The organism is Caballeronia sp. ATUFL_F2_KS9A (assembly GCF_023630765.1).
GTDB classification, from domain to species: Bacteria; Pseudomonadota; Gammaproteobacteria; order Burkholderiales; family Burkholderiaceae; genus Caballeronia; species Caballeronia zhejiangensis.
Genome location: NZ_JALQEK010000055.1, coordinates 1 through 57184, shown reverse-complemented (window position 1 = coordinate 57184; position 57184 = coordinate 1). Strand labels below are relative to the sequence as shown.

The following is a 57184-nucleotide window of genomic DNA, read 5'->3' as shown; positions in this document are numbered from 1 at the left end:
CATCCTGATGGTCGTATCGGTCACGTCCACGGACGGCCGCATGAACACCGTCGATCTCGGCAATCTACTCGCGACGCGGGTGCAGGATCCGCTCACGCAGATCAGCGGCGTCGGGCAAGTGACGCTCTTCAGCGCGCAGCACTCGATGCGCGTGTGGCTCGATCCCGTCAAGCTGCGCAGCGTCGGCCTGATGCCGAGCGATGTCACGACCGCCATCGACAGTCAGAACGCGCAGCTTTCCGTCGGGCAGATCGGCGGCGCACCGCAGACGAAGACGCAAGCCATCAACGCGACCATCGTGACGCGCGGCTTTCTCAAGACTTCGGACGAGTTCGCCAACATTCTCCTGCGCGTCAATCAGGACGGCTCGCGCGTGTATCTGAAGGATGTCGGCGCGGTCGAAGTCGGCGGCGACTCCTACGACATGACGTCGCGTCTGAACGGCAAGCCCGCCGCCGCGATGGGCATCATGCTCGCAAGCGGCGCGAACGCGCTGTCGGTCGCGAAGGCCGTGCGCGCGCAACTCGCGGTGTTGCAGAAGCAGATGCCGGGCGGCGTGCAACTGAGCGTTCCGCACGACACGACGCCTTTCGTATCCGCGTCCATCTCCGAGGTCATCACGACACTCTTCGAAGCCGTCGTGCTCGTGTTCCTCGTGATGTACCTGTTCCTCGGCAACCTGCGCGCGACGCTCATTCCGACCATCGTCGTGCCGGTCGCGCTGCTCGGCACGTTCGCGCTGATCGCCGCGGTCGGCTTCACCATCAACGTGCTGTCGCTGTTCGCGCTGGTGCTGGCCATCGGTCTTCTGGTCGATGACGCGATCGTCGTGGTCGAGAACGTCGAGCGGTTGCTGAGCGAAGGCCTGTCGCCGCTCGATGCGACCATCAAGGCGATGGGCGAGATCGGCGGCGCATTGATCGGCGTCACCGCCGTGCTGACGGCCGTGTTCATTCCGATGGCGTTCATGTCGGGCTCGACGGGCGAGATCTATCGTCAGTTCTCGCTCACGATCACGTCGGCGATGGTGCTCTCCGTGCTGCTCGCGCTGACGCTCACGCCCGCGCTGTGCGCGACGCTGCTGCGCCCGGTCGATCCGCAACATCAGCGGCGCGGCTTCTTCGCGTGGTTCGAGCGCACATTCGAAGGCGGCACGCGCCGTTACGAGCGTGTAGTGACGCGCCTCGTTGCGCGCCCGCTGCGCTGGATGGCCGCGTATGCCGCGATCTGCGGCGTGGCCGCGCTGCTGTACTGGCAGCTTCCATCGTCGTTCCTGCCGGATGAGGATCAGGGCACGCTGATGACCATCGTCAATCTGCCCGCGGGCAGCTCGAGCGTGCAGGCGAACGTCGTGGAGAAGCAGGTCGAGTCGTATTTCACGGCGCTTCCCGAAGTGGAGAACGTCGTCATGCTCGATGGCTTCAGCGTGTCGGGCAGCGGACAGAACATGGCGATGGCCATGGTCAAGCTCAAGGACTGGAAGGATCGCAAGGGCAAAGGCCAGTCCGCGGCGGAGATCGTCGGCGCCGCGAACGCGCACTTTCGCAGCTTGCGCGCCGGACAGGTCTTCGTGATGAATCCGCCCGCCGTGCAAGGTCTCGGCAGTTACAGCGGTGTCGATTTCGAACTGAAGGACATGGCCGGTCTGGGTCACGATCAGCTTGTCGCCGCGAGAAACACGCTCTTGGCTCTTGCCGCGAAGGATCCGAAGATCACCGGTATGCGTCCCGCCGGCATGGCCGACGTGCCGCAGTACGCCGTGGATATCGATTACCTGAAGGCGTCGGCGCTCGGCGTCAGCGCATCCAATATCAACGACACGCTGCAGACCGCGTTTGGCTCGACCTACGTGAACAATTACGTGGACACGGGGCGCATCCAGAAGGTCTATGTTCAGGCGCTGCCGCAATACCGCATGATGCCCGCCGATATCGGCAAATGGTTCGTGACATCGAGCAATACGACGACGAGCACGACCAGCTACGACGGCAAGATGGTGCCGTTCTCGTCGTTCGCCTCGGGCCACTGGACGACCGGTTCTCCGCAAGTCGAACGCTACAATCGCAGCCTTTCGATGGAGATGACGGCGCAAAGCCCGCAAGGCGTCAGCAGCGGCGACACGATGAACGCGATCGAAGCGCTCGTCGCGCAGTTGCCGCAAGGCATTGCGATGGAGTGGACCGGCCAGTCGTATCAGGAGAAGCTCGCGGGCTCGCAGGCGACGTATCTCTATGCGCTTTCGCTGATCGTCGTGTTCCTCTGTCTCGCGGGTCTGTACGAAAGCTGGTCCGTGCCGTTCTCGGTGGTCCTCGTCGTGCCGCTCGGCATCGTCGGGGCACTGGTCGCGGCGCATCTGCGCGGCTTCACCGACGACATCTATTTCAAGGTCGGCTTGCTGACGACCATCGGGCTCGCGACCAAGAACGCGATCCTGATCGTCGAGTACGCGAAGTCCCTGCACGAGCGCGGTCACAGCGTGCGTCAGGCGGCGATCGAAGCGGCGCATCTGCGCTTGCGGCCCATCGTGATGACCTCGCTCGCCTTCGGCTTCGGCGTGCTGCCGATGGCGTTCGCGAGCGGCGCGGGCGCATCGAGCCGCGAGAGTCTCGGCAACGGCGTGCTTGGCGGCGTGATTGCCGCGACGCTGCTCGCCATCGTCTTCGTGCCAGTATTTTTCGTGCTGATTCGGGGCTTCGGAAACAGGAAGAAGGAAGGAGCCGCTCATGAATAAGCGCTTCGCTGTCTGCCGCATCGTCGCGGCGACGCTGACGGTTTTCGCGCTCGGCGCGTGCACGCTCGAGCCTCACTACGAGCGGCCCGCCGCACCGATGCCCGCGTCCTATCCGCAGTACGAATCGACGAGCGCGCAACAACAGGCATCGGCTGCCGACCTGCTGTCCGACTGGCGCTCGTTCGTGCGGGATCCGTATCTGCGTCAGTTGATCGAGCTTGCGCTGACGAACAACCGCGACTTGCGGCAAGCAGCGCTGAAGGTCGCGCAATACGAGGCGGAGTATCGGATCGTGCGCGCCGAACTGGGGCCGTCGATCACGGCGACGGGCACGCATAGCGCGTCGCACCAGTCGGGCGTGACGACGAAATCCACCAGCCTCGAACTCGGCACGAGCGCGTGGGAAATCGACTTCTTCGGCCGCATCCGCAGCCTGAAGGATCAGGCGCTGGAGCAGTATCTGTCGACGGACGCGGCGCGCCGCAGCACGCAGATCAGCCTCATCTCCACCACGGCGGGCGACTATCTGACATGGCTCGCGGATCGCGCCCTGCTCGACGTGACGGAACGCACGGTGGCTTCGTATCGCGACACCTACGAGACGACGCTGCGCGCGGCCAATCTCGGCAGCGGCTCGATGGAAGACGTGCAGTCCGCGCGCACATCGCTGACGAGCGCAATGGCGAATCTCGCCGCGTATCGACGCGCGGTGGAGCAGGATCGCAACAACCTGATCGCGGTGATCGGCTGCCCGTTGCCCGACGGCTTCCCCGACGATCGCGCCTTGCCCGACGAACCGCTCTTCGCCGCCGTGCCCGAGGGCCTGCCTTCGACGCTCTTGACGGAGCGGCCCGACATCATCGAGGCGGAACATGCTTTGAAGTCCGCGAACGCGTATATCGGTGCGGCGCGCGCGGCGTTCTTCCCGACCGTCTCGCTGACCGCGACGGGCGGCGTCGCGAGCAACGGGCTGTCGTCGCTCTTCAAGGCGGGTTCGGGCGCGTGGGCGTTCGAGCCGTCGATCAGCGTGCCGATCTTCCAGTTCGGCAGTCTGCGCGCCTCGCTCGACTCCGCGACGATCTCGAAGAACATCTACGTCGCGGCGTACGAAGGCACGATCCAGACCGCCTTCAAGGAGGTGTCGAACGCGCTCGCGGCGCGCGCCACGTATGTCGATCAGACCGCCGCGGACCTTCAGTATGTCGATGCCGCGCAGCAGTACTACGACATCGCCAATGCGCGCTATCGCGGCGGCCTGGACAGCTTCCTCACTTTGCTCACGGCGCAGCGCACGCTGTTCAGCGCGCAGACCCAGCTCGTGACCGACCGCGCCGCGCAACAGACCAACATGGTGACGCTCTACACGGCGCTGGGCGGCGGCTGGCGCAAGGATGCGCAAGTGCAGGAGACGGCGGCGAAATAGTCAGAACGCGCTTCATTCGTGCTGCGAGGGCCGTCGCCTGTCGCGCTCGGCCATATCGCGACGCAGTTCTCGTTCGGCGTGAGCTTTCTGCTCGTCGGCGCGGTGTTCATTCCGAGCGGCATCGGCACGTTGTTCATTCCGGAACGTCTGTACGACACGAGCGATTCCGGCCCATCGACGCCCGCGCGATCACGCCGATGACGGCGCCGTCGCGCAACCGCTCATCGCGCGCTGATCGTCGTCGGCGCTGACGGGCGCGAGCGCCATCAGCCGCGCGAGCACCGGCCAGCGCGTCACCGCCGCGCGCAATTCCTCGTCGGCTTCGGCATCGAAATAGCGCGCGGCGTCGAGACCGGCGACGCGCTCCGCAAGCGCGACGACATCATGCCGGTCGCGCGCTTCCTTGTTCAGCGTGTTCATTTCTGATCCACCCATACGCCGTCCGGCGTCTTCACGACATAGCCCGTCGCGGTCTTCATCGTGACGGTGCCTTCGTTCTCGCCGATCATCGGCGTCTGCGGCAGATTCGCCGCGTATTGCGACAGCGTGACGCCCGCCTTGAACGGACTGTTCGACACGAGGTTCGACAGCAATTGCGCGATGGCGAGATGCCCGGTCGGCTGATCGATGACGGTCGTCGCGCCGTGATTGCCCGTGAAGCCGACGAGCCGCACGCCCACCGGCCCGTGGATCACGCTCGGCGTCGGAATCTCGCGCAGGCCCGCGACCTGATTGGCGTCGCCGCGCAGCGCCGCGCCGTGCTCGGGCACGAACACGATCACCGCGCGCCGCCCCGATTGCTGGATCAGATCGGCGAACTTGTCGAAATCGCTCATCAGCTTCGCCACGCGCAGCGGATACGACTCGAGGCTCGTCATCTTGTTGTTCGGCAGGCGGTTGCCGTCGTGCAGGCTGATCGTGTTGTAGTACAGCGCGACCGGTCCCGGCTCCCGCGCGCGCTCTGCGTACCAGTTCGCGAGCGTGCCGTAATCGTCCATGATCGGCGAGCCGTCGAACGCGTGCATCGCGACGGGCGCGGCCGTGTTCGGCACGAAAGGCACGTTCGGCACGCCGATGTTCTCCTTCACGAGCTGCGTGAAGTTGTCGAAGTGGCCGTCGTGATTGAACGTGACCTGCGGCGTGTAGCCGGCCTGCGCAAGATCGGCCATCAGATGACACTGCGCGGGCGCGTCCTTGTACAGATCGGCGTGCGCTTCCTGTCCGCACGACGCGCGCAGCACGCGAATCGCCGCCGGGCCGCTGTAGCTCGCCGCCGTGCTGAAGTTCGTGAACAGATAGTCGAAGTGCGACAGGAACGGATGATTGCGCTCCTTCGATACATCGAGGTCGTCCCACGACAGCGAGCAGATGTGCAGCACGATCACGTCGAACTGCTCTTTCGGATCGCTCGACAGATGACCGAAGCTCACCTGTCGCTGCGACTCCTTCGCTCTGAATGCCGCGAGCGTCGCGTTGTAATCCAGGGGGTCCGCGGATTGACGGTTAGTTGCGGCAACGGCATTGCCCTGCGGCTTCGCCTCGATGCGCGCGAGCACCGCATTCGCGCCCTGCCACACCGGCAGCGCGACGAGCGCGATCATCACGAAGGTCGCGACGCGCAGCCAGCGATTGACGACGAGATACGCGACGAGCAGACCGAGCGCGACGGCGAGCAGCATCGGCGGAAGAAAGCGCGGCAGCAACTCGAGCCAGTAGCCGAAGCTGAAGGTCGTGAGATTGCCGAATTCCTCGACGATGCGGCCGAACGGCGGCACGTTCGCCTCGCGATACATCAGCGGCAAACCGATGCCGAGCCCGGCGACGAACCGCACCGCCCGCCAGATGCGCGAGCGCAGCGGCGAGCTCGCGGCGAGCGCCACCGCGAACGCGATGTTCGCGAGCCATATCGGCTTCAGATGCCCCGTCGAAAAGAGCGCGATCTTGATGATGAAATACAGGTTCCAGAAGGTCATCTTCGTTCTTCTCGTCAGTAGCGGCGGCCATCGAGCGCGAGCTTGTCGAGCAGCGCGCGGCGCGCTCCGCCGAACAGCCGCGCATAGCCTTCGAAGCCCATCAGCAGCACTTCCTTCAGGCCCTTGAGCGGCGCGTCGTCTTCGGTGCGCTCGTCCCATTCGATCCACGCATCGGCGCGGCCGAATGTGCATTGCACGAGACGGCGCTCGTCTTCGAGCGTGAGCGAATCGAAGCGCACGCCCAGATGCGTGCCGGAAAGGCGCGTCACGCGCACCGGAAAGTGAAACTGCCGCTCGCCGCGGCTCACGACGACGCCGAGCGTGTCGCCGGTTTCGAGCGACAGCAATCCTTCGCCGACGACGAGCCCGAGCCCGCCCGTCGAGTAATCGCTCGTGCTGCACGCGATGCTGCTGCCGTCGTTGAGCACGAGCGTCGCGGGCATGTTCATCGCGATGCGATGCGTGACGCGCACCTGCTTCGCCTCGCGCGCGACGCTCACCGCCGCGCCGAGCATCACGAGGTTGTAGAGCGTCCAGAACACGTTCATCAGGATGGTCGCGTCTTCGTCGCCCGCGCCGGCGATCAGCTTCACGATGCCGACGGACATCGCGAGCGCGTTCAGGCCGAGCAGCACGAGATACGGCTTGCTCATCGCCCAGTCGATATACGTCTCGTCGATGCGCCCGCCCTTGTCCGTCACGTTGAACTTGCCATGCTTCGGGCTGAAGAACGCGATGGTCGTCGGCAGCGCGATATACCACGCGAGCACCGACTCATAGACTTCGGCCCAGAACGAATGCCGGAACTTGCCCTGCATCCGCGAGTTCGCGATGTTCGCGATGACGATGTACGGCAGCACGAAACCCGCGATGGTCGTCGCCGCCGCGTTGATGAAGTACATCTGGAAGAAGAGGTACCACATCGGCATGGTGAGGAACACGAGGCGCGGAATGCCGTAGAAGAAGTGCAGCATCGCGTTGCCGTAGCACAGGCGCTGAAAGAAGTTCAGCCCGCGCCCGAAAAACGGATTGTCGATGCGGAAAATCTGCGCCATGCCGCGCGCCCAGCGCGTGCGCTGCTTGATGTGGCTCGCGAGGCTTTCGGTGGCGAGACCGGCGGCCTGCACCGTCGGCAGATACGCCGTCGTATAGCCGCGCCGATGCAGCTTGAGCGCCGTGTGTGCGTCTTCGGTCACGGTTTCGACCGCGATGCCGCCGACCTCTTCCAGCGGCGCGCGCTTGATGACCGCGCACGAGCCGCAGAAGAACGTCGCGTTCCAGAGATCGTTGCCCGCCTGCACGAGCCCGTAAAACAGATTGCCTTCGTTCGGCACGCGGCGGAACGTGTCGAGATTGCGCTCGAACGGATCGGGCGAGAAGAAGTGATGCGGCGTCTGCACGAGCGCGCATTTCGGATCGGCGAAGAAGGTGCCCATCGTCGCTTGCAGGAAGGAGCGCGTGGGGACGTGATCGCAATCGAAAATGGCGATGTATTCGCCGTGCGTCTTCGCGAGCGCGCGATTGATGTTGCCCGCCTTCGCGTGCTGATTGTCGTCGCGCGTGATGTAGCCGATGCCCGCCGCCCGCGCGAGCGCCTCGAACTCCGGACGATGGCCGTCGTCGAGCAGCCAGATATTGAGCTTGTCGCGCGGCCAGTCGATGCCTTGCGCGGCGAAAAGCGTCGGCTTCACGACCGACAGCGGCTCGTTGTAGGTCGGAATGAAGACATCGACGCTCGGCCAGTCGGCGGGATCGTCGGGCAGCTTCGACACGGCGCGTTCGAGCGGCCACGCGGTCTGCACGAAGCCGAACAGCAGGATCATCCACGTATAGGCTTCCGCGCCGAAGAGCGCGTAGCCGACGATCGCCTCGCCGGGCGTGCGGAAGTCGAGCGTCTCGGTCGTGCGCCACCAGACGTAGCGCGCGGTGACGAGCAGCGCGAGCGACGCGAGAATCAGCACCGGCATGCGCCCCGGAATGCGGCGGATGACGAGCGCCGCGATCATCAGCACGGCGAAGAACACGAACTGGCTTCCCGACGCGAGCGGCGACGTGCCGACGACCGCCCACAGCAATCCGCCGATCACGACGAGCGCGGGCAGCATCCAGCGCTTCTTGCCGATGACATTCGCGCCGCCCTCGAGCCGCGCGCCGAAGCGCGCCCACGGCAGTCCGTCGATGGCGGCATCGATGCGGCGCTTCATCCACATCAGCGCGAGAGCGAGCGGCGTGAGCGCGCGTTCGATCAGGCCGAGCGCGGCCCGCGCATACGCGGCGAGCGGCTTCGCGTTTTCGCGCGGCGGGCGCACGAACGCGCGCAGCAGCCACGACCAAGGATTGCGCACGTCGATGACGCCCCACTCGCGCGCCCACGCGAGCACGAACGCGCGCAGCATGTCCCGCGCGATGTCGCGCTTGCCCGCGCGCGGCGGCTTGAAGAAGAGACGCACGCACCAGTCGAACGCCGAGCGCGTGTCGGGCACGCCGAGCCCGCGCGCGATCCAGCCGATCGCGCGGTTCGAGCGGGAGCCTGGTTCGCGCTTCATGCCGTCTCGCTCGCGGCGAGCGCGGGCAGCCACGCATCGACGTGCTGCGCGAGACCGTGCAGATCGTGCGACGCCTGCAGATGCGGCGCTTCGTTGAAAATCCACGCGCCGCGCGAAAACGCCTCGGGCATCGACGCTTCCAGATGAATGCGTTGCGCGAGCGGCATGTTCCCGGTCGCGGCGCGCAGCATCGCGAGCGCGTCGCGCTGCATCGCGCGGGCGGGATTCAGGCGATTCACGACGAGACGCACATCCGCGCACGATTCCCGCAGCGCGGGCAAACGCGCGACGAGCGTCGCGCACGCAGCCGGCTCAGGCGGGCACACGGCGAGCACGAGATCGGCGGCGCGCGCGGCGTGATCCGCATGCGAGCACGGATAGCGCGGCGTATCGATCAGCACGACGCCGGTCTCCGGCAAGCCGATCTCGCCGATCGTGCGTTCGAGCCATCGCGGATGCTCGCAAAGACGCGCTTCGCACGCGGCGGATCGCGCGGGCGTGAGACCGCCGTGCGGCACGAACAGCACGCCGTCCTCGTTGCGCCAGGTCGATTCGTGCCACTTGCGCGACGGATCGGCGAGCGCGCCGCCGATGCCTTCCGCCGCGAACGCGTCCAGCCCGAGATACGCGCCGAGCATGTTCTGCGGATCGAAGTCCAGCGCGACCACGGCGCGGCCGCGCCGGGCGAGCAGCGTCGCGAGCGATGCGGCGAGCGTCGTGCGGCCCGCGCCGCCCGCCGTCGAAATGAGCGCGATGGTTTTCATGGGCGGGAGGCGTCCTTCGGCGCGGCATCGACATCGGGGACGAGACGCGCGTTGAGCACGACCGGCTCGATGCGGCACGGCACCGCGTCGCGCGGATCGAAACCACGCGCGGCTACGAGACCGCGCCGCGCGCCCGCGCGCTGCCAGACGATCCACGCGGGCACGCCGGCCAGCACGCCGATCAGCATCGAAATGAGCAAGGTGTCCATCGTTTCAGTTTCCCGGTTCGGCGAGCGGCATATGCGCACGGACGGCGCGGCGCGCGGGCGGATGCAACGGACCTTCGTCGGTCGCGTTCCTGCGCGCTTCTTGGTTCAGCACGGCGTCGAGCGCGTCGAGTTCGGCGCGCGAGCGGCGCACGGATTCGCTTTCCGTAGCCGCATCCGCCTTGTCTTCCATCGCGATGACGGGCGCGGTCGCGGCGAACAGATCGCTGTAATCCGCCGACGGCGCGCGCCGGTTCTCCGCTTCGAGCGCCTGCAATTGCGCGCCGATGCCGTCGTCCGACAGATACGTGACGTCCTTCGCCACGCGCTCCACCGGCACGGTGAAGATGCGCGCGAGCGCGGCGTCGGCATCGGCGAGACGGCAGCCGAACAGGAACACGTACAGATGCGACGCGTCCGCCGTGAAGACATCGCCCGCGCGGCGCGGACGGCACCACGCGAGCGCATCGACGTGAGCGAGCGCAGGCGGCAGCGTCAGCTTCACGAGCACATGCGGCAGACGCAGCACCGCGCCGCGTGCGAGCGCGCCTTGCGTCTGCGCGCAGAACGCCGCCACGTTCTGATAGCCGAGCGCGGCATCGGCGAGCGACGCGGCGAGCGCCGTGCGGTAATCGGACAAAAGCGGACGCGTGTAGAGCTGGCCTTGCAGCGACTGCAACAGCGATTCGAGCCGCGAGAACGGCACGTCGCGCCCGACGACAAGATTCGCGCCGAGGCTCAGCATCAGCAATTCATATTGATGACGCAGCACTTCGCCGCGTTCGACCACGGCGATTTTGAGCGCGCGTCCGCAGCGGCGGCGCAGCGTGTGCACGGCGGCGCACAGCGCTTCGAGCTGCGCGCCGTTGCGATGCGCGAGCACGACGGTCGCGCCGCGCGCGCCATCGCAGGCGGCGACGACCGCATCGCGGTCCGCGAGCACTTCCCAGTCGCGCGGCACCCAAGCCTCGTCGCCGACGACCGCGCGGCTCACGACGACGCGCGCTTCGTCCGGCGCGAGACGCGCATCGCGGCGCGCATCGCCCGCGCGCTCGGGCGCGGCGATGCTCAGACGGCCGGCTTCGTTGAAGCGCAACGCGTGCACGTCGCCGGTGGCGAGCGCGCGGCCCGCGCGCCAGAAATCGACTTGCCACAGCAGTTCGCCGTGCGAGCGCCGCACGCGCGCAACGCCCGCGCACGCGCCGTTCAGTTCGCTGCGGCTTGCCGAAGCCTGAGTTTCGTCGATGTCCAAATCGTCATCGCTGGCGATGTCGCCGAGCAGCAGGATCATCGTGATGCCGCGCGTCTCGCACCAGCTCGACAACAGCCGTCCTTCGCGCGCGAGCGCCGCCGGATCGCGCCACGAGAACCAGCGCTCCGCGCCTTCGACGATATACAGCGCGTTCGCGCGAAAGCCAAAGCGCTTGAGCGCGCGCAGGCCGCCGTAAAGGCGCGCGAGCGCGAGAGCGGGCGGTTCAGAATCGGCATCGGCGGATGCGGCTTCGTTCGGCATCGCGAGCACGTTCAGTCGGCGCGGCCAGCCTTGCGCCGCCGCGCCCGAAAAGCCCAGTTCGCGCGCACGCGCCGCCGCTTCCGCACGCTCGCGCGCGAGCACGACGCTCACATGGCGCGTGTTCGCGGCCCGCCCCGTGGCCCAGATGAGCGCATCGCATTCGGGCGAACGCGGCGCGACGTGCACCGCGTAGAGCGCGCCCGGCGCGAGCACGGCGAGATCGTCGGGAAGCGCATCGACGCCGATGCGGCCCGGCGCGGCATCGCGGCCCGCGACGCGCGCGCGCACGAAGCGCGCAAACGCGGCGATGAGGCTCGTCGCGCCACTGGATCGGTTCGATTCGTCGTTCACGGCAATCCGTTCCTCAATAACTCGAATACAGCCGCACCGGCTGCGGGCTGATGCGGTAATCGTCCTTGCGCGGCGAGAACGCGAAGCGCGCGTAGATCATCCCGGCGCTCGGCGCATAGTCGTGCGAATGGTCGATGGACACGCGCGCGCCCAGCGCCAGTTGCGGATTCAGCCGATATTCGACCGTCGCCCCGAGTCCGTACGAAAAGCTCACGCCACGCGTCGAGCCGCCGGGATAAATCAGGCTGCTCGTACCGACCGGCGAGAGTCCCGCTACCGCCGGCAGGCCGTTCGGGAAATACGGCGAGTTCTTCTCGTACGAATTCGAGACGCCCGCCGTCGCCGCGATGTCCCAGGTGAAGCCGTTACGCTTGCCCATCCATTCGATCGGCACGCCGAGCGACAGATAGCGCTGCGGGCTGTAATAGCCGCCCTGCCCGAACGTGTAGTAGCGCAGGTTGTCGGTGTAATGCCAGGCATTGCCGACGAGGCCGGTCTGCACGCGCATCGTCGCGCGCCGATACACCGGCACGGTGAAGCCCGTGCGCAGCGTGAATTCCTGATTGCTCGCGACGTTGCGCCCGCTCAGCTCGGCCACGCCGATATCGGCGAATACGTTCGTCCTGCCGACATCGACGCTCACATGCAGGTCGATGCCGTCGCGCCGCACGCCGCCCCAGACGACGTGCGTGAGCGGATCGGTGAGACCGGCGTAGGACAGCTCGCTGCTCGTGACCGCACGCCGCGACGCCGCTATCGACAGGCTCGCCGGACCGGCATCGAACCTGTAGCGCGCGCCGCCGACGAGGTAATGCACCGGAAAGCCGATCGGCGTCGAGCCGAGATCGACGCGCCACGCATCGGACAGATAGCCGAAGCCGCCGCCGAGACCGTTCGCGTGCTGATGCAGATCGCCGGTCGTGACGGGCGAGTTCGTCAGATATTGGCGCAGCGCGTTCGCCGACGCCGCCGTGCCGTCGTAGAAGCCCGCGTTCGTGCCGAAGGTCTGAATGGTGTACGGCAGGCTCGGCGCCGAAGCGCCGGCCTGATCGGTGAGTCCGCTCACGTCGAGCGTGCCCGCGTCGAGATGCACGGCGTCCGCGTGCACGAAGAAATGCCCGTCGTAGCGATACGGAATCTGCACGTACAGCGGCACCTGCTGCGCGTGATACTGCGACACGCCCGCATCGCCGGACTTGTACGCCGGTATCCACGCCGTTTCGACTTCGGGATTGCGGCGCTGATCGAGATCGTCGAGTGCGGATCGCGCGGGCGTGGCGGACGTTGCGGGGGTCGCGCGTGCCGAGCCCGCCGGCACGCTGAACGCCGGCGCGATGCCCGACGCGCGTTCCTGCTCCATCGACAGCCGATACAGCGACGCCGCCTGCTCGTACTCGCCGAGGTCTTCCGCGACGCGTCCCGCCTGCACGGTGACGTCCGCGCGTTCGGGATAGGCGACGCGTAGCGGCTGCGTCAGCGCCTGCGCATCGAGCGGACGGCGCAGCGCGGCGAAACGGCGCGCGGCAGAGAGGCGCGTGTCGATGTCGTCGGGCGGCGCGGCATCCGCGACGCGGCGGACGATCGCGAGCGCTTCCTTGCGCGCGCCGATGCCGCCGCTGTCGTCGAGTACGCGCGCGAGCATGAGCTGCGTTTCGGGATCGTCGGACGATGCCGCGAGCATCGGCGCGAGCGCGGCGCGTGCGCTGTCGTAATCGCCCTGCGCGCGCGCGAGATCGGCGAGCTCGAACGCGTAGCGCTTGTCGCGCTTGCCTGCGTCGCTCACGGTATCGAGCAGACGGCGCGCACGCGCGTAATCGGCGGCGTCGATGGCATCGTCGGTCTGACGCAGCACGCTGCGCAACGCCTGATCCTCCAGACGCTCTTGCTGACGCGGCGTGAGCTTCGGCTCCGCGCGCACTTGCGCGAGCGTCTGCGACAGCGCATCTTCGCGACGCGCGCCGCCGAGGAGATCGCCGTAGCGCAGGCGCACGTCAGCATCGGTTTCTTCGGGATGCGTGGCCATCCAGTCGCGCAGCAGCGCGAGGCCGCGCTCCGCGTCGCCTCGATCGATATACAGCGCACCGATCGACGCGAGCAGGTTGGGATCGTCCGCGGCCAGCGCTTGCGCGCGATCGAGCGCGGCGGCGGCAGCGTCGACGTCGTTGCGCGCGAAGGCGGCGCGGGCATCGGCGAGCGACTGCTGCGCGTCGAGATTGCGGGCGAGCGCGCGCATGGCGTCGGTGCGATCGGCTTGCGGCACGGCATCGAGCGCGGCGCGCGCGCCCGCCAGATCGTCCATCGAATTGCGATACAGCGCGGCGGCGTAAGCCATCGGCGCGGCGTTCGGCGAGCGCGCGAGGCCGTCGTCCATCACGGCGCGGCCGAGCTGCGGCAAACCGATATCCCGATACAGCCGCGCAAGCGCGAAGCGCGTCCACGGCTGATCCGGCTCGATGCGCAACGACGCCTCGTATTTCTGCGCCGCCGGCCCGTTCTGGCCGCGCGCGGCGAGTTGCTGCGCCTCGTTCGCGACCATATCGGCGCGCATCGCGATCAGGCTTTGGCGATCGTCGGCGGCGGTGAAACGGCTTTGCAGCGCGGCGATGAGCGGCTCGACTTCATCGGCGCGTCCGGTCGATTCGAGCAGCGCACGCGTGCTCTTCAGCGCCGACAGGCTCGGCTCGCGGCCCGCAAGCTGCGCGCGCAGCATCGGTTCGGCGGCGCGCCAGTCGCCTTGTGCGAGCAGCGCATCGGCGAGAAGCAGCTTGGCATCGGCGCTATCCGGCTCGATGGCGAGCGCCTCGCGCGCGTAGCGTTCGGCGTCCTTCGGCTTGCCTGCGTTCGCGGCGTCGCGGCCGTGCGCGAGCGTGCCCCAGAAGCGCGCCGTGCGCGCGAGGCCCAGCCACTTCGCACGGTTGTCCGGCGCGAGCGACGCCGCGCGTTCGAACAGCGCGCGCGCTTCGTCGCGATTGCCTTCGCGCATGCGCAGCAAACCGAATCCGCCGACGGCTTCCGCATCGTCCGGACGGGCCGCCGCCGCGCGCGCGAGCAACGGCGCGGCTGCGTTCAGGTCGCCGCGAGCGAGCGCCGCCAGACCGCGCTGCCGGGCGATGTAATCGGGATCGCGTTCGAGCTTGCGCTGCGCTTCGATGCGCGCGTCGAGCAGATCGGCGCGATCCTTGAACTCGGTGTCGTCGGGCACGAGTTCGAGGTACGCGCGCAGCGCCTGCCGATAGGCCGTGTCCGCGCCCGCCGATTGCAGTACGTGACGCCAGACGTCGAGCGCGGTGTTGCGGTCGGTGTCGGTGCGCGTGGCGAGATTCCATGCGATGCGGTTCGCTTCGGCGCGGGTCGCGTCGCTGCTGTTGAGCAGACGCGCGAGGACGAGCGCGGAATCGACGTCGGCGGGATCGTCCGCGATGCGCCGGTGCAAGGCCGCGAGCGCTTCGGCACGTCGCGCGGGCGTCGCGGCGATGATCTGGTAGTACTCCGCGCCGAGCGGGCCCGACGGCGCGCCGTGCGCAAAGAGTGCGCTCACGCGGCGCGCGGCCTCGTCCGACTGGCCGCTGCGTGCGAGCAGGCGGATCGCCGCCATTTCCTGACGGCCGCTGACCGCGACGCGATATTCGTCGTCGACTTGCTGCGTGAGCGCCGCATTGGGCGCGCGCGTTTTCATGCGCGCGAGCGTGGCCTGCGCCTTTTGCGCCTGGCCGAGCCGCAACTGGATACGCACGAGCTCGGCGTTCAGACGCGGATCGTCCGGCGCGATGAGCAGCGCCTTGTCGATCGCCTGCAACGCGAGATCGTCGCGATGCTTGTTGGCCCACGCGCGCGCGGTGCCGTAAAGACGCTCGGCGAGCGCGTCCGTCGATGCCTCGCTGGCATGCGTCTGCGTCGCGCACACGACGCTCGCCGACATCAGCGCCGCGCGCAGCAACGTCGCCTTCGTCCGGGGCGCGCGCTTCATTTCGCCGCTCCGCATGCCGATGCCGCCGTGCGCAACGTTCCGTCGCCCGCGAATCGATAGCGGCCCTCGCGCCAGCCGAGGCCGAAGAGCGTCAGCACGCTCGTGTAGTACCCCGGCGCCGATGCCCCCGCCGCGCGCGCCGCTTGCGCATCCGCGAGTTCGGGGCGTCCGATGGCGTCGAGAAACGGCACGGCGGCGGCGGAGAAACCCGCGTTGCCGTCGTTCGGGCCGGGCTTGCCGTCGCGCGTGTCGATGCGCTCGGGCGGCGCGCCGTGCGCGTCGATATACGCGGCGAACGGCGCGAAATGCGCGAGGAGGCGCGCGCGCGCTTCATCGTCGGATGCGAGCATGCCCGCCCACAGATACACGCGGATCGCGTTATAGGCGCTTTCGGCGTGCGTCTCTTCGTCGGGCTCGAAACCCCGGTTCGCGCGATACAGCGCCCAGTCCGGCGCAAAGCCCTGCGGCGCGGTGTCGATCAGCATGCGTGCGCTCGATGCCGCGAGCCGCGTCCAGCGCGCGTCATCGGGCAGGCTCGCGCCGATGCCGCGAATCACCTGCAGCGGCGCGTAGCTCGGATTGACGCGCCACGTATCGGCTGACGGATGAAAACCCAGAGGTCCGGGCAAGAGCGTGAGGCCGAGGCCGGGCAGCGTGGCCGTTTCCTCGTCGAGCACGCGCTTCGCAAGCGATGCGCCGCGCGCCGTGTAGCTGCGCTCGCCCCACGCGCGGCCCGCTTCGAGGAGCGCGTAGGCGATCCACAAGTCCGCATCGGACGCCGCGTTGCCGTCGAGCACGCGCAACGTGCCGGCGTCGTCGCGGCCCCAGAGCCACGCGGGCAGGCGCGACGTGAGATCGCCCCGCGCGAGCCGGTCTTCGGTCCAGTGGAGAATCGTGTCGAAGCTCGCGCGGTCGTTCGCGACGAGCGCGAAGAAAAGCGCGTAGGACTGGCCTTCGGAGACCGTGCGCTCGTCGGCGGAACCGACGTCGATCACGCGGCCTTCCTTCGAAATGAAGTCGCGTTTGAAGGCGTCCCAGCGCGGCCACGAATCCATGCACGCCGATGGCGACGCCAGATCCGTCGCTGCTGCATTCGCGCCGAACACGACGAGCGCGCCGGACACGATCGCGCGCTTTACGCCCGAAGCCTTCATCGCTCAGATACCCCGGCGCCGCGCGGCCAGTTCCTGCAGCGCCGCGAACGCCGCGATCGCGAGCAGCAGGCCCGCCAGCGCGCCGGCGAGGCCGAGCAGCGCCGGATGACGGATCGCGTGGCCCCACAGCTTCGCGTACCACGGCACGTAGCCGACGACATACGTCTCGCCGACGCGCGCGCTGTCCACGCCGCCGTGCCGCACGAGCGCGACATCGCCCTGAATCTGCGACAGGCGATCCGCGCGTTCGAGCACGTCGAGCAGATCGGTGAGATGGCCGTCGCCGGTCGCCGCGAGCGCGACGATGCTGCGCCCCTTCGTTCCGGGCGACTGGAAGCCCATCAGCGCCGCGAGCGGCCCGTTCTGATCCAGCGATGCGCCGCCGTGCGTGACGCGCGCGCCATCGCGCCAATGCTCGCCGACCGAGAACGACGCCCGCGCGATGCCCTCCTTCGACGGCGTTCCCGCAGCCGAACCCGCGATCGACAGCGGCAGCGCATCGTGCCAGCGCGAAAACACCGGCGACGACGGCGCGCCGCCGATCACGAGCAGATCCTTCTGCGCGAGCGCGGGCACATCGTCCGGACGCGCGATGGTCACGCGCAGGCTCGGAAAGCCGGTCCACTGGCCCATGTGGCCGAGCATCGTCAGCATCGCTTCGATCTCGGCATTGGCGGGACGCGCGGGAATCACGATGGCCGTCTGCGACAGATCGGCGTAGCGCGTGAACGGAAAACCGCTGTTCGCGAAGTACGCGAGATTCGGCAGTTGCGCGTAATGCACGAAGCCGGAGAAGTCGATGGTCGAATCCGGGTCGACCGCCGCCCGCGCCGGGTTGGTCGGCACGCCCGCGCACAGGCCCTGCTTCTGCGAATCGAGGTTGAAGCGCAATTGCAGCTGGTTCGAACTGCCGACGCGAAACGCCGGAATGTCCAGCGCGTTGGCCGTGCCGCCCGGCGCGCCCGAAAGCAGCGGCAATTGCAGGCGGCCTTGCGTGTCATCGGTTTTGGCGGGCGGCAGCCGGAACGACTTCACGAGTTGCTCGTTGATGTCGATGGCGAGCGCGGAGTTGTTCTGCACCGTAGGCGCGGTGTACCGGTACTTGAGGTTGAGCGGCACGCCGACGCTGTTCCACGAGAACAGATCGGCGGGCACGCGCAGGTTCAGGCGGATCGGCTCCGGCTCGCTGCCCGCGACCTGAAGCTGCGACACGTCGTCGACGAGTTCCTTGAACTGCACCGGGCGATTCGTCGGCATCCAGCGCGGCGCGTCGTACGGTTCGCGCGGCTGGCCGATGTCGACATGCGCGACCTTCGCCGCATCGCCGGACATCGCCGTGCGGCCGAGCACGAGCGCATACGCGGCATCGTCGACTTCGGCGCCGTTGCGGCCGGTCACGACGAGCAGCTTGCGATCCTTGGACGCCGGATTGTCGGCGACGAGAATCGTCGGCCCGTCGATATCGGGCAGCGCGAGACCCGCCGGCAATTGCGCGCGCGTGCCGACGACGACCGCGTGGTCGTTCGGGGGCAGCGTGTTCATCGCCGGGAAGCGCGCCTGACGGTAATCCGCGAGCGCGCCGAACCACGACGCGAGCACGCCCGCGCTCTTGAGCGTCGCGCTGTCCGGCGATGCGGGCAGCACGAACGGCAGCGTGAGACGGCTCACATCGCGCGCATCGAAGAACGGCGCGGGCAGCAGCGCGAGATCGTTCGGCAGCCTGATCGGCGCGGTATCGAGGATGAATTCGCTCGTCGGGCTGATGTCGGCCCACAGCGCCGTGTTCGCCGGATCCTCGCAATGATCGAGCGTGTAATGGCCGATGAAGCGCAGCCCGAACTGGTTGTAGTCCGTGAGCAGGCGCGGATCGAGCGGGATGTCCTGCGTGAGCATCGCGCCGGCGTGCTCCTTGTCGAACGGAACGGTGGCGATCGCTTCGCCGTTGATCGACACCTTGACGTGCGACAGCGCGAACAGGAGCGCGGGCGAGTAGGTGTAGCGCAGACGCAGGCGCGCGCCGGTCACGACGCGGTCGAGCCGCACGCCGAGCACGATCGAGCGCGTATCTTCGAGGCCGCGCAGATGCATCGGCTGATACGCGCCGAGCGCGGAGAACGGGACGTGGATCGAGCCGGCGTCGGCGCTGGCAGCGGCGTCCGGATTGACGGCCGGCGGCGCCGCTTCGGCGCAGACGCCGGCGAAAAGCGCACTGGCGGCCATCGCCAGCGAGAGGCAGAACGAGACGACTGGTTTCATCGGCGAGTCAGCTACGGAATTCACGGCCGCGCGCCGCGCTGCCCGCTATGGCATCGTGACGGAGGCGCAACGACAATCGGATCGCCAGGCGAGCGGCGCGCGCGGCAACCGGGACGAATGCAGCAAGAGCGGGAAAGAATCGGGGCAAGCGTGCGATGCACGAAGCGAGGCGTCGGGGCGTGCGTGATCCGCGACGCGGGTGCGGTCGTGCGGCTGCTGCGTTCATCGCGCCGGTCTGTGCGATGACGCGCCTTTGCCGCTGAAAAGCGGACGCAACAGTAGCATAATTTGTGACAATTTGTATCACCACAGCCGTCCTTCATCAAAAAAAGCGCCACATCGCGACATGGTTCGATCCCGTTCTTCATCCGCTACGTCTTCCGCATCCGAAAAATCCGGCCACGCCGAGCGGACCGCGAAGCCCGCAGTCAAGCGCAGCGGCCTGCTGCGCGGCCTTTTCGCGTTGCGCCATTCGCGCGACGGCATCGCCGCGACCTGGCGCGAGGAGAGCGCGTTTCGCCAGGAGGTGTGCGTCGCGGCCGTGCTGCTGCCGATCGCGTTCGCCGTGCCCGTGGGCGCCGCCGAGCGCGTGCTGCTCGCGGCCTCGGTGCTGCTCGTGCTGCTCGTCGAGCTGATCAATTCGAGCATCGAGGCGGCGATCGACCGCATTTCGCTCGAACGTCACGAACTCTCCGGACGCGCCAAGGACTGCGGCAGCGCGGCGGTCACGGTGGCCATCGTCATCGGCTTGCTTACGTGGGGCGTGATCTGCGGGCCGCTCGCATGGGACTGGCTGCGCGCGCATCTTTGACGTTGCGGCGTCCGGCGGTGATGAGCCTCGCAATTCGCGGGGGCTATTCGTGTGTGGCACCGGAGGCCATGCACGATATGTCGGCGGCGCAAACGGATTCTTGATGCCCGTCGCGGCGACTTTGCCCGATGGACGTTGATGAAGCGGTAGTTAATACCTCACGCGGACCGCCGCGAAATATTCCGAAAGGCAATCGGCGAGAGACAAACGCGCCGCGCGGCCGCCTGGGTCGCCTTCTTGCTGGTTCCCGTCTGCGCGCCCGTTTTCACGGCGCCCACTCTGCATTTCTTCCAATTGCGGGATTCCATCTACTTCGACGGAGGAGTTGTCGTGCGGCCTTTTACCCTGATTTTTCTGCTGTTCGTGACGCTGTTTTCCGGATGCGCGGCTTACCGGACACATGAGGCGCGCAGCGATTCCGGCGCGCTCATCGGATCGAATGTTCTCGATCTCGTCGCGGCGGTCGGCATTCCCGACAAGACGATGAAACTCGTGGATACGAATACGCCGGGCGACCGCATGGTGATGCAGTGGAACTTCTCGAATTCGGATGCGGCGTTCGAAATGAACGTGATCCTGCTCGATCTGAAGATCGGCGGCGCCGGCAAGTGCAGCATGACCGCGACCACCGAACGCTGGGGCGGCAAGGTGCTGTCCGTGAACTTTCCCCAGGCGCACGTCGACAGCATGAACTCCGACTACAGCGCGTGCGAGCCGCTCGTCGCGGAAGCGCTGACGCATATCGGCCACACGCCCATCGATCCCGCTTTCGACTCGTTCAAGCTCGTCGGCGCGGCCAAGTAAGCGCGCCGGGCACTCGCACGCGACGATCTTCTTACCAACTATTTCTCCGGGAAACAGGTTGTGTCGTCGATCGGTGCGAGTGCCTTCGCTCTAAAGAAGGATTGCGAAACATCTTGTGATAGTGGAACGTCATCGCGCGCCTTGAACGGATCTGCAATCCTATCGAAACCTTACCTGTAGTCCTTTAGTCATCGAACGGCACGTATAGTCCCCGCAGCGCGCTTTTTTGCGTGTATTTCCTGTCTGCGCTGAAGCCAACTACATCGCCCGCCGATTTGACAACTCTCCCGATCCAAGACCGTTTTCGCCGCGCCCTGTCGCGATCTCTTGCAAGAACCGCATTCGTCGCGGGGATGACTTTCCTCGTTGCGTATCCGCGTGTGCCGTTCGCCGCCGTCGTGATGAATTTTTCGCATGCCGATATAAACGAGGTCGTGCGCGCGATCGGACTCGCCACGGGCAAGACGATCATCGTCGATCCGCGCGTGAAGGGACAACTGGATCTCGTCTCCGAGAATCCGGTTCCCGAAGACGAAGCGCTCAAGACGCTGCAATCCGCATTGCGTATGCAGGGCTTCGCGCTATTGCAGGATCACGGCGTACTCAAGGTCGTGCCGGAATCGGAAGCGAAGGTTCAGGGCGTGCCGACCTATGTCGGCAATCAGCCCGTCGCGAAGGGCGATCAGATCGTCACGCAGGTATTTCAGCTTCGCAGGGAGTCCGCGAACAGTATCCTGCCGACGCTGCGGCCGCTGATTTCCCCGAACAACACGATTGCCGCCAACCCGAGCAACAACACGCTGATCGTGACCGATTATGCGGATAACGTGCGCAGGATCGCGTCGATCATCGCGGGCATCGAAGGGGCGTCGAGCCCGCATATCGCGGTCGTGCAGCTCAATTTCGCGGATGCGACGGCCGTCTCGCAACAAGCGCAGAAGTTGCTGGATCTGAACGGCATCGGCAACAGCGATCCGACGCAGAAGGTCGTCGTCACGCCGGACGCGAGAAGCAACGCGGTCGTGCTTCGGTCGAGCGGCGCCGCGCGGCTGTCCGACGCCGAATCGCTGATCGTCAAGCTGGACACGCCGACGCGCGCGCCGGGCAACATTCATATCGTCAGCCTGCGCAACGCCGACGCCACCGATATCGCCAAGACGCTGCGACGGATTCTCGGCCAGACAGGCGGCGGCGATTCGCAATCGGGCTCGGGCAACGGCGGCGGCAATCAAAGCTCGTCGGGGCTTCCGAGCAGCAACGGCACGCTGCCGCCGCTGCCGGGCGGCACGGATTCGGCATCGTCGGTGAGCGCGACGTCATCGTCGGCGTCTTCCTCGAAAAGCCCTTTCGGCGGGATGCAATCGCGCTCGGGCGATGACAAGGACGAGCAAGGAAGCGGCGAAGTCGTCGCGGACGTGTCCACGAATTCGCTCATCATCACCGCGCCCGAACCGGTGTTCAGAAACCTCGCCACCGTGATAGCGCGGCTCGATCAGCGCAAGGTTCAGGTGTATATCGAATCGCTCATCATCGAAGTGGCTTCCGACAAGGAAGGCGAATTCGGCATCGAATGGCTGACGGCTGCGGGGCTGCAGTCCGTCGCCGCGACCACGACGAACGTCGGCCTGGTCGCGGGATTCGGCAATATCCTCGGCACCAAGGGCCTGTTCCGCGCATTGCAGTCGAACTCGGATGTCAACGTGCTGTCGACGCCGAGCCTCGTCACGCTCGACAATCACGAGGCGCGCATTCTCGTCGGCACCAATGTTCCCATCGAGTCCGGGTCTTATTCGACGAACACGACGAGCTCGTCATCGGTATCGGCGTTCAACACGTACGACCGCAAGGATGTCGGCGTGATGCTGAACGTCAAGCCGCAGATCAATCAGGGCGGAACGCTGACGCTGCAGGTCTATCAGGAAGATTCGAGCGTGCAGAACGGCACGGCGGATCAGGCGGGCGGCTACAGCATCGACAAGCGCTCGCTGCAGACGACCATTCTCGCGGACGACGGCCAGATCGTCGTGCTCGGCGGACTGATCAGCGACAACTACACGAACGGCAATTCCCGAATCCCGTGGCTTTCGAAGATTCCGGTGCTCGGATCGCTATTCAGGCACGAGACGAAAAGCCGGCAGAAGACGAACCTTCTGATCTTCCTGAGGCCGGTGATCGTTCGCGACGCGTCGCAGCTTCAGGCGATCGCCGCGGATCGCTACGGCTACATGCAGGCGCGCTCGGCCACGTACAAGAGCGACAACTGGCTGGAGAAGGACGACACCGTGCCGGCGCTGCCCCACATCGATGGATACGATCACGGCGACGGAACCAACGTGGTCGATCTGACGCATGTGCGAAACGCGGCGCAGCCCGCGACGCCTGGAACCGAGCGTTCATCGCCCGCCCGCTGACACCGCGGCGCGCCTGCGCTGCAAGAACCGGCGCACCGCCGGATCGCGCTCCAGTCCGATCGCGAGATCGTAGGCGGCGAGCGCCTCGTCCGTCGCGCCGGCGCGAGCGAGCAGATCGGCGCGCGCCGCCCAATACGGCTGATAGTCGGCGAGGCGCGGATCGTCCGCGTAGGGCGCGAGCGCATCGAGCGCCGCCCGCGCGCCGTCGCGTTCCGCCAGCGCGAGCGCGCGGTTCACCGCCACCACCGGCGACGCCGCGATCCCGAACAGCGCATCGTAGAGCTGCACGATCTCGTCCCAGTTCGGCCGATGCGTGCGGCAGCGATGCACATGCGCCGACTGCAACGCGGCCTCCAGCTGAAACCGTCCGATCGCGTTGAAAGCGTTCGCGCGCCGCAGCAGCCTGTCGGCTGCGTCGATCATCGGCGCGTTCCATGTCGACGGATCCTGAGCCGACAGCGGCACGTAGTCGCCGGCCGCATCGCGTCGAGCGTCGCATCGCGCCTGGGCGTAGAGCATCAGCGCAAGAAGGCCGAGCGTCTCCGGTTCATCGGGCAGCAAGTCGACGAGCAGATGCGCGAGAAACAGCGCCTCGCCGGTCAGATCGCGCCGCGCGGCATCGCCGCCGAGCGGATCCGTCCATCCTTCGGCATACACCGCGTACACGGCTTCGAGCACCGCGTCGAGACGGCCCGGCAAGTCTTCGCGCTCCGGCACGCTGAACGGAATGCCGGCTTCGCGGATCTTGTTCTTCGCGCGCACGAGGCGTTTGCTCATCGCGGCGGGCGACATGAGAAACGCGGAAGCGATCGTCTTCGCTTCGAGCCCGAGCACCACTTGCAGCATCAGCGGCGTGCGGATCGCGGCCTCGAGCGCGGGATGCGTGCACGCGAACAGCAGCCCGAGCCGCCGGTCGGGCAATGCGCCGGCTTCGTGCTCGTCGATTTCGCCGGAGAGAATCGTCAGTTGATGCGCGACGTCTTCACCGACCCGGCGATGGCGCGCGCCGTCGATCGCCCGGCGGCGCGCCACCGTCATCAGCCACGCTTCGGGATTCGCCGGGCAGCCGCGCTTCGGCCAGTCCGCGAGCGCGGCCGCGAACGCGTCGGCGAGCGCGTCCTCGGCTGCGGCGACGTCGCGCGTACGCATCGCCAGCAGCGCGACGAGCTTGCCGTAACTGCGTCGCGCGACCAATTCCGCTACCGCGCTTGCGCCGTCAGCGGGCTCGCTCATCCGGCGGATGGCGCATCGTAAGGCGCGGTCCACACCGGACGCACTTCCATGAGGCCGTGCGCCGCGCCGGGACAGCGCGACGCCCACGCGATCGCCGCGTCGAGATTGGGCACGTCGATCAGGTAATAGCCGGCGAGCTGCTCCTTCGTATCGGAAAACGGCCCGTCGAGCACTTGCGGTTTCCCGTCGACGAGCCGCACCGTCGTGGCCGTGCTCGTGTGCTGCAGCCGGTTCGCGCCGACGAGCGCATCCGCCTTCTTCAACGATTCCGTGTACGCCTGATACGCGGCGACGCCCTGCTGCCGCTCGCTGTCGGTCATCTGGTTCCAGCGGTTTTCGTCCGAATAGATCATCAGCAGATAGTGCATGTGAGCCTCCGTCACAAGGTCGATGCGGCCGGATCATCCGGGCGCCATCACGATGACGCGCGGGCCGTGCGCCGATGGACAGATATCGCGAAAAAATTCATCCGTCCTTCCGAGACGGCCACGTATTCTCGAAGACGCATTCCTCTGTCGAACGGCGCGCCGCCCAACGCTCGCTTTCGAGCATCGGCGCATCGTAGAAGCGTTCGACATGCCCGACGCAAAGAATGGCCACGGGCCGCGCGCCGGCGGGCATGTCGAGCAGCGCGGCGACTTCCACGGGATCGAACAGCGAGACCCAGCCCATTCCCAGCCCTTCGGCACGCGCCGCGAGCCACATGTTCTGGATCGCGCACGCGACGGAAGCGAGGTCCATCTCGGGCAGCGTGCGCCGTCCGAAGACATGATGCTCGCGGCCGTCCATCAGCGCCATCACCAGCACTTCGGCGCACTCGCGCAATCCTTCCACCTTGAGCCGCATGAACGAATCGCGGCGTTCGCCGAGCGCATCGGCGGTCAGCACGCGTTCACGTTCGACCGCATCGCGCAACCGCGCGCGTAGGTTCGCGCAGGTAATGCGCAGGATGCGCCACGGCTGCATGAAGCCGACGCTCGGCGCGTGCAGCGCGGCGTCGATGAGGCGCTGCATGACGTGCGGCGACACCGGATCGCCGACGAAGTGACGCATGTCGCGACGCTCGCGGATCGCGCGGTAGACGGCTTCGCGATCGGCGTCGCTGAAAGCTTTTTCCATGGATGTCGGCAGGGTTGGGCTGATGGATTGGGGATGATATCGGGGCGGCTCGTTTTCGTCCGCGACGGCGACAAAATCATGCGCTGTCTACTTCGCCACTCAATCGACCTTGTTAAGAAAAAGCGTATTGCGCTGTTGATGTGTCTTGCTCCATTGTTTCGGCTTCCCAACGAATTAAGCGAAACAACCATGCCGATTCCCGCATACATGTGGCTGAAGGACGATGGCGGTTCGCCGATCAAGGGCAGTGTCTCCGTGCAAGGGCGCGAGGGCAGCATCGAGATCATCGGCTTTGGACACGGCCTGACGCTTCCGGTCGATGGCAACGCCGGCAGGATTACCGGCACGCGCATACACGCGCCCATGTCGATCGAAAAAGAGTTCGATGCGGCCAGCCCGTATCTGTACAAAGCGGTTGCCAAAGGGCAAACGCTTCGATCTGCCGAGATCAGGTTCTATCGGATCAATGACGCGGGCCGGGAGGAAAACTACTTCACGATGCTGCTGGAGGGCGTGAAAGTGGCCGGCGTTCATCCCGGTTTCGCGAACACGAAGATCGCCAGCATGAGCCCGCTCAATCACGTCGAGGCCGTATCGCTCATGTATGACAACATCACCTGGCACTACCTGGACGGCAACATCAAGTTCTCCGACGCGTGGACGGAACGCTAGGCTCGGGGGAACGAGATGGCTCTGCGGGGCAAGTTCGTGGTCGATAATGCGCCGATGCTGACGCTTGTCATGGCTGGTGTCGGGGCGTTTCAGGCGTTTTCCGGGAACGATAACTATCGCAACCGCGGGGGTTGCACTGCGATGCGCGGAGCAGGCCCTATCCCTGCCGGCAAATATTGGATCGTGGAGCGTCCGGCCGGCGGGATCAAATCTCAAGCTCAAGCGTGGGCGAAAGACGCATGGAACACTGTAACCGGGAATCCATCCAGCCACGGCGACTGGTTTGCTCTTTACCGGGATGACGGGCTGATCGATGACTGGACTTGGGTAAATGGAATCAAGCGCGGCAACTTTCGCCTTCACCCGATCGGTGGCCAAGGCGTTTCATATGGTTGCATTACGCTGAAGAGCCGGGCAGATTTTCAACGACTTCGCCAAGCCCTTTTACAGACGACATCCATTGCGGCAGGCACTTCCGGACTGCAAGCGTATGGCTGGATCGAGGTGATCACTGTTGGCAACACTTGTCCGTAAGCTAATCAAGGTAGCGCTTTTCAGCGGCCTGTTTCTATTGGCGGTGCGTTACGTGCACACTTATCCGTTGCCGATGACCGAATCGCAACAGCACGTCCTGCTCGTCATCGCTGACTCAGTGGGCGTCGAGGATGCGGAGATGCTCTACATTCTGTCCATGACGACAGTCGACCTGCTTGTGGCCATCGTCGCCTATAAGGTCATCATGAAACTCTGGCGTCGCCGACATACGGGGCGAAGAAGTGAACGCGCGTAGAAAACGGGCGCGCACATATGAGGTAATCCATTCGACGACCCTCGCGCAAAAAAAAGCGCCGCGGGCGTTCAGCCCGCGGCGCCATTGCGCGACGCTACGACGAAACCGCTCGCCGTAGCCCGACAGCACGCTTACATCTGCACGGTGTCGGCGACTTCCTTGAAGTCTTCGATCTGGTCGAAGTTCATGTACTGATAGATCTTGTCGCCATTGGCGTTGAGCACGCCCATGTCGGCCATGTACTCTTCCTTCGTCGGAATTCTGCCCAGACGCGAGCAGATGGCCGCCAATTCCGCCGAGCCGAGATACACGTTCGTGTTCTTGCCGAGACGATTCGGGAAGTTGCGCGTCGACGTCGACATAACCGTCGCGCCTTCGCGCACCTGCGCCTGATTGCCCATGCACAGCGAGCAGCCCGGCATTTCGGTGCGCGCGCCCGCCGTGCCGAACACGCCGTAGTGACCTTCTTCCGTCAGTTGCTTCTGGTCCATCTTGGTCGGCGGCGCGACCCACAGCTTGACGGGAATGTCGCGCTTGCCTTCGAGCAGCTTGGACGCCGCGCGGAAGTGACCGATGTTCGTCATGCACGAACCGATGAACACCTCGTCGATCTTCGCGCCGGCCACGTCCGACAGCGTCTTCACGTCGTCCGGATCGTTCGGGCAGGCCACGATCGGCTCGTGAACGTCGGCCAGATCGATTTCGATGACGGCGGCGTATTCGGCATCCGCATCCGGTTGCAGCAGTTGCGGATCGGCGAGCCATGCTTCCATCGCCTTGATGCGGCGCTGCAGGCTGCGCGGGTCCTGATAGCCCTGCGCGATCATCCACTTCAGCAGCGTGATGTTGCTGTTGAGGTACTCGATGATCGGTTCCTTGTTCAGATGCACCGTGCAACCGGCGGCCGAACGCTCGGCGGATGCATCCGACAGTTCGAACGCCTGCTCGACCTTCAGATCCGGCAGACCTTCGATCTCGAGGATGCGGCCCGAGAAAATGTTCTTCTTGCCCTGCTTGGCCACGGTCAGCGTGCCCGCCTTGATCGCGTACAGCGGGATCGCGTTGACGAGATCGCGCAGCGTGACGCCCGGCTGCATCTTGCCCTTGAAGCGCACGAGCACCGACTCCGGCATGTCGAGCGGCATCGTGCCGGTGGCGGCCGCGAAGGCGACGAGACCCGAGCCCGCCGGGAAGCTGATGCCGATCGGGAAGCGCGTGTGCGAGTCGCCGCCGGTGCCGACGGTGTCCGGCAGCAGCATGCGGTTCAGCCACGAGTGGATCACGCCGTCGCCTGGACGCAGCGCGATGCCGCCACGGTTGCTGATGAAGTTCGGCAGCGTTTGATGCGTCTTCACGTCGACGGGCTTCGGATAAGCCGCCGTGTGGCAGAACGACTGCATCACGAGGTCGGCCGAGAAGCCGAGGCACGCCAGGTCTTTCAGTTCGTCGCGGGTCATCGGGCCGGTGGTGTCCTGCGAGCCGACCGAGGTCATCTTCGGTTCGCAATACGTGCCCGGACGCACGCCTTGGCCTTCCGGCAGACCGCACGCGCGGCCGACCATCTTCTGGGCGAGCGAGAAGCCACGGCCGCTGTCGGCCGGCTGCTGCGGCAGGCGGAACAGCGTCGACGGAGCCAGACCCAGCGCTTCACGCGCCTTCGCCGTCAGTCCGCGGCCGATGATCAGCGGAATGCGGCCGCCGGCGCGCACCTCGTCGAACAGCACGTCGGACTTGACCTGGAACTCGGCGATCACTTCGCCGTTCTTCAGCGCCTTGCCCTCGTACGGACGCAGTTCGACGACGTCGCCCATTTCCATCTTCGACACGTCGAGTTCGATCGGCAGTGCGCCGGCATCTTCCATCGTGTTGTAGAAGATCGGCGCGATCTTGCCGCCCAGGCACACGCCGCCGAAACGCTTGTTCGGGATGAACGGAATGTCTTCGCCCGTGAACCACAGCACCGAGTTGGTGGCCGATTTGCGCGACGAACCCGTGCCGACCACGTCGCCCACATACGCGACCAGATGGCCCTTCTCTTTCAGCGATTCGATGAACTTGACCGGACCGCGCTTGCCGTCTTCTTCCGGCGTGATGCCGGGACGCGCGTTCTTCAGCATGGCGAGCGCATGCAGCGGGATGTCGGGGCGCGTGGTGGCGTCCGGCGCGGGCGAGAGGTCGTCGGTGTTGGTTTCGCCCGTCACCTTGAACACGGTGATGGTCAGGCTCTGCGGCACTTCCGGACGGCTCGTGAACCATTCGGCGTCGGCCCAGCTTTGCAGCACGGCGCGCGCGTTGGCATTGCCCTTGTCGGCCAGTTCCTTGACGTCGTGGAACTGGTCGAACATCAGCAGGGTTTTCTTCAGCGCGTTCGCTGCCACCGTGCCGACTTCGGCGTCGGAGAGCAATTCGATCAGCGGCTGAATGTTGTAGCCGCCCAGCATCGTGCCGAGCAGCTCGGTGGCGTGCGCGCGCGAGATCAGCGCGCAGGCGGTCTCGCCCTTGGCCACGGCGGCAAGAAAGCCCGCCTTGACGCGCGCGGCTTCGTCCACACCGGCGGGCACGCGGTTGGTAATGAGATCGAGCAGAGCCTGCTCTTCGCCTGCGGGCGGGTTCGTCAGCAGCTCGACCAGTTCGGCGGTCTGCTGCGCCGTCAGCGGCAGCGGAGGAATGCCGAGCGCGGCGCGCGCGGCTACATGAGCACGAAAGTTTTCCAGCATGGGGGGACCGTTGCCTTTGCGTTTCAGTGAAGGCTTTGCAAACAAGCCGGGATGTTCTGGGCACTGCGTTGCCCGCTATTCTAATTGCGACGCTGCGTTGCGTCAAACGTCTTATGTCTTATGTCTTATATAAGACTTGCCGGACGCGGGAAGGCCGGTCGTGTCGGGCCATGTCGAACGGTCATCGCATCGCCGCTCGAAACGGGAACCATGGCGCGCTAGTTCTGAAGAATCTTGCTTCCCTTCATCACGATGTCGCTATCCGCCGTCACGCTGATCTTGCCGCTGCCCTTGACGCTGATGTCCTTGCCCTTGATCTGGATCGTGCCGTCCTTCTTCATGACGATGCTGGCATCGCCCGTAACGAGACTGATCGATTCGTCCGCGTTGATCGTGAGGTTCTTGCCCACCTTGAGCGCGTCATCCTCGCCGACGGACGTCGTGCGCCCTTTCGCCACCGTGCTCGACTGCGCGCCGTCGATCGACTCGCTCGCGTCCTTCGCGACCGACACCGTCTGCCCGCCGCCGACGCTGAGCGACTGATCGCCCGTTACGCTCGTCGCCTGGTTGCCGCCGACGCTCACGGTCTGATCCGAACCCACCGTGACGGTCTGGCCGGAGCCGACGCTGACCGTCTGACTCGCACCGATCGTCTCCGTGTGATACGCGCCGACCGTCACCACCTGGAACGCGCCGATCGTCACCTCCTGCGCCGCGCCGACGGTAATCGTCTCGTTGATGCCCACGCTGTGCGTGCGTTGCAGGAGAACCGTCGCGGTCTCGCTCGCCTTCACGGTCTTGGTGCGGTTCGCGCCGATCGTGATGCTCTCGTTTACGCCGACCGTTTCCGTGCGGTTCATCACGACGTCGATCTTCTCGTTGTTGCCCACGGTTTCGGTGCGGTCGTGCTTGACGACCGTCGTTTCGTCGTGATCGATGTTCTTCTTGCGGTCATGCCCGACCCAGTGCGTCTCGTCGTTCTCGACTTCGATGTCCTGATTCTTCTCGGCATGAATGAGCACCTGCTCGGCGCCCTTCTTGTCCTCGAAACGCAGTTCGTTGCAGTTCGCGCCGCTTCCGCCCTTGCTCGACCGGCTCTTGATGCCCGACTGCGTCATGTTCGCGGGCAGATCGTAAGGCGGCATCTGTTCGGCGTTGTAGACGCGTCCCGTGATGATCGGCCGGTCGGGATCGCCTTCGAGAAAATCGACGATCACTTCCTGGCCCATGCGCGGAATCGCGATGGCGCCCCAGCCCTTCCCCGCCCAAGGCTGCGATACGCGGATCCAGCACGAACTGTTCTCGTCGCGCTTGCCCTGCCGGTCCCAGAAAAACTGCACTTTCACGCGGCCATATTGATCGGTGTAGATTTCGTCGCCCCCCGGCCCGACCACGACCGCCGTCTGCGGTCCCTGCACGAACGGCTTGCGCGCCGTGCGGGCGGGCGCGAACGCCTGCTTCGCGTCGATCGCGGAGAACCAGCATTCGCAGCGATTCGCCTGCGCGCCGTCGAAGGCTTCGTAATCGGCGAGTTCGATCTCGTAACGCGTGCGCGTCACGAGATATTGCGTGTTCTGGTCCGCGCGCGGATGCCGCGTCAGCTTGAGCAGCGCGCCCGCGCGCACGTTCTTGCTGTTGGTGCGCGCCTCGACCTGATGCCAGTTGATGCCGGGATCGTCGGGCACGCTGCCTTCGATGCGCCATTCGTCCGCACGCGACTTCGCGCGGCTCTCGCCGTGATCCGCTTCCACATAGCCGCCCGGATAGTCGAAATGTTCGAGCCCGGAGAACGCGTCGAAGCCCTGCATGTGCTTCGCGGCCTGCTTCTGCAGCGGCCGCGACGGGTGCTTGAAGTCGTAATCGGTGAGCAGCCAGTTATGCGTTTCGATCGCGCGATGCGTGCGCCACTCGCTGACGAATTCGATGTCGGGCGCCGCCGCCTGCACCGCGCCGTACGGCAGCGATTCGCAGCCCGCGACGCTCTCGTGCGCGGCGAGCGTATCGGTCAGGATCAGCGACTCCTTGCCATCCTTGTCCTGAAACCAGTAGTAGATGCCTTCGTCTTCGAGCAACCGGCTCACGAAGTTGAAGTCCGATTCGCGATACTGCACGCAGTATTCGCGCGGCGGATGCGCGCGCGTGCTCGCCTTCCATTTGATCTCGCCGAATTCGAGCCCTTTGTAGACGGGATCGGCGAACACGGCCTTCACGATCTCTTCGACCGTCTTGTTCTGAAAGATGCGGCAATTGCTGCGCCGCGAGAGCAGCCACAGCCACGGCCGCACCGCCGCCTCGTAGATGTGGAGCCGTCCGCGCATGCCCGCTTGCCGGAAGCCCACGACATAGCCGGCGAACACGCGCGGCTTCGCCTTCGGCACGTTGAGCGACACGCTCACGCGCTTGCCGAGGATCCGGCTGAAGTCGAGGTCCGCGCGCTTCGAGACGAGCGTCAACTCGATGCGTGGCATGCGCCCGAGTTCCGCGCACGCGGAAAGGCTCAGAAAGCGCAGGTCGTCGCCGAGCGGCGTGTCGACGCTCGCGAGCGGCTTCTGCGCTACGGCATCGTTGCTGGCCATCGGCGCACCGGCCTCGCGCTCAGCCGACGCGCTTCGCAGCGCCGCGCAGCGAAATGTCCGTCACCATACGATCCTCCGTCCCGGTCCGCATCCGTCGCGCGCCTCGTGCGTGCGATCCACCGAATAAACGAAACGCGCCTGAGGTTTTTGAAGTCCGCGCTTCGTATGCACGGCGACGCCGCGCGTTGAAAGGTTCGCGCGCGTGCCTTCAAGGGCAAACATTTCAGCGCCACGCGAGCCGGAATTATTTTCGCGCAACGGACATTCATCGCTTGACGCGGTTTTGAAGCGGTCCATAAAATCCACAATCTTCAACGATTGGGCGAATGCCTTGGACACTTGCAGTAGTCGACCTTCGAACGAAATTTCCGCCTGAGCGACTCACGTCCGCGCCTTTTCAACGCCGCCGTTTGTCACCCAGGCAAGCGGTGCGCGCCGTAGTACTTCGCAGTCACTCAAACGTGCACCTCGATCCGCCCCAGATGGCGTGATGCCGCCGTGCGTCCGCCGTCTGGTTCTGCCGCCGCCTCGCAGTCGGCCGTGCGCGCGCGCCTGTCGCCAAGCGCGCGCATGCGGTCATCCGCGGGCCGGACGGCGGTCAAGTCAGATAAACAATATTTGCCACGGGGTGCATCATGTCCACGCCAACCAACGTCTCTCCACCGGGCGTCCCGCCACGCAGCGCCGTGCTCGACGATGCGCACGTCGGCGATATTCGCGGCGCCTTCGGCTCGATCGCGCATCACGACACGGCGCCGCGCGGGTCTTGGCGGGCGCGTTTGCGCACGCTTCTCGCGATACTCGGGCCGGGCCTCATCGTGATGGTCGGCGACAACGATGCAGGCGCGTTCGGCACCTACACGCAGGCGGGCCAGAACTACGGCACGAGCTTGCTCTGGACCATGCTGCTGCTCGTGCCCGTGCTGTACGTGAATCAGGAGATGGTGCTGCGTCTGGGCGCAGTGACGGGCGTCGGCCATGCGCGGCTGATCTTCCAGCGCTTCGGCAAGTTCTGGGGCGCGTTCAGCGTCATCGATCTGTTCCTGCTCAACGCGCTGACGATCGTCACCGAGTTCATCGGCATCACGTTCGTGCTCGATTTTTTCGGGCTGCCCAAGGTCGCGGGCGTCTGCGTCGCGGCCGCGCTGACGATGGCCGCCGTCAGCACCGGCGACTTCCGCCGCTTCGAGCGCTTCGCGGTCGTGCTATGCGTGCTGAGCCTCGTGCTCGTGCCGGTGCTCGTCGCGATTCATCCGCCGGTGTCGCAGATGACGCGCGATTTTCTCGTGCCCAACTGGCCCGCGCACGCGAAGCTGTCGGACGTGATGCTGCTCGTGATCGGCATCGTCGGCACGACGGTCGCGCCGTGGCAGCTCTTTTTCCAGCAGAGCTACGTGATCGACAAGCGCATCACGCCGCGCTTCATGAAGTACGAGAAGGCCGATTTGTGGATCGGCATTGCGTTCGTGCTGATCGGCTCGGTCGCGATGATGAGCTTCACCGCGGCGCTGTTCGCCGGGCGTCCCGAGTTCGGCAGCTTCACCGATGCCGGCGGCGTCATCGCCGGCCTCGAAAAGTACGCGGGCCGCACGAGCGCGACGCTGTTCGCGGTCGCGCTGCTCGACGCGAGCATCATCGGCGCGGCGGCCGTGTCGCTGTCGACCGCGTACGCCATCGGCGACGTCTTCAAGATCCGGCACTCGCTGCATCGCGGCGTGACCGACGCGAAGGGCTTTTATCTGGTCTACTTCGGCATCGTCGCGCTCGCGGCCGCGATCGTGCTGATTCCGGGCAGCCCGCTCGGCCTGCTGACCGAAGCGGTGCAGACGCTCGCGGGCGTGCTGCTGCCGAGCGCGACCGTGTTCCTGCTGCTGCTTTGCAACGACCGCGCCGTGCTCGGTCCGTGGGTCAACTCGAAGAAGCTGAACCTGTTCACGGGCTCGGTCATCTGGGTGCTCGTGATGCTGTCGATCATCCTGACGGCCGCCGTGATGTATCCGGACATCAGCGGCGAGACGATCATCCGCGTGCTCGCCGGCGGCACCGTTCTGGCGATCGCCGGCTTCGCGGCGAGCGTGCTGCTGCGTCGCGTGGGCGCCTTTGCACAAACGACGAAGACGGCGCAAGCGACGCACACGAGCGTCGGTCGCGCGCAACGCGACACATGGCGCATGCCGCCGCTCGACACGCTCGCCCCGCAGAAAATGACACTCGCCACGCGCATCTGGATGGGCGTGCTGCGCGGCTATCTGGTGATCGCCGTCGGGCTCGTGATCTTCAAGGTGCTGCAGATGACGTTGCTGAAATGAGCGCGCGCTTGCGACGCGACGCTACTTGATCGTCGCGTCGCCGTGTGCCTCGGCTTCGCGCCCGGACTGATCCGGCCCGTCCTCTGCTTCGATCGACGCCTGCGCCTGTTGCCAGAACTCTTCGGCGCGACCATCCGGACTGCCTTCGCGCTCCCAGATCTCATACGCACGTCGACGGATGCGGTCCTGCTCTTTCTGTTCGTCCACGATTCCCTCCCGGTTGCGCAATTTACGCCGCTCGCGCTTGCGTTGCGCATGTGCGCTCACCGGCAAAGCAACCGGCATGCCGCATGCATCTTTTGAAAGTCAGACGGAATCGAGCAGCGTTTTTTCGAAGCACACGGCGCCGCGCTCATCGGCCGGCGTGCGGCGATACCCGCTGGCTTCGCAAAAGTGCGATGCATTCGACTCGCCCGGCGTCGTCACGACGCAGACGGTGTGATAGCCGAGCAGACGCGCTTCCTCTTCGAGATACGACAGGATGATCGCTTCCAGCCCGCGATACTGCGGGCGAACGTAGAGCCGCATCAGTTCGGCGGCGTGATAGCTCTGCCGCCGGATCGCGCCGCATCCCATTGCTTCGCCCATCGCGTTGCGCGCCACCACGTAGCGCGCGCGGATGCTCCGCAGATCGTCATCGGCCACGCACTGCTGCCCGCTTTCGCCCGTCAGCGCCGCGTGATAGGCCGAGCGTTCGTCGCACAGAATGCGCGCGTCGAGCGAGTCCGGATCTTCGCTGCCGATATAGACGGTTTGGGAGTCGTCCATGCTTGCCTCGGATGAATGAAGTCTCGTGCTCCTTTCAGCAACGAGCATTCCGCGAAAGCATCGACGCGTCGTGTTCCATAAGGACGGGTTACGGACGACCGACCGCTAAGTTTTCGGCCCACAGCCGGACCGATAATTCATCTGCTATCGACCAAGGCCTTCTCCTCTCACGGGTCACGAGAAACCGCGATGCACGACGACAACGACAAGATCACGCTACTGGCCATTCCGCCATCGCAGGGACACATATGGTCGGGAAAGTTATTCGTCGGCACGGAAGAAATCGGCGAAGTATTCGGCCAGGCATTGAGCGACCTCGAAGACGCCGCCAACGAACTCGGCTTCCCGCTGGACCAGATCCGCTGCGCGACTGGCTGAAGCGGGAACCACCGCGCATCGCTCACGTCTGAGACGGGAAATACGGCTGCATGACATCGGCGTTTGTCGCCGTATTTTCATCGGATATGCACGTAACTGTCATATCGTGGTCAGCCGGTCAGACGCAACGTACAAACCCATCGACTCCGCGCGTGCAGGAACGCGCGGAATCGCCCGCGTCCGGCCGCCGCATTTCCTTTTACCGATTTACATTCGACTTTAAAAAGGAGCGGTCAATGTTTCAGTATCCCGGTTATTTCGCGTATCAGGTTCCGTCGCTGGCGCGCGCCAATTTGCAGGCATTCCTCAACATGACGGGGCGCTTCGCAAGCGGCATGCAGGCGCTCGGTGAACTGAACGTGCAGACGGTTCGCACGGTCATCGACGAAAGCAATGCGCTTCTGCGCGCAGGCGATGAAGCCGGCGCCGGCGACGTCCTCGGATGGCAATCGGTCATGCTGGCGCAGTTTCCTCAGAAGGCCGCATCGTATGGCCAGCATGTGCTGTCGATCATCACATCGACGCAGGACGACATCCTGAGCGAAGTGCGCAATCAGTACGAGCGCAATGGCATCAAGTTCGGCGACATGACGAACGCCGCCGCCGATGACGCGCAGACGGCGGCGCAATCGTCCGGCGAGCTCATCACGAATCTGGCCGATGCGACGAATGACGCCGCGCGCGAAACGGGCGGCGCCGTGCTGGATGCGAGCGGCGAAGTCGCGAAGACCTCGCGCGCCGCGGCGAAGCGTTCGGTTTGATCGAACGGGCGCATTGGACTACGTCTTCGATTACTCGGTGATGCGCTTGAAACTCGAGTAGTAATCGTCGGTGTAGTAACAGTCGCGGGTCTGCTTGCGCGGCCCGCCACATACGATCCGGCGCTGCCCGCGATCCGCCGAACCCGGCGTGCGAACCGTGTATGCACGGTAATAGCCGCGCGGATGTTCCGGCAGCAAGGTCGCGCTGTTGCGGAACAGGACGCCGTCCTCGCTGAAAGGGAACGGGCCGCCCGCTTTGATCAGACGGAGCGTTTCGGCGGCTTCCGCGGGCAACTGCGCGCGGGCGATGGCAGCGAGCGCGCCGTGCGGCTGCGTGCCCGATGCCGCTGCCGCGCCGCTCGCGGCCGACGCGGGCTGACTCGCCGCCTGACTCGCGGATGCACCCGCTTCCGATGCGGCTTTTTGCGATCCGTCCTTGTTGCAACCGCCGACGACCGCGCTCAACGCGACGATGCAGGAGAAACACCAGGCTCGCTTCACGGGACGGTTGTCTCCGGTTGACCAGCATTCGACGGATCACGAACGAATCAAGGTTATCGTTTATGACTGAGCGAAGCAACGACCGGGCGGAAATAACGGGAGCTTCATCCGGCCGCCCGCGCGGATAGCCTAAGCGCGTGCCTTGCACTCAGCGCCAGCAATACGCACGACAGCGCATTGAAGAGAAACAGTCCGCTCGGCCCGATGAGCGTCATCAACGCGGATGCCAGCGTCGGTCCCGTCATGCCGCCGAGAGAAAAGAGCACGAGCAGCATCGCCGACACTGCAACGCGCAGATGCGACTCCGTGCGGTCCTGCACATGCGACACGATCAGCCCGTATTGCGTGAACGTCACGGCGACATAAGCCAGCGTCGCGCACCATGTGACGATGCGAAAATCCAGGCAGAACAGCACGAGGCTCAACACCGCCGATGTCAACGAGGTCCATAGAACCAGACGCCGCCGGTCGATGCGATCAGACAGCCGTCCCATCGGGAACTGCGGCAGCAACGCGCCGATCAGCGCAACGCCCATGAACGTCGCGAGTTCCTCCGTCGTGAAGCCCGAGCGTTGCAGATAGACGGGCATCAGCGCATAGAAGTTGCTGTAGATGAAGCCGGTCAGTATGCAGCCCGGCACGCCGAGCGGCGCCACGGCCATCATTTCGCGAAGGCTCTCTCCCCAGCTTCGCGCGGGCACGCGATCGAGATTCGCATCGTTCACTTTCACCGGCCAGCCTTCCATCAACGTGACCGGCAACACCGCCGCCGCAAAGAGCGCCGCGCTGATCGAGAACTGCTGCGCGCCGGACCCCGCGCCCACATTCAGCAGGAACTGGCCGCTGCCCACTGCCAGATAGTTGATCGCCGCGTACAGACCGAATACCTGGCCGCGCTTCTCGTTGTCGACGGTGCCGTTGAGCCAGCTTTCGACGGACGTGTACAAGCCCATGAACGCGACGCCCGTGAGAAGGCGCACGCCGCCCAGCACCCAGGGCGACTGCGCCGCGCCGAAAGCGAGCGCGAGAATCGACGCCGCCGCCGAGAACGCGACGAACGTCCGATGCTGACCGATGCGATCGATCAGCCGCCGATTGACGACCGCGCCCAATATGAATCCGGCGTAATAGCTCGACTGGATCAGCCCCGTGACGAACGTCGAATAGCCCGACTGAAGGATGCGCAAGGGAATCAGCGTCTGAAACAGGCCGTTCCCCGCGACGAGCAGCGCGAGGCCGAACAGCAGACCGGCCAATGCGCGCATCGTGCCGGGCTTGCCGGCGGGCGCGTGCTGACCGGGATTGGCCGCCGCGGAATCCGGCCACGGCGGCGTCTTGCGCCCGAGGAGCGCCGCTTCGTTCAGCGGGCCGGTGCGGCCGACCGCCGATTCGTCGTGCTCCTCGCTCGCGGCGCGTTCGTGCATCGCATTTTCGCGGATTTCGTTCTCATGCTCGAGATCTGACATGACACCCCTGGATTCGCCTAAGCGACTCCATGATGACAGAAGCCGACGGCTCCTATCCGCCAGCGGTGCGGTCATCGGTCAATGCGGAACACGAAATAGTTGGTAAGAGCCGCGCTGCTTCCACGTCTTTTCCGCGCAATGGATGCGACTGGCCGTTGCTACGATCGGCTCCGGCCTCGTGCCTCGTATGCCGCACGTCGAAGACGTCTCTCCCGCCTACCGCAAACCGAATCGCTACATCATGCGCAAACTCATTACTTCCCTCATCGCGTTGCTGCTCGCCTTCATGCTCGGCGGATGCGCCACCACCGTAGGAAACATCGCTTTGGGAATGGGTCTGGGCGCGGCGGGCACGCTCGGCGGAATCTACTGCGCGCTGGCCTGCTGACGCGCTCGGGGCGACGCGTTCCTCCACGTCGCCCTTCACCCGATCAAGCCGAAACTAGAAAGCGATACGCACTTGCCGCTGCGCGCAGTCGCTCTTGCATGGCGTCGATAGCGCGGGATTGTGCGTGATGTTCGCGTTCATCAACGGAGCGGCAGCAGCGGTCTCGTAGTGTGCGGATGACGCCGCGCGAAGCCGTTCGACGTTCACCTGTCCGACGACGGCCCTCTTCTTTTCGACATCGGCCGATGTCTTCGATTCAGCGCCGGCCTGTTCATCCTTCCCGCCGCCCAGCCCTTTCATCCGAAGCACGGCCGCTTCCGCCGACGGCGCAAGCCGCTGTTCGGCGATGCCGTACTTGATGTACTCGGCAGTCTGCTTCTTTCCGTGCGCGACGTCCGCTTGCAGCTCGGAGATGCGCCGCGTGTACCAGTCGGTCACGCACGCCTTGTCCTTGCAGTTGCGCTGACGCCATTGCCATTGCGCCACGCGATCCGCATCGAGCGCGGTCGCGTCGGTCGTCGCGTCGTGCGCCTCGCGGAAAACGGCGGCCAGCTTATCGTCGAGCGATGAAAGTTCCGGGTCCGCACAGACGAGCCGCTCCGACGCGGACGCGTCATGCGGACAGCGAAAGCTCGCGGCATGCGATGCAGTCATCGCGCCGAGCGACGTCAACATCACGCACGCAACGAGACGCGCGCAGCGCCGCAAGTCGATGGATGGGCTGTGCAGCTTCTTTCTTGTATTCATGTTTGGTTCGTTCTCGGAGATGTGTTCGTTCATTGGGCGTCGGCGGATTGAGTCGCCGTATCGAACGATATGGCATGCCTCGACAGATCGAATGCCCGATGAATGCACACTTCGCGTCAAACCTTACCGGGTGTTACTTTTTATTCGCTGCGGTAAGGGCGCGGCGCGCTGGCGATATCCGAGAACGGCTTGCGCTACGAACGCTTTTCGTCGACCGCAAGCCGATACTGCTCCATCTTGCGATACAGCGTGCTGCGCGACACGCCTAGGGCGCGCGCCGCCTGCGCCATGTTGCCCTGCGCATGCCGCAACGCACGCGCGATCGCGAAGCGCTCGGTTTCCTCGAGGCTGCCCGCGCCGGGCGTCGCGTTCGACATGACCGTGTCACGCACGGTCGGCGATTCATCGAGCACTTCCGGCGGCAGCTCGACCAGCGCGACGCGCTCGTCATTCGATGTCAGCAACAGGTTCTCGACCACGTTGCGCAACTCGCGCACGTTGCCCGGCCACGAATAGGCGCGCAGCACTTCCATCACGATGTCGGGAAACTGCCGCGCCGGCACGCCGTGACGCAGCGCGAGCGAGCGGTTGAAGTGATCGATCAGCAGATCGACGTCGCCATCGCGCTCGCGCAGGCCCGGAATGCGAATCCGCGTGACGCCGACGCGATAGTAAAGGTCCGCCCTGAATCGCCCGCACTCGACTTCCTCGCGCAAATTGCGATTCGTCATGGCGAGCAGGCGCACATCCACGCGACGCGCCTGCGTATCGCCGAGCCGATAGATCACCCCTTCTTCGAGCACGCGCAACAGCACCGGCTGCAGTTCCAGCGGCAATTCGCCGATCTCGTCGAGGCACAGCGTTCCGCCATGCGCGAGTTCGAATCGTCCGGGACGTCCTTCCGCCGTCGCGCCCGTATAAGCGCCGCGCACGTGGCCGAAGAGTTCCGCGCCGATCAGTTCCTTCGACGCCGCCCCGCAGTTGTAGGCGACGAACGGTCCTTCGTCGGATTCCTCGCCGTGGATCGCGCGCGCGAACAGCTCCTTGCCGACGCCCGTTTCGCCTTCGATCAGCACCGGCACGCGCCGTCGCGCAAGCTGCCGTCCGCGTTCGATCGCGCGCTGCATCGCCGCGCTCTGGCAGATGATCTGCTCAAAGCGGTTGCGTTGCGGGTCGGCTTCGCCGCGCGGCTGCACTTGCGGCCCGACGCGGCGCGCGCCGCCCGCAAGACGCGACGCATTCGAGAGGCCGGAAGGCTGCGGCACGATCAGCATCGCGCCGATCGCTTCGCCGTCCGCGACGACCGGATTGAACCACTCGGGCCGCAGTCCTTGCGGCAGATGATTGGCCCAGTCCTCGACGGGGAAATGCTCGCCCATGCCCGGAAAGCGCTCGCCCGGATTGACCGGCAACGCGATGCGCGCCGTCGTGTGCACGAGCCGTCCGTGCCGGTCGATGGCGATGAGCCCGGCGGCATCCGTCGAGGAAAGCCGCTGCAAGCAGAACGCCAGCAGACGCATGTGCTCGCGCGCCACCTGCTCCGCGAGCACCATTTCGATCTGGCGCGCGGCGGTGACGGCGAGCGTCAGATTGTTGATCTGATACGTCGATGGCGGCCCCGATATGTCCAGCACGCCGAGCACCGCGCCGGTCCCCGGTTCGCAGATCGGCGCGGCGGCGCAGCTCCATGCCTTGATGCCTTCGCAGAAGTGCTCGGAGCCGTGCACGTAAGTCGGCTGACGCGTGGCGAGCGCCGTGCCGATTCCGTTGGTCCCGGCCGATGCCTCGCGCCAGTCGCCGCCCGTCATCAGATGGATCTTTTCGCCGGCGTCGAGCGTGCGCAGATCGCCGGCCGCCTTGAGAATCACGCCGTCGGCGTTGGTCAAGAGAAGGATCGAATACGAATCCGCGAAGAGATCGGCGGTGGCCGTGAAAAGCCGGTCGGACGCCGCGAGCAGTTCGCGATGCCGCCAGCGCAGCGTGTTGATCGCATCGCCATGCACGGCGAACGGCGCTGCGCCCGAGGTCGGATTCACGCCCGATTGCAGACTTCGTTTCCATGATGCGATCAGTTCGGTCGGCGCGGCCGTGCTGATCTCGCCTGCGAGAAAACGCTCCCAGGCGAGCATGGTGTCGGTGTCGGAGTGATCGGCGGCGCTTGCGTCGGGCCGCGTCCACCCGGCGACGAAGGGGTCGCTCGCGCGACCGCCGCCAGCCGGCATACCGATGAGGCGCCTCGTCATGTGTCTCCTCCGTGCGAGGTGGAGCGCGGCCCGCTCTTGCGGCGGGCGTCGGCGCGACTCGCGGGGGCTGCTGCATCGGGATTCGCCGGCTTGGCCCGGCGATTGCGCAGCACAGTCCGCTGAGTATAGACCTCGTGCGTCTCTCGTCCTCTCGGGGAAAACGCCCCCGTTGGCGGCGCGCGCTGTGTCGCAGCGCAGCAGCGCGCGCTACTTGCGGCCGAGCAGCTCCGCGCCCGCGCCGAGCGCCGGGCCCGCCGTCGGATCGGTGATGTCGGGCTTCTTCGCGATGAGCGTCTGCGTCGTCAGGATCAGCGCGGCGACGGAGGCCGCGTTGCGCACGGCGCTGTAACTCACCTTCACGGGATCGATGATCCCGCGCGCGGCCAGATCGGCGATCTCGCCGGTGCGCGCGTCGAGTCCGGTCGCGCGATCCGCCTTCGCCACCTGCGCGACGATCGACGCGCCGTCCAGTCCGCAATTCGACGCGATCGTGAACAACGGCTTCGCGAGCGCGCGCTTGAGCAGCATCGCGCCGAGTTGCGCGGCGCCGTGGCTTCGCGCGATCAATCCGTCGAGTTGCGCCGATGCCCGCAGCAGCGCCGTGCCGCCGCCCGGCACCACGCCTTCGGCAATCGCCGCGCGCGCCGCGTTGATGGAATCCTCGATCAGATGAAGCCGGCGCTTCTGCTCGACGGGCGTCGCTCCGCCCGCGAGGATCATCGCGGTGCCGCCCGAGAGCTTCGCGAGGCGCACTTCGAACTTGTCGCGCTCGACGTTCTCCGGCGCCATGTCATATTGCCGCGCGACCTGCTGGCGTCGCGCCGATACGGCGGCGGGATCGCCCGCGCCCGCCGTGATGATCGTCTGATTCGACGACACGCGCACCTGGCGCGCGCTGCCGAAGTCGCGCATGTCGATGGCGTCGAGCCGGCCGCCGAGATCGCGCGCGATGACGCGCCCGCCGGTGACGATCGCGATGTCTTCGAGCATCGCGCGCCGCCAGTGGCCGTATTCGGGCGGATGAATCGCCGCGACGCCGAAGCCTCCGTTGTCGCGATTGGCGAGCAGCGTGACGACGCACGCGGGCGCGACTTCCTCCGCGATGATGAAGAGCGCGCGCTTGTGCTCGTTCGCGAGCGCGAGAATCGCGGCGACGTCGTCCTGGCTTTGCAGGCGCTGATCCGTCATGAGAATGAGCGGATTGTCGAGCACGACCTGCATGCGCTCGATGTCCGTCACCATGTGATGCGAAAGATAGCCGCGGTCGAACGCCATGCCTTCCACCACTTCGAGCCGCGTCTCGACGGTCGAGCCGTATTCGACATCGACGATGCCGTCAGCGCCCACGCGCTCCAGCGCCTCGGCGACGAGACCGCCGGTGAATTCGTCGTTGGCGGCCACCACGGCGACCGCGCGCACTTCTTCCGGTCCGGAAAGCGGCGTCGCGGAACGCTTGAGCGCGTCGATCGTTTCGTACACCGCGGCTTCGAGGCCCAGCACGAGTTCGACCGGATTCGCGCCGTCCGCGAGACATTCGAGGCCCTGCTGCACGAGCGCATCGGCGAGCACGGTGGCGGTCGTCGTGCCGTCGCCGGCGACGTCGTTCGTCTGCTTCGACACTTCCCGCACGACCTGCGCGCCGATGTTCTCGAACGGATCTTCCAGCTCGATCTCGCTCGCGATGCTCACGCCGTCGCGCGAGATGATCGGCGAGCCGATCGGCCGGTCGATGATCGCGTTCATGCCCTTCGGCCCGAGCGTTCCGCGCACCGCCCGCGCGAGCTTGCCCACGCCCCGGCCGAGCGCCGCGCGCGCTTCTTCGTCATGCAACATGATGTTCGGCATCGTGTGCTCCTGTCTCCTGTCTTTCGATTTATGTCCGTATCGTCGATGCATCGCGCGTTCGCGGATAGAAGCGAACCGGCTTCTCTACGACATCGTCGTAACGCGCCGCAAGAAGACCGCGGCATAGCGCGCTGTTGAACTCGGCGTTGACGCCCACGCGCCGCAACTCGCGCAGATACGCGCCGAGCGTCGCGGGATCGAGCGGCGCGCCGTGCATGTCGATGAACGCGGGCTGCGCTTCGTCCATCGCGCCGCCGCATACGTGACGCCGTTCCATGTAACGCGAGATCAGATGCGCGCGTTCCGGCTCGTCGGCAAGCGATGCAAGCTCGCCGATGGTGAGCCGCACGAGCGCCTCCGCTTCGCGCCCGCTCGCCAGCAGATGCGCGAGCAACGCCGCCTGCCTGCGCTGAAACGCCTTGACGAGAAATGTCTGCCGCACCGCGTCGAGATCGTCGTTCGCGGCATCGCCGAATGCCTGCCGGAACGACAGGTTCTGCGCCATGCCGCGATTGATCTCGTTGGCGTACATGTGCTCGTCGAGCGTCATGCCGATGCCCGTCACCCACGGCAGATTCGCGATCGCCGCGCGCATGTCCGCCGCCATGAGATACGCGAAATTGGCGGCGCACCAGTACGTCGGAAGCCGGAAGGCGACGCTCACGCCGCCATCGGCATCGACATCGACGGACGTGACGAAGCCGAGCTCCGTCACCGACTCGTCGAGTTCCGGATCGATGACGGATGCGAGCCGCTCCCACACTTGCGCCGCCGGTTCGCTCACCGCGCTCGCGGCGCTCATGCGTGCGCGACCGCGCTTTGCGGCGTCTGTTCGAGCAGCTTCTTCTGCGCCTCGATATCGATGCCGTACAGACGCGCCGCATTCAGCCCGAGGATTTTCTTCTTCGCCTCCAGCGACAGCTTCGCGCCCGTTTCCTTCGCGACCGATTCGGGCAACTCGAACGCCATGAACTTGTCGATGAGCCACTTCGGCGACCAGATCGCGTAATCGCTGCCGTAGAGAATGCGGTCCTCGCCGATCCAGAACAGCAGCTCCGAAATCACATGCGCGAAGTATTCCGGCCGCGTGTGGATGAACGGCAGCACGACCGCGAGGCCGCCATACACGTTCGTCTCCTGCGTGGCGATCCAGCAGAAGTCATCGAGACGCGGCAAGCCGCAATGCTCGACGATGAAGTTCAGGTTCTGGAAGCTCGTCGCCACGTCGTCGATATCGGCGACATCGAACGCATCGCGATTGAGCGGCAGGATCGTCGGTCCTTTATGAACGTGAATGTTCCTGATGCCGAGCTTCTCGCAGCGTTCGAGAAACCGGTACGCGCCCGGATCGGAGAGCTTGTAGCCCTTGCTGTCGCCGCGCCATTCGGCCGTGTAGAGCTTCACGCCCTGAATCTTGTACAACTGCGCCAGCTCCTCGAGACGTTCGAGCCCCGCTTCGCCGTCACGCGGATCGAACGCGCCGTTCACGATGAACCGATGCGGATACTTCTTCTTCACCACATAGTTCGCTTCGGTGGTATTGAAGCCGTTCTTGTAGAAGTCGGTCAGATAGGTCGGCTGGCAGATCGCCATGTCGTCGTAACCGGTGACGAAAAGGTCTTCATACATGACCGCTTCGCCGTACTGGTCGAACTTTTCCTTCGGCCACAGGTATTCCTTCGGGCTCAGGTTCTTGTGATACGCATAGAAGCAGTCGATGAACTGCTGGCCATGCACGTTCTTCACGTTCGCCTTGCTGCCGTCCCAAAGATGAACGTGCCCGTCGATGATGAAAATGTCCTCGCCGTCCTGGGTTCTGAACATGTTGCTGTCTCCGTGGGGTTGTCGCTCGCGGGCGCACCCGCGAACGTTTTCATTCGTAGGCCATTGCGTCTTCCATGTTGCCGAACAGCACGACGGTATCGTCGTCGATCATCACCATCCGTCCGTAATGCGTCGATGTCGATATCTCGAACAGATGTGGCGTCATCTCGCGGCCCAGCACGTCGCTGATTTCGTCCATCTTGAACTCGATCTTTCCCTGCCCGTCGATGCGGATCATCGCGGGCAGATACGTCACGGTGATGCCCGGCTTCGTCGCCATCAGTTCGGCAATCGCGCGCGCCTCGACGCTGTCGTTCATCGTGACGCCGCATTGATGCGAGATGGTCTGATCGAAGCGAAGATCCTTGATCGGCTTGAAGATGTTGTCGGTATGCACTGACATGAGCGGCTCCTGTTCGCGGTGGATTCAGGCTTGAATGGAGAGCGAAAACGGAATGCCGACTTCCTTCGCGATCAGTTGCGCGCGCTCGACCGAACTGCTCAGGGCGTCGGTGTATTGCGCGGCTTTCGCGTGCGGAATGGACCAGATCGGCTGAAGATGCTTCGCGGCATCGGCGGCGAGCGCGCCATGCTTGTCGAGCCACGCGCCGAAGAGCGCGCGGTTCGCATCGCCATGCGCGGGATCGTTGGCGAGCATGTGGAACAGCTCGACCGCGTTGGCGAGATTGCGCTCGTAGTCGCCTTCGGCGGCGGATACCACGGTCGGCGTCACGAAGTCGTTCTGCGCGGCAGCCACTTGCATGATGAAGCCGCTGCGAAAGAGATCGCCGACGAGCGGCTCGAACACGACGTTCACCGCGAAATACTTTTCGAGGTAATCGGTCGCGCCGCCGATGGTTTCGATCGCGCGGCGCGTGCCCTGCCACATCGGATCGTTGAGCCAGTGCTCCTTGCCCGCATCGAGATCGAAGCCCGGCAGATCGAGCGCGATCTCGCCGAGATACAACGTCAAGTCCTGAGCGAAGCGCAGTTTGTACGATGCATTGGTCAGGATCGCGCTATTGATCATCTGCGTGTAGCCGTAGCGCTGCGCGTGCATGGTCGCCGTGCCGAGCCCGAATTCCGCGTGCTTGTACGCGCCGAGATGATGTTCGAGCACCTTCACCCAGGCTTTGTCGAAGCGCTTGACCGCGCCCGAGCGCCGCGCATTGCCGATCGCGTTCGTAATCATTCCGACGATGGTCGACTGGCGCTGATAGTGCGTGCGCTCCCATTCTTCATCGACCGCGCGGAACGTGTGCCAGTCCGAGCATTGCGCGGCGGTCCACGTTTCGGAATAGGTCGGCGTGCCGTCGGCGAATTGCAGTATCCAGTCCTGAATGAGATAGCGCTTCGGGTCTGGCTGCACGTCGACGGTCATGTCTTCGTAATGGCTTGCCTTGCGTCCTTTCGGTTCGAAATAGTTGTACTTGCGGCTGTCCCAGCCCACGAACTGCGCCGCGCCCGCAGCGCCCGACTTAAGCGGCGATGACTGCTCCGTCGACGTACTCATGTCATGTCTCCTTTCCGATCAGCGAATATCAGGGCGACGGGCCGTCATCGGACCGCCTGCGTGAACTTGTCGAAATACAGCCGTTCCGGTTCTACGCCGGCCATTTGCAGCACCGGGATCACGGCGTCGATCATCGCCGTGGGACCGCACGTGTAGGCATCGATATCGCCCGCGAGCGCTTCGTCGCGCAACGTGCGGCTCACGACTTCGTGGATGAAGCCCGTCTCGCCCGTCCACTCGTCGGCGGGTTCGGCGTTCGAGAGCGCCGGTATGAAGCGGAAGTCCGGCAGCTTGTCAGCGAAGTCCGCGAACTCGTCGAGATAGAACAGATCGCGGCGCGTGCGCGCGCCGTAGAAGAAGCGCACGGGCCGCTCTTCGCCGCTCGCGACGTGGTCCTGCAAGATCGACCACAGCGGCGACATCCCCGATCCGCCGCCGACGAGAACCATCGGGCCGGGCTGATCCTCGCGTCGAAAGCAGGTGCCGTACGGACCTTTCGCGATCATCCGGTCGCCGGGCTTGAGACCTTCGTCGAGCCGCGACGAGAACGCGCCGTTCGGGTACTTCCTGATGATGAAGGAGAGGCGCCGTTCGCCATCGGGCGGATTGGCCATCGAGAAAGAGCGCGTGATGCCCGCCGATGGCAGCGTCAGATCGACGTACTGCCCCGCCCAGTAACGCAACGGACGGCTCAGTTCCACTTCGAGCAGCCTGATGTCGTGCGTGAGCGCGGCGATGCTCGTGACGGTCGCGTCGTATTCGGCGACGGGTATGGAGCGGCGCATCAGGTCTTCGTCGTAGTTGAGCAGTTCGACGGTGAGATCGCTGTAGGCCAGCGTCCTGCAAAGCAAGACGTGACCCGATTCCTTCTCGTAGTCGGGCAGTGCGAAGGTCGAATACTTCTTCATCTCGACGTCGCCTTCGACCAGCAACGACTTGCAACTGCTGCACTGCCCTTCCTTGCATCCGTGCATGACGGCGATGCCTTGACGGAACGCCGCTTCCAGCACGGTTTCGCCTTCCTCGACCGACATCTCGACACCGACCGGCTCGAAGCGGACCGTGTGCGTCACAGACTCATCGCCGCTCATACGCGCCTCCCTCGCATCGGTCAATTGCACGGATTGATCGTGAAGCCCGCGCGATACTCCGCGATGTGCTTCTCGCGCTGCTCCGGCGTCATCTCTCGTATCAGCACGATCGGGCTTTGGATCGTGTGGCCGCGCACATCATCGAGCGTCCACATGTCGCGGTTGTCGAAACGCAGATGCGGTTGAGGCACGAGCGTCTTGCCGTCGCTGCGCACGAAGCCGAGATCCTTGATGCAATCCGCGAGGTCCCAGCCGTGATAGACCTCTTCCCATTCGCGGCGCCCGCTGAAACGGCCCATCGCGGGCGTCGGGCGGCCTTCGTATTCCGACGCGAACGCGACCTTGTGCGTCCATCGGCATAGCTCGGAGCAATACGTGTAGAGCTTGCCGTCGACTTCATCGACGCAGAAGTCCTCGCGAATCAGGCACGGCACGAGGCAGCTCCAGCAGCGATGCGGATACACGTAGCCGTTCTCCTGATCGAACAGCATGTTGGTCTGGCCGGGCACGCTCTTCTTCGCGTACCACTTCCAGTACTCGCCGAACTCCGCATACCAGCCGGGATACTTGTGCTCGAACCACTCGAAGTCTTTCTCGGTCTGCGCCTCGATGCGCCAGAAGTTCACCGGCCAGCCGACCGAGAAGAACTGCGCGACCTTGTGCACGTAGTTCTTCTTGACGAGGCGATCCCACGCGGCGGCGACATCGTCGTGATGAATCTTGATGCCGTACTTTTCGAGCGGCAGCATGTAGGTGCGGTAATAGTCTTCGTAGATCCACCGATGCCACAGCTCCGCATACGACTCTTTCTTCTTGTCGCGGTCCGTCGTGCCGTATTCGATGAACGTGCCGATAGCCGCATCGACGATCGCGTGGTTCTGCCAGAACGCGTAACGCAGATCGCGTTCGAGCAGCAGATGATTGTCGGGGTCGTTGATGACCGACATCATCAGCGAATGGCCGTTGCCGATGTGACGGCTCTCATCCGATTGCACGGAAAGGAACACCGTCGGCAGCGCGTAGTCGCCGTTGCGCGCGGCTTCCGACGGCATCGCGACGAACAGCGTATTCGTGAACGCCGTTTCCGCGACCACTTGCAGGAACACGTTGGCGGCCGTCACGGCGTCGCCGGTGAGGAAGCCTTCAGCGAACTGACGTCCGATGGTCGTCGCATAGCACTTGCCGAACGCGGCTTCGGTGATGTCGAAACCCGCCGGATCGATGTAGTTCTCCATGTACCACTTCTTCAGATTCATCTGGATCGTCGAGTGGCGGAACTCGTCGACCATCTGCATCGTGAAGCCCGTGCGCAGTTCTTCGCCGGGCGCGAGACGGCCCAGCATCGCCATCGAGCGCGCGGCCGAGATTTCCGGGAACGGAATGATCGCGAGGAACAGCTTCATCCATTCGACCCAGCGCGGTTCGACATTGCGGAACATGTCGCCGCGCAGCGCGGCATCGAGCGCGCCGTAGACGCGGTTGTCCTTTTCCTCCTGCATCGGGAAATACGAGCGCAGCACCTGCTTCATCGGATCGCGCGGCGCCTTGCTGATCTTGTAGTCCGTCGGGAAGGTCATCGCTTCCTGAACGTAACTGGGTGTCCAGCCGAGATCGGCGACGCGTTTTGCCGCCTCGCCGATACTGATGCCTCGCTGGGATGTGATCTTGTTGAGCGTTAATGCTTCTGACATCGAGCTCTCCTTGTCCGGTTACAGGGCGATTGCGCCGTTTGCATCGGCACGGCAGCACGAAGAGCGACAAGCGTGCCATCCGCGAATACGCCGTGTTTCATGGGTTTTCGATGCGCTTGTGTCGTGGAACGCGACGATCGAATTTCTTACGGTGTCCCGAATTGCGACATCACTCAATGGTCGACGATGATCTTGCTCGCGCTTGCATTCGCCGCATCCGCGACCGGCTGACCTTGTGCGATGAAACGCGCGGCGAGTATCAGCGCGCCCATCGCGAAGTCGCGGCCATGCGCGGCGATCATGTCGTCGGACAGCGCGCCGAGCCGCTCGAAAAACGCTTCCTTCGTGGATGCATCGGTCGTCATCTCCGTCTCCCTCGAGCGTCTAATGCGAACCTGAAATGCGGAATAACGCGTGCGGCAAATACACGAGCGCGATCTCGCCGGCTTCGGTGCCATAGGCGAGACGCCCGCCGTCGGGCGCCCACGCAAGCGCGGATATCGCCGCGCCGCCGTTGGCCCGGACGAACAGCACGTCCGCGCCGCCGGGCTGGCACAACAGCACCGCGCCGCTTCGATAACCGACCGCGATCAGCGACAACGACGGATGACACGCGACGACACTCACCGGCGCGCTGCCCGCGACGCCGCATTCGCGCGGACGATCATCCGCATCGGGCGGATCGAAGCGCCAGCACACCGCGCGCGGTCCGCCGCTCGTGACGAGCACGCGGCCGTCCGCCGAGAACGACAGCGAGCCGGGCTGCAGCGCATAGCCGCCGAGTTCGATATCGTCGCCATCGGGAAGACGCCAGCCGTGCAGCGCGTTGCCTTCCGTGCCCGCGACGAGATACCGGCCATCGGGACTCCACGCGATCGCGCGCGGCGATCCGGCGCACGCAAAGAGCCGCGACGTCGCGGCGCGCGTATCCCACAGCGTGACGCCGCCCGCGTGAGCGATAGCGAGTCGCTGCGCCGTTGGCGCGAACATCAGCGCGGTCGATGAAGCGGGCAGCGTCAACTCGCTTTCCATCGCGCCGATGAGCCGCACCAGCGCGCCGCTCGCATACGCGCGCACGCCCGAGCGCGAAACGGCGACGTGATCGATTCGTCGGCCGTGCTGCGCTATGAGCTGGCGCACACTGCCATCGATGTCCATCTGCACGAGCCTGCCGTCATCGCCCGCGCTCAGAAAGCCGCCATCGGCATCGGCGGCGAGCCCGAGGCTCGCGCCATCGTGTATCGCAAAGCGCGCGAGCGGCGGCGGCGGCGCGGTGGCCTTGATCAACTCGACGCCGCGCGTCTCGTGCGCCTTGAGTTGCGGACCGCCTTCCCATTCGCCCGACGCGAGCACGAGCGTTCCATCGCCGAGCGTGAAGCCCGCGTGAGTCCCGCCTACATTCCACGCCGCCGCCGTCACGCTCGCGTGCGCCGTCCAGCACGCGCCGAGCAGCTCGACGAGCGGCGTGGGCGCGCTTACGTTCATCGCGGATCGCGGCCATGCGCGGTGCGCGTCGCCGCCTCCGCGTTCGCGAGCGCCGCCTCCAGACGCGCGCGCTCTTCCTCCAGCGCGTTCAGCGCCCGGTCCGCTTCCCAAAGCTGATCGCGCAGCATTTCGATGCGCAACAATTGCAGCGACGTGCGTGCTTCGGGCCGGCTCGCGGCCAGCGCGCTTTCGAGTTCGATTTCGACGCCCGCGAAACGGCTCTTGCTTCGCAGATGCTCCGAATTGATCCACGTGAGCTCGATCACGAGCCGCACGCGCTCCGATATGGGCGTGGGTTGGCCCTGCGCAGTCATGGCGTTCTCCGCTGAAAGCCTGGCTTGCGGGCCTCGTCTGTCGCGAGGCCGGCCGGTCGTTACGGAATGAGGACCGCGCGTCCCTTCACCTTGCCGTGATGCAGGTCGCGCAGCGCCTGATTCGCCTCGCTCAGTCGATACTCGCGCGTCGCGAGATGGACGAGTCCGCGATCGGCCAGCGCCATCAGCTCGACGAGTTCCGGATACGTGCCGACCAGATTGCCGACGATGGTCTTTTCGCTCGTAATCATGTCGATCGTCGGAATGTCGATCTTTCCGCCGTAGCCGACGATGTAATAGAAGCCCGCGTTGCGCGTCATCGCGAGACCTTGCGCGATCGCGTTGCCTTCGCCGACGAAATCGATCACGGCTTCCGCGCCGTTGCCTTGCGTGAGTTCGAGCACGCGCTCGACGGCGTCGTCGCCGCCCTGAACCGTATGATGCGCACCGCATTCCTTCGCGAGCGCGAGGGCGGTCTCCGATCGGTCGACGACGACGATCTCCGCCGCGCACAGCGCGTTCAGCACCTGAATGCCGATGTGACCCAGACCGCCCGCGCCGATCACGACGGCGAACTGCCCCGGCAAAAGATGACGCGATGCCTTCTTCGCGGCGCGATAGGCAGTGAGGCCCGCGTCGGTGTACGGCGCGACGTCCTTCGGCGCGAGCGTGGACGGCAGGCGGATCAGCGAACGTTCGCCGGTCGCGAGATATTCGGCATAGCCGCCGTTCGCGTTGATGCCGGGAAAACGGCTTTCGGTCGCGTGCATGTCGTCGCCGCGCCGGCACGCGAGACAGTGGCCGCTCGTGACGAGCGGATGGCAGATGACCGGATCGCCCACCTTGACGCTTTCGACGCCCCGCCCGACCGCCTCGACCCAGCCGGCGTTCTCGTGGCCCATGATGTAGGGCAGCGCGATATCGACCTTGCTGCGCCAGATGCCTTCGACGATATGCAGATCGGTCCGGCACACACCCGCGCCGCCGATCCGGACGATCACATCGTCGGGCCGCGAGATTTCGGGAGTGGGGACGTCTTGATAGCGGACGAATTCGTCGCGGGACAACGTTTCGTCGTACTCATGCAGCACGGCAGCCTTCACGTGATGTCTCCTTGTTCGTTATCGTCGATGCTTCGCCTGAAGCGATGCGCCGGGATAAGAGCAAGGACCACGCCAATCGCGATGCGAGCGGGGGCATCGCGTGAGCCTGCGTGGATGGCCTTCGCGTTCTGTGATGACGGCATCGGCAGGGTTTGTCGCAAAATCGGACACCCTGCCGAAGTCCTGTCCATGCGGATGTCGCAACTTGCGACATCCGCCTGCTACGCATTGCAGCGCACAACGCCCGGCGACCCGATGCATGGGTCGCCGTCTTTCATACGGCGTTATTGGCCGGCTGCCGGCGATACGACGCTCGGCGTTGCCAGCGTGTTGTTGCTCTTCGGCGCGGGCGCGTCGGACTTCGTCGTGCTGTTCGTGCTGCTCGGCAAGCCGCTATTGGGCTTGGCGGCCATGCCGCTGCCGGAATGGGTGGTGCCCGGCGTGCCATATCCGCCCGTCGCGCCGTTCACCTGATTCGCCGGGCTGGCGGTGCTGCCCGTCGAGCCGCTCGATCCTCCCGCCGTCTGCGCATAAACGCCGCTCGACAGTGCCGCCGCGGCTACAGCCGCGATGAGTGTGCCAATTGCCTTGTTCATGATCCGTCCCTCCTTGATCGGACTGGAAATCAGGACGCAGGCGTTTCCGTCTGCTCGATCATGAGTTGCGCAATGACCGTGCCGCGCCCGGGCACACCAAATGCAGAGGTCGATGCGTTATTAAGTTATCCGATTCACTTCAATCCCCCGACGATGCGTTCCATCTCGCTTTCGCCGAACGCGCGCATCGTCGTCGATCGGACGTTGCCGAGTGCGCCGAGCGCGAGGTCGAGGCGCGTCGCGGTTTCATCGTCGGGTGCATCGAACGATGTAACGAGATCGTATGCGCCAAGCGTCCAGTGCAGTGCGCCGATGGTCGCGCCCATCGCCTTGCTCGCTTCGCGAAATGCGCGCGCGCGATCGACCGTGTCCTTCGCGGTACGCACGCCCTGATCGGTCCAATTCAGCAGCATGATGTAGGTAGCCATGGTGTCCTCATCGAATGAAAGTGAAGCGGCCGCACGTATTGACGCGCCGCGTTTTCTTTGCGTGTATAAAGAGGCAGAGAGGAAGCAGGACAAGGCGGCAATCGCGCATGAGCAACAGCGCTTCCGTTCGGGAAAGCCGCAGTATGGATATCGATTGACTGCGAAAAAAGTATAGGCGACGGCGACTGTTAACAGCGCGCTTTCACGGCGCGATCGCGGCGTCGCGAGACGAAAAAAAGCCCCGTCGGAAGATGCGAACGGGGCTCATCGCCTTCGGCTGCGAAACGCGCTTACTTGCAGTGGCGTTCCCAGTGATGATGCACTTTGACCTTGTGGCAAACCTGATGGTGATTGTGCGAAGCGGCGAAAGCCGGAGCGACGGAAAAAAATGCCGCGCCAGCGGCAAACACAGCAATGACAGCCTTTTTCATGAGTTCGTTAGGTTCTGGATTGGGAAAGAGAGGAGATGCTAGCAGCGCGAGCTTACGGACACATTTACGCGGCTCGTCAGCTTTTCGGCTTCGCGTTGAGCCTTCGCCACAACGTCGTCTTGCTGATGCCGAGCGCCTTGCAGACGGCATCGCGATCGCCGCCGAACGCAGCCAGCGATGCGCGGACCTGATCGGCTTCCACCGATCGGCTGAGATCGCGCAGCGAGCGGTCCGCGTTTGCGTCGGACTTGTCCTCGAACAGCTCGGGCGCGATCGCTTCCAGTTCGTCGAGCGCGAGTGCAAGGGGCGCATCCCGATCCGATAACTCCACCGCGATACGCTCGACGATGTTCTGCAACTCGCGAACATTGCCCGGCCACGGATATCGGCACAGCGCATCTTCCAGCGGCGCGAGCACGCGCGCCGCCGCTTCGCGATCGGGCACGCGCGACGCAAGCGCCTTGTCGCGCCGCGCGGCCTGTGTCAGCAGCGCGGTCGCCAGCAGCAGGACGTCGCTGGAACGTGCGCGTAACGGCGGCAACGCGATGCTCAGAATATTGATGCGATAAAAAAGATCGGCGCGAAACGAACCATCGGCGACGCCTTGCGCGAGCGTGCGATGCGTCGCCGCGATCACGCGAATATCGACGCGCGTCGGCTCCGTCGATCCGAGCCGTATCACTTCGCGCTCCTGCAGCACGCGCAGCAGCCGGCTTTGCAGCGACGGCGGCATCTCGCCGATTTCATCGAGAAACAAGGTGCCGCGATGCGCCGCCTCGATCAGCCCCGCCTTGCCGCCCTTGCGCGCGCCGGTGAACGCGCCCTCCTCGTAACCGAAAAGCTCGCTTTCGAGCAGGGCTTCGGGAAACGCGCCGCAGTTCATCGCGACGAACGGAAAGTCCTTGCGGCGGCTCAGGCGATGCATGCTCTGCGCGACCATCTCCTTGCCCGTGCCGCTTTCGCCGAGAATCAGCACGGTGGCGTCGGATTTCGCGTAGCGGCGCACGAGCGAACGCACGCGCTCGATCGACTCCGATTCGCCGACGACATCCTCCAGCCGATAACGCGCGACGAATTCCTGCGCGCCCTGCCGCGAGCGCAGCGTCCGGTCGAGCCGCTCGACCGCGCGCGATTCCTGGAAGGTGAAGATCGTGCCGCCCGACGCGCCATCGCTTGCGAGCGGTCCGCGATGGATCGCGTAGCTCACGCCGCGCACCGCGCCGAACACGTCGCCGTCGGCGGAAGGCAGCACGCCGTCGAGTTCGGGCGCGACATCGAGCAACGCCTGTCCGACGGCGCGCGACGCATCCGCGATGCCGAGCGCGGCGGCGAGCCGCCGATTGATCGCTTCGATGCGGCCAAGGGCATCGACGGCGACGACGCCATCGCGAAGATGCTGCAACAGGTTGTCGAGCCGATTGCGCCGCGCGACTTCGCGGCGCATCGCCTGCGCGACTTCGAGCGCCGTCTCGAACGCGGCGACGACCGACGTGCGCGAATACAGAAACACCGCACTCATGCCCGCGTCCGCCGCCAGATCCGCGACGAGGCCGGGGCCGACGACCACATCGACGCCGCGATCGCGCAGATCGAGCACGAGGTTTTCGGCGTCCTGCGCCGAGCGATAGGACGCGCAAATCACGTCGATGCCATACACGGCGAGGAAGCGGCGAATTTCCGCGGGCGTGTCGCCGTGCGTGACGAGCGCGACGCTCGCGCCCTCGCGCCGCGCCTTCGTGAGCGCATGCATCACGTCGAAGCCGGTCGGACTGATGACGACGACCGGCACCGACACGCGGCTCTTCAGATAAGCACCGTTCGAGCCGCCCGCCACGACGACATCCGGCCGGCCGTCGCGCGCCGATTCGATGCTGTTCGCGGCATCCTCGAAGCCGAGCGCCACGACATCGAGTTCGGCGCGATCGGCGTAGGTGTCGACGAGATCGATGAACAAATCCCTTAGCCGGCTGATGCCGACCGCCCAGATGCGCGGGCGCGACGCGGGTTCGGTTTGCATGATCGTCTGCCCAAAAAAATCCAGTATGCAATACGGATTTCAGTTTCGAAACAAGAAATTTCAGGCCTGAAATCAAGCGCTGTGAGCCGAAACGTCTAAACTCCTAAAAATCAACGAGTTAGAAAAATATCGCAAGCTGGCAAGGTAGTTGCTTTTATATGCAGCACTTTTTCAGGAGACAAACGTGAGTTCCGAAATCCAGTCCGCACAGACCGCCGGCGCGCGGTTCCGCCAGGCCGTCCGCGAGGAATCGCCGCTGCAGGTCGTCGGCGCGATCACCGCTTACGCCGCGAAGATGGCCGAAGCCGTCGGGTTCAAGGCGCTCTATCTGTCGGGCGGCGGCGTGGCCGCGAATTCGCTCGGCATGCCCGACCTCGGCATCAGCACGATGGAAGACGTGCTGATCGACGCGCGCCGCATCACCGACGCCTCGTCGCTGCCGCTGATGGTCGATATCGACACCGGCTGGGGCGGCGCATTCAACATCGCGCGCACGATCCGCTCGTTCATCAAGGCGGGCGTGGCGGCCGTGCATATCGAAGATCAGGTCGGACAGAAGCGCTGCGGGCATCGTCCGGGCAAGGAAGTCGTGCCGACCGGCGAAATGGTCGATCGCGTGAAAGCCGCCGTCGATGCGCGCACCGACGATTCGTTCGTCATCATGGCGCGCACCGATGCGGCCGCCGCCGAAGGCATCGACGCGGCGATCGAGCGCGCCGTCGCGTATGTCGAAGCGGGCGCGGACATGATCTTCCCCGAAGCGATGAAATCGCTCGATGACTATCGCCGCTTCAAGGCTGCGGTGCGCGTGCCGATCCTCGCGAATCTGACCGAGTTCGGCTCGACGCCGCTCTTCACCGTCGATGAACTGAAGGATGCGAACGTCGACATCGCGTTGTATTGTTGCGGCGCGTATCGCGCGATGAACGCAGCGGCCTTGAACTTCTACGAGACAGTGAAGCGCGACGGCACGCAAAAGGCCGCCGTCGAAACGATGCAGACGCGCGCCGACCTGTACAAATACCTCGGCTATCACGCCTACGAAGACAAGCTCGACCAATTGTTCGCAGCGAAGAAATAACCCTTGTTTCAGGAGACAAATTCATGAGCGAAGCAGACAACAGCACCGCAAGCGCGGGCGCATTCAAGCCGAAGAAATCCGTCGCGCTGTCGGGCGTGACGGCGGGCAATACCGCGCTGTGCACCGTCGGCAAGACGGGCAACGACTTGCACTATCGCGGCTACGACATTCTCGATGTCGCGACGAC

At 65.2% G+C, this 57184-nt stretch carries 50 protein-coding genes and 1 pseudogene (1 of these 51 cut by a window edge); 15 read left to right on the top strand and 36 right to left on the bottom strand.

The window, feature by feature from the left end:
• The 3 genes in view from NCS67_RS30870 to NCS67_RS30860 are tightly spaced (at most 18 nt apart) and all read left to right on the top strand, a layout consistent with a single transcriptional unit that may run on beyond the window.
• A protein-coding gene (locus tag NCS67_RS30870; protein WP_250437838.1) for an efflux RND transporter permease subunit crosses the window boundary here: on the top strand, positions 1-2731 show its 3' portion. Its footprint begins 407 nt before the window's first position; the window shows 2731 of its 3138 coding nt (coding positions 408-3138); its start codon lies off the left edge, out of view; the stop codon is at positions 2729-2731.
• The gene (locus NCS67_RS30865) at positions 2724-4154 is read left to right on the top strand and encodes an efflux transporter outer membrane subunit (protein WP_250437837.1); all 1431 of its coding nucleotides are present in this window, start codon (positions 2724-2726) and stop codon (positions 4152-4154) included. The genes NCS67_RS30870 and NCS67_RS30865 overlap by 8 nt, the downstream gene beginning before the upstream one ends.
• 18 nt (positions 4155-4172) lie before the next feature.
• Positions 4173-4355 carry a hypothetical protein gene (locus tag NCS67_RS30860; RefSeq protein ID WP_250437835.1) on the top strand — a complete coding sequence of 61 codons (183 nt, stop codon included), beginning with the start codon at positions 4173-4175 and terminating at the stop codon, positions 4353-4355.
• Here the strand turns inward: NCS67_RS30860 and NCS67_RS30855 are convergent.
• The 9 genes from NCS67_RS30855 to bcsB are packed head-to-tail and all read right to left on the bottom strand — an operon-like array spanning position 4344 to position 18884.
• On the bottom strand, positions 4344-4574 hold the full coding sequence (locus tag NCS67_RS30855) for a hypothetical protein (protein ID WP_008345789.1): 231 nt from the start codon (positions 4572-4574) through the stop codon (positions 4344-4346). The genes NCS67_RS30860 and NCS67_RS30855 overlap by 12 nt on opposite strands.
• Positions 4571-6127: a cellulose biosynthesis protein BcsG gene (gene bcsG / locus NCS67_RS30850; RefSeq protein ID WP_008345791.1), complete on the bottom strand. Its 1557-nt coding sequence runs from the start codon at positions 6125-6127 to the stop codon at positions 4571-4573. Before bcsG ends, NCS67_RS30855 begins: the two co-directional genes overlap by 4 nt.
• A gap of 14 nt (positions 6128-6141) precedes the next feature.
• Positions 6142-8673, bottom strand: coding sequence for a UDP-forming cellulose synthase catalytic subunit (gene bcsA / locus NCS67_RS30845; RefSeq protein WP_250437834.1), 2532 nt, complete (start codon positions 8671-8673; stop codon positions 6142-6144).
• The gene (gene bcsQ / locus NCS67_RS30840; protein ID WP_250437833.1) at positions 8670-9437 is read right to left on the bottom strand and encodes a cellulose biosynthesis protein BcsQ; all 768 of its coding nucleotides are present in this window, start codon (positions 9435-9437) and stop codon (positions 8670-8672) included. The genes bcsA and bcsQ overlap by 4 nt, the downstream gene beginning before the upstream one ends.
• Positions 9434-9646 carry a hypothetical protein gene (locus NCS67_RS30835; RefSeq protein ID WP_175982192.1) on the bottom strand — a complete coding sequence of 71 codons (213 nt, stop codon included), beginning with the start codon at positions 9644-9646 and terminating at the stop codon, positions 9434-9436. Before NCS67_RS30835 ends, bcsQ begins: the two co-directional genes overlap by 4 nt.
• Before the next feature lie 4 nt (positions 9647-9650).
• The gene (gene bcsE / locus NCS67_RS30830) at positions 9651-11507 is read right to left on the bottom strand and encodes a cellulose biosynthesis protein BcsE (protein WP_250437832.1); all 1857 of its coding nucleotides are present in this window, start codon (positions 11505-11507) and stop codon (positions 9651-9653) included.
• 13 nt (positions 11508-11520) lie between these two features.
• Positions 11521-15489 (bottom strand): cellulose synthase subunit BcsC-related outer membrane protein, encoded by a 3969-nt coding sequence (locus tag NCS67_RS30825; protein ID WP_502801890.1) that lies wholly within the window; start codon positions 15487-15489, stop codon positions 11521-11523.
• Complete coding sequence (gene bcsZ / locus NCS67_RS30820) at positions 15471-16628, bottom strand: cellulose synthase complex periplasmic endoglucanase BcsZ (protein WP_034473656.1); 1158 nt, start codon at positions 16626-16628, stop codon at positions 15471-15473. The genes NCS67_RS30825 and bcsZ overlap by 19 nt, the downstream gene beginning before the upstream one ends.
• A 3-nt stretch (positions 16629-16631) precedes the next feature.
• Positions 16632-18884: a cellulose biosynthesis cyclic di-GMP-binding regulatory protein BcsB gene (bcsB, locus tag NCS67_RS30815; RefSeq protein ID WP_008345802.1), complete on the bottom strand. Its 2253-nt coding sequence runs from the start codon at positions 18882-18884 to the stop codon at positions 16632-16634.
• Between the two features lie 346 nt (positions 18885-19230).
• On the opposite strand from bcsB, the gene NCS67_RS30810 reads away from it, so the two are divergent.
• From NCS67_RS30810 to NCS67_RS30800, 3 genes are all read left to right on the top strand, one after another.
• A complete protein-coding gene (locus tag NCS67_RS30810) occupies positions 19231-19695 on the top strand; it encodes a diacylglycerol kinase (protein ID WP_250437830.1) in 465 nt (154 codons plus the stop codon).
• Positions 19696-20025: 330 nt separating this feature from the next.
• On the top strand, positions 20026-20499 hold the full coding sequence (locus NCS67_RS30805) for a hypothetical protein (protein ID WP_008345806.1): 474 nt from the start codon (positions 20026-20028) through the stop codon (positions 20497-20499).
• A 353-nt stretch (positions 20500-20852) separates the two neighbouring features.
• Entirely contained in the window at positions 20853-22910 is a 2058-nt protein-coding gene (locus NCS67_RS30800) for a secretin GspD/PilQ domain-containing protein (RefSeq protein WP_250437829.1), read from the top strand.
• Here the strand turns inward: NCS67_RS30800 and NCS67_RS30795 are convergent.
• From NCS67_RS30795 to bluB, 3 genes are all read right to left on the bottom strand, one after another.
• Positions 22893-24143, bottom strand: coding sequence for an RNA polymerase sigma factor (locus NCS67_RS30795; protein ID WP_250437828.1), 1251 nt, complete (start codon positions 24141-24143; stop codon positions 22893-22895). The two genes, NCS67_RS30800 and NCS67_RS30795, sit on opposite strands and share 18 nt — an antisense overlap.
• Positions 24140-24511, bottom strand: coding sequence for a YciI family protein (locus tag NCS67_RS30790; protein ID WP_008345811.1), 372 nt, complete (start codon positions 24509-24511; stop codon positions 24140-24142). The genes NCS67_RS30795 and NCS67_RS30790 overlap by 4 nt, the downstream gene beginning before the upstream one ends.
• A gap of 97 nt (positions 24512-24608) precedes the next feature.
• A complete protein-coding gene (gene bluB, locus NCS67_RS30785) occupies positions 24609-25262 on the bottom strand; it encodes a 5,6-dimethylbenzimidazole synthase (protein ID WP_008345813.1) in 654 nt (217 codons plus the stop codon).
• 189 nt (positions 25263-25451) lie between these two features.
• On the opposite strand from bluB, the gene NCS67_RS30780 reads away from it, so the two are divergent.
• From NCS67_RS30780 to NCS67_RS30770, 3 genes are read left to right on the top strand one after another with little or no spacing between them, the layout of a single operon-like run.
• Entirely contained in the window at positions 25452-25934 is a 483-nt protein-coding gene (locus NCS67_RS30780) for an Hcp family type VI secretion system effector (RefSeq protein ID WP_008345816.1), read from the top strand.
• Between the two features lie 15 nt (positions 25935-25949).
• Entirely contained in the window at positions 25950-26468 is a 519-nt protein-coding gene (locus tag NCS67_RS30775; RefSeq protein ID WP_250437827.1) for a DUF2778 domain-containing protein, read from the top strand.
• A complete protein-coding gene (locus tag NCS67_RS30770) occupies positions 26449-26724 on the top strand; it encodes a hypothetical protein (protein WP_250437826.1) in 276 nt (91 codons plus the stop codon). Before NCS67_RS30775 ends, NCS67_RS30770 begins: the two co-directional genes overlap by 20 nt.
• A 131-nt stretch (positions 26725-26855) precedes the next feature.
• Here NCS67_RS30770 and acnB read toward each other — a convergent pair whose 3' ends face one another.
• The 3 genes from acnB to NCS67_RS30755 form a co-directional block, all read right to left on the bottom strand.
• Positions 26856-29441: a bifunctional aconitate hydratase 2/2-methylisocitrate dehydratase gene (gene acnB, locus NCS67_RS30765; protein WP_250437825.1), complete on the bottom strand. Its 2586-nt coding sequence runs from the start codon at positions 29439-29441 to the stop codon at positions 26856-26858.
• Between the two features lie 218 nt (positions 29442-29659).
• Complete coding sequence (locus NCS67_RS30760) at positions 29660-32017, bottom strand: type VI secretion system Vgr family protein (protein WP_250437824.1); 2358 nt, start codon at positions 32015-32017, stop codon at positions 29660-29662.
• A gap of 60 nt (positions 32018-32077) precedes the next feature.
• The gene (locus NCS67_RS30755) at positions 32078-32356 is read right to left on the bottom strand and encodes a hypothetical protein (protein WP_250437823.1); all 279 of its coding nucleotides are present in this window, start codon (positions 32354-32356) and stop codon (positions 32078-32080) included.
• A gap of 296 nt (positions 32357-32652) precedes the next feature.
• Here NCS67_RS30755 and NCS67_RS30750 point away from each other — a divergent pair, with 296 nt between their 5' ends.
• A complete protein-coding gene (locus NCS67_RS30750) occupies positions 32653-34326 on the top strand; it encodes an Nramp family divalent metal transporter (RefSeq protein WP_250437822.1) in 1674 nt (557 codons plus the stop codon).
• Between the two features lie 21 nt (positions 34327-34347).
• On the opposite strand, the gene NCS67_RS30745 is transcribed toward NCS67_RS30750, so the two are convergent.
• Complete coding sequence (locus NCS67_RS30745; protein WP_250437821.1) at positions 34348-34611, bottom strand: DUF2934 domain-containing protein; 264 nt, start codon at positions 34609-34611, stop codon at positions 34348-34350.
• A gap of 21 nt (positions 34612-34632) precedes the next feature.
• Entirely contained in the window at positions 34633-35094 is a 462-nt protein-coding gene (locus tag NCS67_RS30740) for a GNAT family N-acetyltransferase (RefSeq protein WP_250437819.1), read from the bottom strand.
• A gap of 189 nt (positions 35095-35283) precedes the next feature.
• On the opposite strand from NCS67_RS30740, the gene NCS67_RS30735 reads away from it, so the two are divergent.
• Together NCS67_RS30735 and NCS67_RS30730 are read left to right on the top strand one after the other, a co-directional pair.
• A complete protein-coding gene (locus NCS67_RS30735) occupies positions 35284-35472 on the top strand; it encodes a hypothetical protein (RefSeq protein ID WP_008345831.1) in 189 nt (62 codons plus the stop codon).
• Positions 35473-35708: 236 nt separating this feature from the next.
• The gene (locus NCS67_RS30730; RefSeq protein ID WP_250437818.1) at positions 35709-36233 is read left to right on the top strand and encodes a phasin family protein; all 525 of its coding nucleotides are present in this window, start codon (positions 35709-35711) and stop codon (positions 36231-36233) included.
• Between the two features lie 30 nt (positions 36234-36263).
• Here the strand turns inward: NCS67_RS30730 and NCS67_RS30725 are convergent, their stop codons facing one another.
• Positions 36264-36734, bottom strand: a complete 471-nt coding sequence (locus NCS67_RS30725; protein ID WP_175982202.1) for a ribonuclease — start codon at positions 36732-36734, stop codon at positions 36264-36266.
• 104 nt (positions 36735-36838) lie between these two features.
• Entirely contained in the window at positions 36839-38200 is a 1362-nt protein-coding gene (locus NCS67_RS30720) for an MFS transporter (protein ID WP_175982203.1), read from the bottom strand.
• A gap of 142 nt (positions 38201-38342) precedes the next feature.
• Here NCS67_RS30720 and NCS67_RS30715 point away from each other — a divergent pair, with 142 nt between their 5' ends.
• Positions 38343-38588 carry a hypothetical protein gene (locus NCS67_RS30715; protein ID WP_144403548.1) on the top strand — a complete coding sequence of 82 codons (246 nt, stop codon included), beginning with the start codon at positions 38343-38345 and terminating at the stop codon, positions 38586-38588.
• A 54-nt stretch (positions 38589-38642) separates the two neighbouring features.
• Here NCS67_RS30715 and NCS67_RS30710 read toward each other — a convergent pair whose 3' ends face one another.
• The 17 genes from NCS67_RS30710 to prpR all read right to left on the bottom strand — a co-directional run bounded on the left by NCS67_RS30710 (position 38643) and on the right by prpR (position 55916).
• Positions 38643-39335, bottom strand: coding sequence for a lysozyme inhibitor LprI family protein (locus NCS67_RS30710; protein WP_250437817.1), 693 nt, complete (start codon positions 39333-39335; stop codon positions 38643-38645).
• A 194-nt stretch (positions 39336-39529) separates the two neighbouring features.
• Positions 39530-41578 carry a sigma-54-dependent Fis family transcriptional regulator gene (locus NCS67_RS30705; protein ID WP_175982205.1) on the bottom strand — a complete coding sequence of 683 codons (2049 nt, stop codon included), beginning with the start codon at positions 41576-41578 and terminating at the stop codon, positions 39530-39532.
• A gap of 207 nt (positions 41579-41785) precedes the next feature.
• Positions 41786-43423 (bottom strand): molecular chaperone GroEL, encoded by a 1638-nt coding sequence (locus tag NCS67_RS30700; protein WP_250437816.1) that lies wholly within the window; start codon positions 43421-43423, stop codon positions 41786-41788.
• A gap of 28 nt (positions 43424-43451) precedes the next feature.
• Positions 43452-44225, bottom strand: coding sequence for a metal-sulfur cluster assembly factor (locus NCS67_RS30695; protein WP_250437815.1), 774 nt, complete (start codon positions 44223-44225; stop codon positions 43452-43454).
• Positions 44222-45247, bottom strand: a complete 1026-nt coding sequence (locus tag NCS67_RS30690) for an amidohydrolase family protein (protein WP_008345850.1) — start codon at positions 45245-45247, stop codon at positions 44222-44224. The genes NCS67_RS30695 and NCS67_RS30690 overlap by 4 nt, the downstream gene beginning before the upstream one ends.
• A gap of 49 nt (positions 45248-45296) precedes the next feature.
• Complete coding sequence (locus NCS67_RS30685) at positions 45297-45650, bottom strand: MmoB/DmpM family protein (RefSeq protein WP_250437814.1); 354 nt, start codon at positions 45648-45650, stop codon at positions 45297-45299.
• Positions 45651-45674: 24 nt separating this feature from the next.
• Positions 45675-46760 carry an aromatic/alkene monooxygenase hydroxylase subunit beta gene (locus NCS67_RS30680; RefSeq protein WP_008345854.1) on the bottom strand — a complete coding sequence of 362 codons (1086 nt, stop codon included), beginning with the start codon at positions 46758-46760 and terminating at the stop codon, positions 45675-45677.
• Positions 46761-46804: 44 nt separating this feature from the next.
• Entirely contained in the window at positions 46805-47851 is a 1047-nt protein-coding gene (locus NCS67_RS30675) for an NADH:ubiquinone reductase (Na(+)-transporting) subunit F (RefSeq protein ID WP_250437813.1), read from the bottom strand.
• 20 nt (positions 47852-47871) lie between these two features.
• Entirely contained in the window at positions 47872-49542 is a 1671-nt protein-coding gene (locus NCS67_RS30670; RefSeq protein ID WP_008345857.1) for an aromatic/alkene/methane monooxygenase hydroxylase/oxygenase subunit alpha, read from the bottom strand.
• Positions 49543-49715: 173 nt separating this feature from the next.
• Positions 49716-49907, bottom strand: a complete 192-nt coding sequence (locus tag NCS67_RS30665) for a hypothetical protein (protein WP_008345859.1) — start codon at positions 49905-49907, stop codon at positions 49716-49718.
• Positions 49908-49926: 19 nt separating this feature from the next.
• Positions 49927-51027 (bottom strand): WD40 repeat domain-containing protein, encoded by a 1101-nt coding sequence (locus NCS67_RS30660; protein ID WP_250437812.1) that lies wholly within the window; start codon positions 51025-51027, stop codon positions 49927-49929.
• Positions 51024-51341: a hypothetical protein gene (locus NCS67_RS30655; protein WP_250437811.1), complete on the bottom strand. Its 318-nt coding sequence runs from the start codon at positions 51339-51341 to the stop codon at positions 51024-51026. The genes NCS67_RS30660 and NCS67_RS30655 overlap by 4 nt, the downstream gene beginning before the upstream one ends.
• 59 nt (positions 51342-51400) lie before the next feature.
• The gene (locus NCS67_RS30650; RefSeq protein WP_250437810.1) at positions 51401-52444 is read right to left on the bottom strand and encodes an NAD(P)-dependent alcohol dehydrogenase; all 1044 of its coding nucleotides are present in this window, start codon (positions 52442-52444) and stop codon (positions 51401-51403) included.
• Positions 52445-52728: 284 nt separating this feature from the next.
• Entirely contained in the window at positions 52729-53040 is a 312-nt protein-coding gene (locus tag NCS67_RS30645; protein WP_250437809.1) for a hypothetical protein, read from the bottom strand.
• Positions 53041-53174: 134 nt separating this feature from the next.
• Positions 53175-53468: a GYD domain-containing protein gene (locus tag NCS67_RS30640; RefSeq protein WP_250437808.1), complete on the bottom strand. Its 294-nt coding sequence runs from the start codon at positions 53466-53468 to the stop codon at positions 53175-53177.
• A gap of 290 nt (positions 53469-53758) precedes the next feature.
• Entirely contained in the window at positions 53759-53899 is a 141-nt protein-coding gene (locus NCS67_RS30635; RefSeq protein WP_167561871.1) for a hypothetical protein, read from the bottom strand.
• A gap of 76 nt (positions 53900-53975) precedes the next feature.
• On the bottom strand, positions 53976-55916 hold the full coding sequence (gene prpR / locus NCS67_RS30630; RefSeq protein WP_250437807.1) for a propionate catabolism operon regulatory protein PrpR: 1941 nt from the start codon (positions 55914-55916) through the stop codon (positions 53976-53978).
• 184 nt (positions 55917-56100) lie between these two features.
• Between prpR and prpB the strand changes: the two genes are divergently transcribed.
• Together prpB and NCS67_RS30620 are read left to right on the top strand one after the other, a co-directional pair.
• Positions 56101-56997 carry a methylisocitrate lyase gene (prpB, locus tag NCS67_RS30625; RefSeq protein WP_008345869.1) on the top strand — a complete coding sequence of 299 codons (897 nt, stop codon included), beginning with the start codon at positions 56101-56103 and terminating at the stop codon, positions 56995-56997.
• A gap of 23 nt (positions 56998-57020) precedes the next feature.
• Positions 57021-57184: pseudogene (locus NCS67_RS30620) on the top strand (2-methylcitrate synthase); the annotation flags it as partial.

What these genes read in the sequence shown, in the direction of transcription:
- NCS67_RS30865 (WP_250437837.1), top strand. Translation starts at nt 2,724, where the DNA reads ATGAATAAGCGCTTCGCTGTCTGCCGCATCGTCGCGGCGACGCTGACG.
- NCS67_RS30855 (WP_008345789.1), bottom strand. Translation starts at nt 4,574, where the DNA reads ATGAACACGCTGAACAAGGAAGCGCGCGACCGGCATGATGTCGTCGCG.
- bcsG (WP_008345791.1), bottom strand. Translation starts at nt 6,127, where the DNA reads ATGACCTTCTGGAACCTGTATTTCATCATCAAGATCGCGCTCTTTTCG.
- bcsA (WP_250437834.1), bottom strand. Translation starts at nt 8,673, where the DNA reads ATGAAGCGCGAACCAGGCTCCCGCTCGAACCGCGCGATCGGCTGGATC.
- bcsQ (WP_250437833.1), bottom strand. Translation starts at nt 9,437, where the DNA reads ATGAAAACCATCGCGCTCATTTCGACGGCGGGCGGCGCGGGCCGCACG.
- NCS67_RS30835 (WP_175982192.1), bottom strand. Translation starts at nt 9,646, where the DNA reads ATGGACACCTTGCTCATTTCGATGCTGATCGGCGTGCTGGCCGGCGTG.
- NCS67_RS30825 (WP_502801890.1), bottom strand. Translation starts at nt 15,489, where the DNA reads ATGCGGAGCGGCGAAATGAAGCGCGCGCCCCGGACGAAGGCGACGTTG.
- bcsZ (WP_034473656.1), bottom strand. Translation starts at nt 16,628, where the DNA reads ATGAAGGCTTCGGGCGTAAAGCGCGCGATCGTGTCCGGCGCGCTCGTC.
- bcsB (WP_008345802.1), bottom strand. Translation starts at nt 18,884, where the DNA reads ATGAAACCAGTCGTCTCGTTCTGCCTCTCGCTGGCGATGGCCGCCAGT.
- NCS67_RS30810 (WP_250437830.1), top strand. Translation starts at nt 19,231, where the DNA reads ATGGTTCGATCCCGTTCTTCATCCGCTACGTCTTCCGCATCCGAAAAA.
- NCS67_RS30800 (WP_250437829.1), top strand. Translation starts at nt 20,853, where the DNA reads ATGACTTTCCTCGTTGCGTATCCGCGTGTGCCGTTCGCCGCCGTCGTG.
- NCS67_RS30795 (WP_250437828.1), bottom strand. Translation starts at nt 24,143, where the DNA reads ATGAGCGAGCCCGCTGACGGCGCAAGCGCGGTAGCGGAATTGGTCGCG.
- NCS67_RS30790 (WP_008345811.1), bottom strand. Translation starts at nt 24,511, where the DNA reads ATGCACTATCTGCTGATGATCTATTCGGACGAAAACCGCTGGAACCAG.
- bluB (WP_008345813.1), bottom strand. Translation starts at nt 25,262, where the DNA reads ATGGAAAAAGCTTTCAGCGACGCCGATCGCGAAGCCGTCTACCGCGCG.
- NCS67_RS30780 (WP_008345816.1), top strand. Translation starts at nt 25,452, where the DNA reads ATGCCGATTCCCGCATACATGTGGCTGAAGGACGATGGCGGTTCGCCG.
- NCS67_RS30775 (WP_250437827.1), top strand. Translation starts at nt 25,950, where the DNA reads ATGGCTCTGCGGGGCAAGTTCGTGGTCGATAATGCGCCGATGCTGACG.
- acnB (WP_250437825.1), bottom strand. Translation starts at nt 29,441, where the DNA reads ATGCTGGAAAACTTTCGTGCTCATGTAGCCGCGCGCGCCGCGCTCGGC.
- NCS67_RS30760 (WP_250437824.1), bottom strand. Translation starts at nt 32,017, where the DNA reads ATGGCCAGCAACGATGCCGTAGCGCAGAAGCCGCTCGCGAGCGTCGAC.
- NCS67_RS30750 (WP_250437822.1), top strand. Translation starts at nt 32,653, where the DNA reads ATGTCCACGCCAACCAACGTCTCTCCACCGGGCGTCCCGCCACGCAGC.
- NCS67_RS30745 (WP_250437821.1), bottom strand. Translation starts at nt 34,611, where the DNA reads ATGCCGGTTGCTTTGCCGGTGAGCGCACATGCGCAACGCAAGCGCGAG.
- NCS67_RS30740 (WP_250437819.1), bottom strand. Translation starts at nt 35,094, where the DNA reads ATGGACGACTCCCAAACCGTCTATATCGGCAGCGAAGATCCGGACTCG.
- NCS67_RS30735 (WP_008345831.1), top strand. Translation starts at nt 35,284, where the DNA reads ATGCACGACGACAACGACAAGATCACGCTACTGGCCATTCCGCCATCG.
- NCS67_RS30730 (WP_250437818.1), top strand. Translation starts at nt 35,709, where the DNA reads ATGTTTCAGTATCCCGGTTATTTCGCGTATCAGGTTCCGTCGCTGGCG.
- NCS67_RS30720 (WP_175982203.1), bottom strand. Translation starts at nt 38,200, where the DNA reads ATGTCAGATCTCGAGCATGAGAACGAAATCCGCGAAAATGCGATGCAC.
- NCS67_RS30715 (WP_144403548.1), top strand. Translation starts at nt 38,343, where the DNA reads ATGCGACTGGCCGTTGCTACGATCGGCTCCGGCCTCGTGCCTCGTATG.
- NCS67_RS30710 (WP_250437817.1), bottom strand. Translation starts at nt 39,335, where the DNA reads ATGAATACAAGAAAGAAGCTGCACAGCCCATCCATCGACTTGCGGCGC.
- NCS67_RS30705 (WP_175982205.1), bottom strand. Translation starts at nt 41,578, where the DNA reads ATGACGAGGCGCCTCATCGGTATGCCGGCTGGCGGCGGTCGCGCGAGC.
- NCS67_RS30700 (WP_250437816.1), bottom strand. Translation starts at nt 43,423, where the DNA reads ATGCCGAACATCATGTTGCATGACGAAGAAGCGCGCGCGGCGCTCGGC.
- NCS67_RS30695 (WP_250437815.1), bottom strand. Translation starts at nt 44,225, where the DNA reads ATGAGCGCCGCGAGCGCGGTGAGCGAACCGGCGGCGCAAGTGTGGGAG.
- NCS67_RS30690 (WP_008345850.1), bottom strand. Translation starts at nt 45,247, where the DNA reads ATGTTCAGAACCCAGGACGGCGAGGACATTTTCATCATCGACGGGCAC.
- NCS67_RS30685 (WP_250437814.1), bottom strand. Translation starts at nt 45,650, where the DNA reads ATGTCAGTGCATACCGACAACATCTTCAAGCCGATCAAGGATCTTCGC.
- NCS67_RS30680 (WP_008345854.1), bottom strand. Translation starts at nt 46,760, where the DNA reads ATGAGTACGTCGACGGAGCAGTCATCGCCGCTTAAGTCGGGCGCTGCG.
- NCS67_RS30675 (WP_250437813.1), bottom strand. Translation starts at nt 47,851, where the DNA reads ATGAGCGGCGATGAGTCTGTGACGCACACGGTCCGCTTCGAGCCGGTC.
- NCS67_RS30670 (WP_008345857.1), bottom strand. Translation starts at nt 49,542, where the DNA reads ATGTCAGAAGCATTAACGCTCAACAAGATCACATCCCAGCGAGGCATC.
- NCS67_RS30665 (WP_008345859.1), bottom strand. Translation starts at nt 49,907, where the DNA reads ATGACGACCGATGCATCCACGAAGGAAGCGTTTTTCGAGCGGCTCGGC.
- NCS67_RS30660 (WP_250437812.1), bottom strand. Translation starts at nt 51,027, where the DNA reads ATGAACGTAAGCGCGCCCACGCCGCTCGTCGAGCTGCTCGGCGCGTGC.
- NCS67_RS30655 (WP_250437811.1), bottom strand. Translation starts at nt 51,341, where the DNA reads ATGACTGCGCAGGGCCAACCCACGCCCATATCGGAGCGCGTGCGGCTC.
- NCS67_RS30645 (WP_250437809.1), bottom strand. Translation starts at nt 53,040, where the DNA reads ATGAACAAGGCAATTGGCACACTCATCGCGGCTGTAGCCGCGGCGGCA.
- NCS67_RS30640 (WP_250437808.1), bottom strand. Translation starts at nt 53,468, where the DNA reads ATGGCTACCTACATCATGCTGCTGAATTGGACCGATCAGGGCGTGCGT.
- NCS67_RS30635 (WP_167561871.1), bottom strand. Translation starts at nt 53,899, where the DNA reads ATGAAAAAGGCTGTCATTGCTGTGTTTGCCGCTGGCGCGGCATTTTTT.
- prpR (WP_250437807.1), bottom strand. Translation starts at nt 55,916, where the DNA reads ATGCAAACCGAACCCGCGTCGCGCCCGCGCATCTGGGCGGTCGGCATC.